Genomic DNA, 57,671 nt, shown 5'->3' with positions numbered 1-57,671 from the left:
TTTGGTAATACCAGTTCTTCGTGGTGATGACGGGAGTCTTGTCGTTAACAGAGAAGAGGATGAAATCCGTCTTTACCGTATCCTTCCCACAGATGCCGATGAGCGTGTGGCGGCCGCTCTTCAGCACTTTCTGCCAGGCCGTGAGGGCGATGTCTCGGTTCACGGAGTCCGTCAACCATTTGTTCTGATCGATCGTATAGCGTATCCCAGCAGGGATCTCCTCCCCGGTCAGGTTACGGAGCTCGAAACGGGCCGTCTTCAACCGGCTCTTCTCAATCTTTTCGTTGAGAGAACAGGTGAGTACGCGGTCTTTCGTACCCAAGGGCAGACGCAGGGAGCCGTCATGGCTCTCGCCACTCTGATCGGTGACGGTGGCGTTCACCTCTATATGATAGATCCGTGGCCAGCGGGAAGTGCCGGGCGCCATCGTCATCGGCACACGGAGGGTGAACGAGCCGTCATCGGCTGTCGTCGCCGTTCCTTCGGCCAAGCGCGTGTTGTTCTCGTCTTGCATAAACCAGCACCAGTAAGCCGGTTTGCGGTAGATGGTATAAGAGACTTTTGCGCCTTGCGTCGGTACGCCGGCATAACTCTTGGCGAGGCCTCTCACGGTGATGGTATCTCCGGCTTTATAAGCATCGTGGACCTTGTCGAAAGAGACTTCAAAGGTCGGGCGCTTATATTCCTCTACTTGAATATAGGTGGAGCTGTTGTCGGAAGAAGAGATGGAGAAATTCCCCGTCAGACCCGTCTTCGGCAGAACGAAGTCGGCGGCAGCCGTACCGAAGGCATCCGTCACGACATCCTTGTGGCCGACTTCCTGATAGTTGGCGTCACGGAGGGTGAGCGTCATCTTCTTATTAGCTAACGCCGTTGTCTGGTCCCCACCATCACGGGAGAAAGAGATTGTAGCGACATGAACGGTCTGTCCCGGCCGGTAGATGCTGCGGTCGGTAAAGAGGTTCGTGAGTTCCTGATGTTCTTGTGGCTTGGCGTAACTGAAGTTCGTTCCATAGCTCCATACGGCAGGGGCGTAGTTATCCTTGGCCGTATAGGCGAAAACCTTACGGGCGATGTTTGACTTGGAGGTATAGATCGTTTCCCCTTTCGTATCCGTTGTCAGCGTTACCGTTTCCCCCTTGCCACTACTGGGGAAGATCCGCAGCGAGGCACCGGGGATCGGCTGTCCCGTTGTTGCGCTGACGGTGACGAAGCGTGTCTGGTTCTCCGGGAGTTTCTCAGCAAGGAAAGTAACGTCGGAGACATGCAGCAAGGCACGCTGCGTGTTGATGCCTGTGTTCTCCGCCTTTGCCTCTACGAGATAGACGCCGGGCTCAAGACCGTCTATGACGATAGAGTCGTTCACCTCGTCGTAAGGCTGGTGATTGCTGAAGTCATGGGTGAATGTTTTCGATGTGCCGTTGATGATTCTGCTTTGTGCTTCCTGATAGCCGCGATTGCTGTCGAGGGTAGGATCATAGAGGCCGTCGGCCTTCAGTCGGGAGATCGTAACAGCGAGCGTGCCGATATGTCTTACATCCTTTAAAAGGATGACATGGCGATGGTGGGGAAGTATCGTAGACTTCTGCAGATTCAGCGTAAACTGGGGATTCTCCAGTTCTGTGAGCTCATTGCGCAACTCGTTGATGCGAGGCCAGGCGCTCCAGGTGTTGATGGCATTGTTCAGCCAGGCCACTTGGTCGGCTACATGGAAGGCCGTGTCCCTCTTCGTGCTGCTATAACGTTCGATAGCCACCTCACCGGCTTCGGGAATGTCGTGATAGACCGTCAGCAACGAGTCGAGGCTTTTGGTATAAGCCGACTGCAGACTTCTCGCGTTATCGTAGTTCTCCCTGTTTTCCTGCAGCTCTTTTAACGCCATGATGCAGGCAGCGGGGCGGTTGCCTTGTTGCTGATAGAACTGATGGAGCAGCGCAGAGTTGCCAGCTTCCAAACCGAGGACATGGAGCAGGTCATTGCCGAAGATGCGGGAGTCGGTCCCCTCGTCGAAGAGCGGTTTATAAGTGTTCGTCTTGACGGCAGCGAGCTGATCCGGATGGGCCAGCGAACGGTCGTAATAGTTTTTGGAAATCGTTTTGTAATCCTCGCTGAGCGTGCCATTATTCAGATAGATCCGTCCCAAGGCACTCTCATAGACAGCGGCAAGGACGGGATTGGTCTTTTGAGCCGCCGTTTCTTGCGCTTCGAGGCGTCGCACAGCGGGCGCCAGCGAGTCGGGAGAGATAGAGGCCCATACACTCGACTGTTGAATCTCTGCCGACAGCAACTGACCGTAGTTGTGCTCGCTGCGTGCTTTATCGGCGATCTTCTGTAACAGAGACAGTTGTGTGCGTGGCAGATCTTTGTCAGTGGCACTCTTCACTTGTTTCCATAAGGAGTCATAGGAGTCGGCCCCGGCTTCCAGGGTCAGCAACATCAGAATTATAGATAGTCCGAGTTTCTTCATCTTTTCATCTTTTGCTTGGTTTTCTTATGCTCTTTCAATCAAGGCTGGGTCGTTAGCTTGCCTGTAGCGAGGGAAGATTTAACGAATGTTTTGTTTGAGTATATCCGTGTGAATCCGTGTCATCCGTTGCCATTTTCCATCCGATTCGGCGTTGCCGCCGACGGGCCGCCACAAGGGACGGCCCCTGCATTTGGATCGATGGCGGAATTACACCTTCGCCTCATACTGCTGCAGCAGCCAGGCTTTCTGCTCGGGGATCGTCATGTGACTGTTGTCGAGGACGATGGCGTCGTCGGCCTGACGGAGGGGAGCCGTCTCGCGGTGCGTGTCGATATAGTCACGCTCCTGCACATTCTTCAGGATAGCGTCGAAGTCAGCCTCCATGCCTTTCGCTTTCAGCTCGTCGTAGCGGCGCTGGGCACGGATCTGCGGATCAGCGGTGACGAAGATCTTCAGTTCGGCATGGGGGAAGACGGCGGTGCCGATGTCACGGCCGTCCATCACGATGCCTTTCTCCTGTCCCATGGCCTGCTGCTGGGCTACGAGGGCCTGACGCACGAAGGGCAGGGCAGCGATGGGACTGACATGACTCGATACTTCCATCGTGCGGATGTCCTTTTCCACATTCTTATCATTTAAATAGGTGTCGGGACGTCCCGTCTCACTATTCAGTTTGAAAGAGATATGGATCTGCGGCATCTGCGCCTTCAGCTCGTCCTCGCGGATGGTGCCGTCGGGACGGAAGAGGTCATGCTGCAGGGCGTAAAGGGTAACACTGCGGTACATTGCGCCGGTATCGACATAGATATAGCCGATCTCACGGGCCAGGTCTTTGGCCATTGTACTCTTACCGCAGGAGGAATAGCCGTCAATGGCAATGATAATCTTCTTTTTCATCGTTTGTATGTTGTTTTGCGGAACATGATGAATCATGTCCTTACAGCGAGTAGGCAGCATTGATGATGATACTGCTGCTACTCACGTGGTATTTACCGTATGATAGATTCAGTTTGAAACGATCGAGGTTGAGGCCGGCGCCGATGCTGAGGCCGGCGCCATGGGAACTGCTGTCCTCGCCGCTCTCGATCTTCATCTCGTGAACCCGTCGACAGTTATAGCCTGCTCCGATCCATATCTGATCGCTGAGCAGGAGGTCGAGACCGAAGACGGCGTGGTTGATGAAGCCGTAGTTCCAGTGGTTGAGGTCCACGAGGGTCGCGGAGACGCGGAACGGCATGTTGACGAAGCGCTTCGACACACCGACCTGTACGTCGAGGGGCATATCCTCATAGTTGTCGTCATACGCCTTGATCTGTCCGCCGAGGTTCTTCGCCACAGCAGAGAGGGACCATTCGTAATCGGGGTTATAGTAATTGATGCCGAGGTCAACGCCCATCGCCATGGAGTTGTAGCTGCCGATATACGAGGTGATGAATTTCGCCGTGATACCACCCACGAAGTTCTTGCCGAGGATATAGGAGAAATAGCCCGCGATGGCAATATCCTTGGCGTTGAAGGTGCCGAGGTCGTTGTTGTTCTCATCCCGCTGTTTCATCGTTCCGTAGTCGAGATACTGCGCAGAGACAGCCGCCGAGGCTTTCTCACCGAAGTTACGGTTGAAGGCGGCGCTGGCGGCATTGACGCCTTTCATATAGTTCATGTATCCGAGCGTGATCGTCTTGTCGGAGACCGAGGAGAGGAGGGCGGGGTTGTTGAATATCAACGCCTCGTCATCCTCGATGATGGTGATGTTGTCACCGCCGAGGGCGGCAGCATGCGCACTCACGGGGATGCGCAGGAAATTGTATGCGGTCTGACTCTCCTGAGCCTCCAAATCGATGGTGAGAAGGAGGGCGAAGAGCAGGAAAACTGCTTTTTTCATTCTTTTTCACGATTTATTTTGCAAAGATACTCTTTTTTTCAAATATAAAAAGTAACTTTGCCAATGATTTTAGGAAATATAAGAATTGGAACTCAAAAAAACATACGCAGCAGACTTGGAACACAGGCGCCCGACGGCTTTCCTGTTGGGATTGATCGTTGCCTGTGCCCTCCTCTTCGTAGCCTTGGAGTACACGACGGTACCCGCTGACGATGAGGATGATAATGAACTTCTCGACGATATGGCGAAGGATATGTCACTACCGCCGATCGACGACCAGAAAGACCTGCAGTCGATTCCCACCGGTGGCGCGATGAGCAAATCGGTGACCGATAAGATGAAGCTCGACAAGGTCAATGACGATCAGAAGAAAGAGATCAGTCCGAACAGCGGCGAGAGTCTGCAGCCCGTGGCTCCTGGTGTCACGCAGGTCGCCGGTGAGGCCAAGAACTCACAAGTCTCCGCGGCCCTTCCACAGGAGACGGCGAACAGTGACAATCCGTTGGATATTAAAGTGGTGGAACAGTTGCCGATGTTCCCCGGCGGTTGGGTGAACCTGATGAAATGGCTGACGAAGAACCTCCATTATCCACCGCAGGCTGAGCAGCAGAAGATCCAGGGCAAGGTCGTCGTGTCTTTTTTGATTCAGAAAGACGGGACGCTGACGAATATCAAGCTCGAGCATTCCGTGGACCCGCTGCTGGACCGTGAGGCGCTGCGCGTCATCCATATGATGCCGAAGTGGAAGCCGGGCGTCAGCAACGGGAAGCCGTGCGTGACGATGTTCGCCATACCCGTGGTGTTCAGCCTCTGATAAAAGTAAAAAAGTAAAGAAGTAAAAAAGATATGCTTACATCTGAAGAAATACTGGAGAAGGTCAATGACTTTCTTGATCATCTGCCTTATGAACGAAAGCCGGCGTCGTTGTATGAGCCGATCCGCTATGTCCTTTCCATGGGCGGCAAGCGCATCCGTCCGACGTTGATGTTACTGGCTTACAACCTCTATCATGAAGATCCCGAAAAGATCCTCATGCAGGCCATTGCCCTGGAGACCTATCATAACTATACGCTGTTGCATGATGACTTGATGGACAACGCCGATATGCGCCGCGGCCATGTCACCGTGCATAAGAAATGGGATGCCAACACGGCCATCCTCTCCGGTGACTCCATGCTCGTGCTCGCCTATGAGCGTATGGCACAGTGTGACGCGAAGCACATGCCTTCCGTGCTCCGCCTCTTCACGGAGACGGCTCTGGAGATTGGTGAGGGACAGCAGTACGACATGGAGTTTGAGACGCGTAATGATGTCACGGAGGAAGAGTATATCGAGATGATCCGTCTGAAGACCTCCGTTCTGTTGGCCTGTGCGTTGAAGATCGGCGCTATCCTCGCTGATGCTCCCGAGGAAGACCAGCAGAATCTCTATACTTTCGGTGAGAAGATTGGTCTGGCGTTCCAGTTGCAGGACGACTACCTCGATGTCTACGGCGATCCGAAAGTCTTCGGTAAGAAGATCGGCGGGGATATCACGTCGAACAAGAAGACCTATATGCTCATCAATGCTTTCAACAAGGCCGAGGGCGCCCAGCGCGAGGAACTCGACCGTTGGATTCATGCCCAGGCGTTCGACCGTGATGAGAAAGTCGCTGCCGTCACGCGACTCTATAATGAGCTCGGCATCGACCGTATGGCGCAGGAGAAGATCGCCTATTATTTTGAGGAAAGCAAGAAATATCTTGCCGCCGTCCGTCTGCCGGAGGAGCGTAAGGCCGAGTTGGCGCGGTATGCGGAGAAAATGATGAAACGGAAATATTAAATCCATGCAGTTTATCGATACTCATTCCCATTTGGATACGGAGGACTTCATGGAAGATCTGCCGGAAGTCATCGCACGTGCGAAAGCCGCCGGTGTCAGTAAGATCTTCGTGCCCGGCGTTGATGCCGCTTCCGTCGCTACGGTGAAACAGCTGTGCCAGAACTATCCCGGCTATTGCTATGCGATGATCGGCCTGCAGCCGGAAGAGGTGCGGCAAGACTGGCGTGAGGTCCTGCAGATGATGAAAGCGGAACTGGACGCCTCCCGCCGTGGTGATGAGCATACGGTTCCTTATATCGCCATCGGTGAGTGTGGCTTGGATTATTACTGGTCACGGGAGTACGAGAAGGAACAGTTGCTGGCTTTCGAGGAACAAGTGAAATGGTCGATAGAGACGCAGTTGCCGTTGATGATCCACTGCCGGAAAGCGCAGAATGAACTGTTGCATATCCTGAAGGCTTACGAAAAAGATCTCCCCGGTGGTGTCTTCCATTGCTTCACCGGTAACCGCCAGGAGGCAGAGGCCTATCTGCGCTTCGAGAAGTTCGTGCTTGGTGTCGGCGGTGTATCCACCTTTAAGAGCAGTCATCTGCGGGAGGACCTGCCGGCCGTTGTCCCGTTGGACCGTATCGTGCTCGAGACCGACAGTCCATATATGGCGCCCGTCCCTTACCGCGGCAAACGGAACGAGAGTGCCTTTGTGCTCGAGGTGCTTCGTACGCTGTCAAAAGCTTATGGCGTGAGTGACGAGGAAATGGCCGAGCAGACGAACGCGAACGTACGGCGAATCTTTAAAGAAATTTAAAATTTACGGAAAATTTCGTCGGTTTAATCAAAAAGTAGTACTTTTGCACTCGCTTACAAGATAAGCACGTCAACCGCACAAGGAAAGATGCTCGAGTGGTTGAAGAGGCACGCCTGGAAAGCGTGTAAACGTCTAAAGCGTTTCGGGGGTTCGAATCCCCCTCTTTCCGCCCTGGAAGGGAAATCTCGCAAGAGGTTTCCCTTCTTTACGTCAATAGGGTAAATGATCCGTCGTACCGACGGCGGGCCGCCACAAGGGACGGCCCCTGCAAAGGAATGAAAAAATTCAGTATTTCTTTTCTTTATTTGCTGAAATTAGTGTAACTTTGCGCATGAATTGAAAGAGAAGAAAATATTCAGAAGATAATGAATCAGAAAAAAGGATTTGCAAAGATCATTGCCGTTGTCTGTCTGCTGCTGACCTCCTCAGCAGCCGCTATGGCCCAGGATGCCGAGAGCTTGGGTTTTCATCAGGAGTTGAAGACGAAGTTTATCGAGGGAAATGCCGGGTTCATGTCCCTCGTTGCCCTCACGCTCGTCCTCGGTCTGGCTTTCTGTATTGAGCGGATGATCTACCTCAGTCTGTCGGAGATCAATGCGAAGAAATTCATGGGTGATATTGAGCAAAAGGTAGAAGCTAATGATATAGAGGGTGCCAAGGAACTGTGTCGCAATACGCGCGGACCTGTTGCCTCCGTCTGTTATCAGGGCTTGTTGCATATCCGTGAGCGTATTGATGATATCGAGCGCAGTGTCGGCAACTACGGTACCGTGCAGGCCGCCAATCTGGAGAAGGGCTGTTCGTGGATCACGCTGTTCATCGCCATGGCGCCGTCGCTGGGCTTCCTCGGTACGGTGATCGGTATGGTCATGGCTTTCGACCAGATCCAGCAGGCCGGTGATATCAGTCCGACGATTGTCGCCTCGGGAATGAAGGTGGCGTTGATCACGACGATTTTCGGTATCATCGTAGCCGTTATCCTGCAGATCTTCTACAATTATATCTTGAATAAGATCGAGCACCTCACGAGTCAGATGGAGGAGAGCGCCATCACACTGATGGATATCATCTCCAAGGCCAAGCGAGGCGCTGAATAAAGAAAGGAGGGAAGATGAAGTTTGCTTTTCATCGTCAGGATCTGCGCCGGATGTCTGCCGAGCGGTTGTCCCAGCGGGTCTTCTATGGCTTGCTAGGTCTCGCCGTCATTATCTTCGGCCTCTTCTATCTCGTCGGTTACGACCGTCCTTTCGAGGATGACTATTCGTTCAACGATCCGTTGTTTACGAATGCTGTCCTGATCCTCATGGATGTGTTGTTGGTGGCCGCTATCATCGTCGCTGCAGCTTCTGGTTATCGGTTGTGGCGTCAGCGCAGTAAGGCCAATGGGACTGACAATCATATCCCCGTGCGGAAGATCCGTCTGTGGACTTGGTCGTCCACGGGCGTGTGCCTGTTGCTCACGCTGCTCGTCGGCGGCTCATCGCCGATGCGCATCAACGGAGCGTGGTATACGGATACACTGTGGCTGAAAGTCAGTGATATGTTCATCCTGACCTCCATCATTCTGTTGCTCGCCGCCGTCGGTACGGTGATCTATGGCAGTACGCGTTATATCCGTCGCAGAAAGGAGCGTCGCCCATGTTGATCCGTCGCAAGGCCCGCCGGGAGGTGCCGCAACTGAACACGACATCAACGGCAGACATCTCTTTCATGCTGTTGATCTTCTTCCTCGTCACGACGAATATGGACAAGGACACGGGCCTGCCGCGCCTCCTTCCTCCCGCCGACCGGCAGAAAGAGCAACAGCTCAGTGTCGTCGATAAGAGTAAGACCCTCGTCATGGACCTCAAGGCCGGTGACAGTCTGCTCGTTGCCGGTAAGCCGTGTCCGATGAGTGCCGTGAAGCAGCGTGTCGCCGAGTTCGTCGCCAAGACGGGCACGAATCATCTGTTGTCACTCACGTGCAGTCCCGAGGCTGACTACAATGCTTATTTCCAGTTGCAGAACGCCATCATGCAGGCCTATCATGCCGTGCGTGACTCTGAGGCTAAGCGCCGTTATCACCGTCTTTATAATCAACTCGGTCCTCAGGAGCACAAATTCATTCAGGAACTCGTGCCGATCCGTCTCGCCGAACCTTATGACGAGAAGTCTCCAGCGGACGAAGAGAAAGGAGGCGCGAAATGATGAATTTCCATCCCCGTCGCAGCCATCGTGTGCCCGGATTGAATACGGCCTCGCTGCCGGATTTGATCTTCTCCGTCCTCTTCTTTTTCATGATCGTCACGCATATGCGGAAAGAGACGCTGAAGGTGAAATACCAAGTACCCCAGGGCACGGAGCTGACGAAACTCGTGAAGAAGAGTTGTGTCTCCTATATATATATAGGTAAGCCCGTCTCCCCGATGGGCAAGGTCCTCAGTGACAGCAGCCGCATTCAGTTGAACGATAAGTATGCCACGGTGGAGGAAGTCGGCAGCTATATCCGTCAGGAGCGCAACCGCATGAGTGCCAATGATGCACCGAACATGACGGTGTCGATCAAGGCCGACCGCTCTACGCCGATGGGCATCATCCAAGGCGTGAAGCAGCAGCTCCGCCAGGCTGATGCCTTAAAGATCAATTATTCGGCCGAAGAAGGCAAAAAACGGTGAATAAAAATGTAAAATATTTTAAATCGCTATCGATTTGAAAGATTTCTTATTAAAATAGTTGGTTTATACAATTTTTTGTTGTATCTTTGCAGCAAATTTAACAAGCAGAATGGCACAACATCAATTAGACAAATTAGACAAGAAGATTCTCTCGCTCATAGCAGAGGATGCTCGCATTCCTTTTCTGGAGGTAGCCCGCGCCTGCAATGTCAGTGGCGCCGCTATTCACCAGCGCATACAGAAGCTCACGAATCAGGGCATTCTGAAAGGCTCACAGTTCATTCTCGATCCTCAGAAGATCGGTTATGAGACTTGCGCTTACATTTCTTTGTATCTGAAGGAGCCCGGTGACTCCGACAAGGTTGTAGAAAAACTCAAGAAGATCCCCGAGGTGGTAGAGTGTCACTGTACCACGGGCGGTATGGATCTGTTCATCAAGCTCTATGCTTTGAACAACCAGCATCTGATGAAGATCATCCACGACAAGCTTCAGCCGCTGGGCTTGGCCCGTAGTGAGACCATCGTCTCTTTCGCCACGCCGATCCAGCGCCAGTTGCCTATTGAGGATGTCGTTGTCGATGACAAGGTCGACGATCCTGTAGCATAAGGCTTGTATACGGAGAAAAGACAAAAAGAAAACAAAACGAGCGTAACGCTGTCATTTCTAACGGAATGGCAGCGTTTTCTTGTTAATATGCTTCCTGGATAACTAATTACCTTTTTAATTTATTTTCTGTTATTTTGCAAGAAAATTGAAAAAATATTTGGTGTTTTCCTGATAAATACATAATTTTGCAACTGAAAGTTAACCAAACTTTAATTTATATGAGGAATTATTTTACTTATGTACTGTCAGCAGCGTTGCTGACCACATCACTCACTGTTAGTGCACAGGCACTGAGAACAGCGCCGCAGGGCTTGGCTAAGTTTGCCAAGACTCCCACCGCCGGTATGCTGAAAGGTAAGAAGGCCGAAGGGCTGAAAATCGCCCAGCGCCATGTCCGTCCGAATGCTTTCCGCGCCCTTGTCCGTCGTTATGCCGCAGATGAGGACCTCGCTCCCGTCACCGATCCTGAGGGAACGACCTATAGCAATCTCGTTCTCTCCGACTTCTACACCTATTCTTTTTGGGGTTATCTGATGGCGGGCAATGACTATGCCGCACTGAGCAGTTACATTGTAGCACCCAATGGTGATGTCTATTTCCAGCCTTTCGCCAGTTCTTTCCCCTCTTCCGGCTATCTGAAGGTCAGCAAGGAGAAAGACGGCAGCTATGTCGCCCATACGCCGCAGTTGATCTACACGGAGTCGGACCAGACCGATGCCGGCAACGACACCACGCTCTATGTCTATGCCACACGTATGACGATGCAGGAAACGTCTGATGGTCTGTACTATGCCGTCGACTCCGTCTCTGAGGATTCATGCGATCTGGATGTCAAGTTCACGTTTGAGAATGGTGTCCTGAAGCAGGCTGATCAGAGCAATTATGAGACCTATTCCTACCCCAACGAGATCATCGGTATGACGGATGATAAAGGTAGTTGGTACCTATATTCTGCAGGCCGGATCACCATCAAGCCGCTCGACGCTGACGATGTCGTCGCCACGCTGCCCTCTGATACTGTCCGTCATGAGGCCGTCTTCTCTTACAACACGCCTGATACCTTAGGTGTAGAGCATCGTACGAAAGTCGGCTCGTTCTATTATACTTCTGCTTCGAAGCCCGATTCCGTCTATCTGGCTAACCCGTATAACAAGGCTTCCAAGCAGTATATCGCGGGTACGATCAATGCCGACAAGAGCTGGAGCTTCAAGAAGCAGTATATCGGCGCTGACTCTTCGATGATGCAGCATGAGTGGTTCATCCCCGCTACTTATACCGTAAAGACGGGTAGGGACGACTACGGAGATGCTTACGGTAAAAATGTTTACACTGAGGATGACGCCCTCGTGCTGAAGTATGATGCCGCTGCGGGAGTTTACAAGAGCGATACCACCAAGGCTCTGCTCGTCAATGCCGCCAAGGACGTGATCTACTATGCCGGCGCTTATGCTGATCCTCTGTATAAGAACTTTACGGAGGTTGCCGCTACGCCAGCTGATCCTTCTTTTACGGGTTATTCTGCTTTAGATACTTCCTATGGCGGCTATATCGCTTTCAACATTCCGAGTTCGGACACGGAGGGCAACTATATCAATACCGACAAGCTCTACTACAATGTCTTCATCGATGATGATACGACAGAGAAGTATGAGTTCTCTACGGATGATTATCAGGGTCTTACCGCCAATATGACGGATGTGCCTTACAGCTTCGCGGATAGCAGGGATTTCTATGCTGACGGTGATGCCCACACGGTTTACTACTATGTGGATGGTGTTGATAAATGGGGTCTGCAGAGTGTCTATACTGGTGGCGGTGAGACCCACAAGTCCAATGTCGTCTGGTTCGATGCTGCAGCCGCAGGTGTGAAGTCTGTCATCAATAATGGCAAGAGCACCGTTGCTTACTATGATCTCACCGGTCGTCGTGTCAGCAAAGCACAGGGTGGTCTCTTCATCAAGAAGATCACGTATGCCGACGGCAGTCAGAAGACCGTTAAGGTTCTGAAGTAAAAGAGAGAAAAATCAATTCATATTTAATAGGTATATGTCTGCCCGGTCTCCTTTTAGACCGGACGGACCTTGAAAAATCACATTGTCATGAGAAAAAAACAAATTCTGACGTTGGCAGTCCTCTCCCTGTTGGCCGGTGGCAACGTCAGTGCCCAGCAAGTCATTTATGGTGCTTATTCAGGTGACGAGACACTGCATGTCTGGGGTACGGAGAAAGCCGAACATTATGACCTGGCCATCCATATCAAGGATGCCAACCTCGTGGGAAAGAAGGTGACGGGTGTCCGTCTCTATTTTCCCCAGGGAATCGACTATACGGCGTTGACCGAGGACTCTGTCTTCCTGACGAAGACATTGGCCCTGCAGAAGAATGCCGCCGGTAAGAAGGTCAGTAAGGCTGATATCCTTTCGGAGCCGTACACACCGACAGATTCGTTGGAGTATACTTTCTCCACGCCGTATACGATCACGGAGGATGGTGTCTATGCCGGTTATACTTTCACGGCACCGGATACCATTCAGACACCAGTGATTGTGGTCCAGGGATCAAATAATGAGAACTTCTACTTCCATGGCACGCGCTCCGTGCTGAAGTGGAAGGGCTATTCCGCTTCTACGGGTGCTGAGCTTGCCATGCAGGTGCTCATCGACGGCGTACCCTATAATGCCGCCGCTTTGTCGGCTGATGCCGCTTCTACTTATGCCCAGTCGGATAAGACGACGGATCTGTCCTATACGGTGTATAACCAAGGTGCCGCGCCTTTGAAGAGCATCGATTATACCTACAGTGTTGCCGGCAAGAGTGCCGAAGGGCATTATGACTTCTCCACACCGGTGAAGGCCCACTATAACAAGAGCGGAAAATTCTCCGTCACATTCCCGACGACGGATGCCGCCGGTAATTACACGGCTTCCGTGAAGATCACGAAGGTTAACGGTGAGGCCAACGGTGATGTGGATCCCTCTGCCTCCTCTACGCTGCAGGTTTTCGACTTTCTGACGAAGAAGCGTGCCTTGCTCGAGGAGTATACGGGAACATGGTGCGGCTTCTGTCCGCGTGGCTTCGTAGGACTGGAGCACATGAATGCGCTTTACGGCAATGACTTCGTTTGCGCCTCCTACCATAATGCTGACGCTATGCAGTTCACGACGGATTATCCGTCTGTTTCAAATGGTTTCCCCTCAGCTTTCATCGACCGTTATCATGAGACGGATGCCTATTGTGGTGACAACTATGATGGTCATTTCAACATCGATGATACTTATGCTCTGTACAATAATGTTCTGGCGCCTGCAGAACTGAATGCCACGGCAGCCCTCTCTGAGGATGGCAAGAGCATTGCTGTGACGACGAATGTCAAATTTGCTGCGGCACAGAGCGCCGGCCAGTATCAGTTGTCTTATGTGCTGACGGCTGACGGACTGACGGGAACAGGTAGTTCCTGGGATCAGCATAACTATTACCCGGACTATGCCTCCCAATATCCTGATGATGATATGAAGGAGTTCACACAAGGCAAATCCACCGTTTCCGGTCTGACTTACAACTTCGTGGTTGTCGGCTGGAGTGGCAAGAGTTATATTGCCAACAGTCTGCCCGATGCTGTCGCTGCCAATGCCTCCACAACGAGTACTTACACCTTCGATGTCAGTGGTGACAACAGTCTCGTCAAGGCCAGTCTGATCCAGCATAAGGACAAGCTGCATGTGGTGGCGATGCTCATCGATACCACCAATGGTCATGTCGTCAATGCCGTGAAGATTCCCGTTTCTGTTCCTACGGCGATCCGTACGATCAACGACGAGCCTGCCAACATGATGAAGAAGACTTACTACAGCGTCGACGGCCGTAAGCTGGCCCAGCCGCAGAAGGGTCTGAACATCATCAAACTGGAGAATGGCAAGACCTTCAAGGCCGTGATGGAGTAGGGACATGATTGATCATGTTCCGCATGATGGAGAAATAAACAACGGAGATAATTTTTTATCTTTAATAGATAAAAAATTATCTCCGTTATTTATGTGGGCTATTTAACTTATTTCTTTTCGTAGTCCACAAAGGCGTAACGCTGGTGATGGCGGTCGTCGATGTCATGCTCCTCGCGCGACACCTCGCGCCACCCCTCACGGTAGTCGGGGAAGAAGACGTCGGCCTCGGCGGGCGTGTCGTCGATCTCCGTCAGACAGAGGCGGTCGGCGAGCGGCAGGGCCTGACGGTAGAGGCTGGCGCCACCGATGATATAGACATCCTCGTCGGGACCACAACTTTTCAGCGCGGCCTCCAACGACGGGTAGACATCGCAGCCCGGCAGTTCTGTCACCGTATGACTGATGACGACATTGCGGCGGTGGGGCAGGGCACCCTTCGGCAGTGAGTCGAAGGTCTTACGGCCCATGAGGATGGTATGTCCCGTTGTGAGTGCCTTGAACCGTTTGAGGTCGTTCGGCAGCCAGTAGAGGAGTTTGTTCTGATAGCCGATGGCGTTGTTTTTCGCCACGGCAGCAATCATGTTGATGCGCATTTTATGATTTTATACGGAAACTTTGGCGTCGATATGTGGCCAGGGATTATAATCCGTCAGTTCGAAGTCCTCGTATTTGAAGTCGAAGAGACTCTTCACGTCGGGGTTGAGATGCATGTGGGGCAGGGGGCGCGGCGTACGCGTGAGCTGCAGACGGGCCTGGTCGAGGTGGTTGAGGTAGAGATGGGTGTCACCCGTGGTATGGATGAACTCTCCGGCCTCAAGTCCCGTCACCTGGGCCATCATCATCAACAGCAGGGCGTAGGACGCGATGTTGAACGGCAGACCGAGGAACGTGTCGGCACTGCGCTGGTAGAGCTGCAGACTCAGTTTGCCGTTGGCGACATAGAACTGGAAGAGGCAGTGGCACGGCGGCAGCGCCATCTCGTCGACCTCCGCGGGATTCCACGCCGAGACGATCATGCGGCGGCTCTCGGGGTGGTGCTTGATCATCTCGATGACATTGGCGATCTGATCGATCGTACCACCTTTGTAGTCTGGCCATGAGCGCCACTGATGTCCGTATACAGGCCCGAGTTCGCCGTTCTCATCGGCCCATTCGTTCCAAATGCGCACGCCGTGTTCCTGCAGCCAGTGGACATTGGTGTCACCGCGGAGGAACCACAGCAGTTCGTAGATGATGGATTTCAGATGGAGCTTCTTCGTCGTCAGCAGCGGAAAGCCGTCGGCGAGGTTGAAGCGCATCTGGTGGCCGAAGACGGACAGCGTTCCCGTGCCCGTCCGGTCGGCTTTCTTCACACCCTCGGTGAGGATGCGGTTTAGTAAATCAAGATATTGTTGCATGGTTCTTTAATATATGTCGTTTTGATAGCCCAGGCCTGTGGGTAGAGGTTATTGGCCCGGTTGCCTATGTTCTTCGCGAAGCCGAGGTCCTGTCCACGGAAGGCGATGCGGACGATGCCACGCGGCGTCTCCGGAGGCAGCACGACGGACTCCCGTCGCAGATAGGCGATGGCGGTCGGCCAGTCGACATCGACGAGAGGATATTGTTCTTTGTCCTTCTCGATGGACAGGGCCATGGAAACATCGGGGATGAGGTTTTTGCCTTTCACGACGCCGTCATGGATGCCTTGTGAGAGGACATGGAGGCCGCGCCCTCTGCCCGTTGCCGGTTTCGTGTCGCCGGTCTTGCGCAGCACACTGACGAAGAGCCCCTCTCCGATCGTCTTGCCCGGGAGAAAGCGATAGCACGGCCGGTTGCCGACGAGGGCGCCTGTGATGTTCCACGCCGGGTCCGTGGGGATCGTGACGGACTCCGCGCCGAGCTCACGGGCGATCCACTCCACATTCTCCTCATCTTCATGGGCGTTGAAGGTACAGGTGGAATAGATCAGGATGCCGCCGGGCTTCAGCGACGGCCAGACATCCTCGACGATAGAGCGCTGCAGGCGCCAGCATTCCTCGACCTTCTCCGGACTCCACTCAGTGATGGCACCGGGATCCTTGCGGAACATCCCTTCGCCGGAACAGGGGACATCGGTGAGGATGAGGTCGAATTGGAGGCCGCTCTGCCCGTAGTCCTTCGGGTAGTTGTTCGTCACGGTGATGGCGGGGTGTCCGTATTTCTGGATATTCTCGCTGAGCACCTGGGCGCGCTGGCAGATGGGTTCATTACTGAAGAGTGTGCTGCCGTCGGGAAGGGCCGACATCATACACGTCGTCTTTCCGCCGGGGGCGGCACAGAGATCGAGGGCCGTGACGGGCTCATGGACGAGCGTGTGGACGATATGGCTGATGAACATCGATGAAGCTTCCTGCACGTAGTAGAGTCCGGCATGGAGCAGCGGGTCGAGCGTGAACGTCGGGCGGTCGTTGAGATACCAGCCTTCCGGACACCACGGCACTCTGCCGCCGGCATTCCCCACGGTAGTGCCTTTCGGACATTTGTAGGGATTGAGCCGGATGCTCACGGGTGCCTCCGCTTCGAGACCGCTCAGCAGGGTCCCGAAGAGCTCATCGCCCAGCAGTTGGCGGGTATAGGAGAGAAAAGAGTCGGGTAACTTTTCCATAAATGAATATTTCTGCAAAATTACGAAAAGTTTTGGAGAAAGGAGAAAGAGGGGAGAAAATTTTGATCCTCTTGCAGGGGCCGTCCCTTGTGGCGGCCCGCCGACCGATAGGTCGGATATGTGGGCATTTGCGCAACCTTGCGCTTGCAAAGCGCAAGCACACGACGGCAGGCCATTCATTCCCGGTTAGGACGGCCACGAGGGCCGCTCCCTACGGTGGGTTGTTATTCGAAGATGATCTCGTCGTCGCTGTTGAGATCCTGCTTGGGCTTGGGCTTCGGCTGTTGCTTCAGCTTACCGTTGGCGTCAAACATGCCATAGGTCGTGCGCAGGACGATGAACTCGGTACGACGGTTGAGCTGGTTGCAGATCTCCTGATGCGCTTTCGTCTGTTTGGCGATGAAGTCCGCCGTGAGGACATCATTCTCTTTCAGCCACGGGTATTTCTCCGTGAGCTTCTTACGGACAGTCTTCGGCCTGCTCTTGCCATAGCCCACGGGCGTGAGACGGTCACGGGCGATACCTTTCTCCACGAGATATCGGACGACAGCCTCGGCACGGCGCTGCGAGAGGGCTTTATTGTAAGCATCGCTGCCCTTATAGTCACAGTGGGCACCGAGCTCAATGGTGACATTCGGATTCTCGTTGAGCAGTTTGACGAGGTCGTCGAGGGCTTTCACCGACTCCGGCCGCAGGGTCGCCTTGTCGAAATCATAGAAGATATTGTCGATGAGCACAGGGACGGTGATGGAAGCCAAGGGAAACTGCAGCGTATACTCCTTGCTGTCGTCGACATGCTGCGCCACCTTCACCTCTTCCTGATGATTCAGATAGCCTTTGCACGATGCCATCAGCAGATAGTCTGTTCCGGGGGTGGCGACGAGGGTGAAACTGCCGTCACTGCGCACGCTGACCTTCTTGTTCGTGCCGTCGCTGCCGACGATATACACCTGTGCCGCAGGCAACTCATAGCCGTCCATTTCGTAGACCCAGCCCTTAATGGTCTGTACGATCTCCGGGTTGTCGAAACTGTAGATATGGTCGTAGCCTCGTCCGTCACGGCGGTTGGAGGAGAAATAGCCACGGTTGTAAGGTCCTTCAAACGTCATGCCGAAGTCGTCGCCCTCGGAGTTCAGCGGATAGCCGGGGTGGGAGAGGACATAATGATGCGTCTTCGGGTCCACGGTAGCGATGAAGATGTCGAGGCCGCCCATGCCCGGATGACCGTCACTGGAGAAATAGAGATCGCCGTTGGGCCGGAAGGTCGGGAACTCCTCGTTACCCGGCGTGTTGATCGGTTCGCCGAGGTTCTCCACTCCTCCGAAGCCGGCAGCGGTGATGCGTACGCGCCAGATGTCGAGACCGCCCTTGCCACCCGGCATGTCGGAGGTGAAATAGAGCCACTCGCCGTCGGGCGAGATAGCGGGATGGGCGAAGGCGCTGAGGGTATCCTTCGTGAGTTCAATATCTTTCGCCTTTCCCCATGACGCGTCGGAGCGTGAGGAATTGACGATCTTTGCGTAACGTGGTGACGAAGGATCGGAGACACATTGCGTGAGATACATCTCCCGTCCGTCGGGAGAGAATGCACAGGCGCCTTCGTCGTAGTCGGTATTCACGCCGCCCGTGAGGGCCTGCGGCCGACTCCATTTGCCTTTGTCGTCTTTCTGGGAGAAGAAGATATCCCCTGCTTTCGTGCCCGTGATGCCACTGATCTCATTGCCCGAGGCGTCATTGCGTGTGGAGGAGAAGAAGAGCTGGGCACTCTCGTCACCAAGGAGCATCGGTGAATAGTCATCACGGCGGGAGTTGAAGATATCCATGCGCTTCACGGTATAGCGGCTGCCGGCCTGTTTCCAGCCCGGTGCTTTCAGCGCCGACTCCAAGCCGTTGTTGACGAGGAGATCATCGGGCATGGACTTCTTCAGTTGGGTGAAAATCTCAGCGGCCTGTTTGTAGTCGCCGTTCTTCAACAACAGACGGCCATAGGCAAGGCTGTCCTGCGTCGTGGCCTGATGGTAACGGATGGCATTACGATAGGCGGCGATGGCTTTCGGACTTTGGTTGATCCGTCCGTAGGCAGCACCCATCTTTTCCGCGATCTTCCCGCGGCGGTCGCGGTCTTTCGGCGGCGTCTTGCGGTAGGCTTCCTTGAACTGTGCGGCGGCATCGAAGTATTCCCCGAGGGCAAGAGCTTTCTCGCCCTTCTTCAGGTTCATGTCGGCGCCACAGGAAGTGAGGAAAAGGAGGCCTATAACAATCCTTCCCAAGGAGAGGGGCTTTCTGAAGAGTGTATGTAGTAAATGTGTAAACATAAAAAATCCCGTTATTGCAAGGATAACGGGATTTTTTTCGGTTTATTATAGTTTGGGGGAACATGATAAATCATGTCCTTACATGATTAGAACGACATCATGAAGTTGAAGCGCAGGCCCCAGCGGCGTGTGACATCGGGGTTGTCATTGTAAGTCAGACGACGGACGTAATCAACGCCGAAGAACTTGAAGATATTGTGTACACCGACGAGGACCTCCATGTACGGCTGGTTGCCGATGACGTAAGAGCCTTCGGGAAGCAGGAAGAGCTTGTTGTCGCCGGGATTCTTCAGCGGGTTGTTCTTATCCGTGAGATGTCCCCACATACCTTTGAAGCCGATGAGCTCACGCCATTTCAGCTTTTTGATGAGCGGCAGACGGTTGAAGAGTTTTCCATTGAGGTCCCAGATGGCGCTCCAGTAGAGATGACGGTCGGTGATGAACTCCATATTGCGCATGAGGTTGAACGTTGTCTCGTTGGCATCGGCAACATAGCTCAGGCTCACGGGCGGCATGAGGAGGAGCGGGAACGGCGCCTTGTTCCACTCAGTGCGGCCGATGACGTTGAGGTTGATGTAACCGAAGGAGCCGAGCCACTGCCGTTTGTACAGGCTGAGTTCCGTGATGTTGTAGTTATACTGTCCACCAAGGAAATGATTCAGACCCATGTTGTGCGTCAGGGAGATCTCCGGAGCGTCGAAGTTCACAGGCCAGCGGCGCTGCTTCGTGTTGATATACGTCTGGTTCGGATGGTAGTCGATGCCGAAGTTCAGCTCCGTCGTGCGGATCTTGAAGATCTCGGGATCATTGTTGACGGGGACGAAATGGAGATCACCGGCCACTTGATTGCTCTCCGTCTTGATGCCGAGGTCAAACGACAGGCCGTTCTCAGACTCATACTTGAACGACAGTTTCTGACGGTTGAAGAAATACATCTGACGGACGGTCTGCGTACGCCAGCTCTCGAAGATATTATCCTTGTTGTTGACGAGGAACTTATCGGCCGGTGACATCAGGTCGCGTGTCGACTCGAAGGAGATGTCACGGATAGGATATTCAAACTCAGCCAACTCCTTCTTGTTGAACGAGTAGGTGATCTTACTGCCGTAGTACCACTGATGACTGGCAGCACCGTAAGCTCCCCATCCCGTCCAGAACAGATGTGAGTTGAGGTTGGCGGTGGTACGGCCGCTGAGACGCCAGCGGGCACCGTCGACGAAGTTGGACGAGAGGACGGTGTTGATCGGGCCGATGTCGAAATAGTTCTTATGGCCCGGCTTGCTCGTCTCGATATAGTTCTCCACGAACATCTGCAGGCCGACGATAGCCCAGCCGAAGTTCTTGCTCTTCGTCAGACGGTAAGTGAAATAGTCCATATCGCCCTCACCATTCGTCAAGGGAATAGGACGGGCAGAAGCCCAGTAGTCACTGCTGCGCACGCGGGCACTTGGCTGTTCGACCTTTGCCGCTGCCCCACGGAACTCCTTCTTCGAGATAGGATCGAAAGAGTAGTCCTGCATGCGCGTGTTACGCACCACGAGGAGGTTCGGGATGATGGAGACGACATTGACCTCTGCTGCCATGTCATCCTGCGTGAGTACCCACTGGCCGTCGCTGAGCTTGTCGAACTGCTGGATGATATTCATGTTCTGTACGAAGTTGACACCGCTCTGCTTCGGCAACTTCAGCGTGCAGCGCTTCACCTGCAGGGCGGAGTCCTTCGTGATGTAGAGCTCACCTTGGAAGCCGAAGTCCTGATGGTTAGCGGGATAATAGAGCACATGATAGCAGCTGTCGCGGTCCACCTTCACCGTGTCCTGGATGAAATAATGGTAGAACGAGATGGCCTCGCTGCCGATGGGTGAGGGGAAGGGATACTGCAACAGACGGATATAGTTGTCGTAGATATTCACGTCGGTGAACACCTCCTTCAGCATCGTGTTGAGGATGTCGCCGGTCTTGATGATCTTGTTGACGCCGGCGGCGCGCTGGGCCACGACGATGGTCTTCTCCTTCTTCGGGTCCTTGCGGTAGATCTGCTTCGTAATGGTCTCATCGACGGAGATGGGCAGGATGAACTGGCCGTTGTACGGGCTCTGGTCGATATGGTGCTGATACCAGTCGGGCTTCTTGTCCGTCTTCGTCGTGTCGATCTTGTCGCGTGAGAACGTCAGCTTTTGATACTTCGTGTAAGAATAATAGTCATGCTGATCAAGATCGGTCTTGCGCTTCTGGGCAATGACACGGCGCATGAGTTCCACGGCCGGGTTGTTCTTGCGGCGGTAACGGACGCGCTTGCTCTTCACGACGACCTCCGAGAGGTTCTTGGCCGTCGACTTCAACTCGATGGTGATACTGTCGGGAAGCTGGCTCAGCGTCAGCGTCTTGTTGGTATAGCCCAGACAGGAGGCCGTGAGCGTGACGCCCGGATGGTAGGCAATCTCAAAATAACCCTCACCGTCGCAGGTCGCGGAGAGCTTCAGCGACTTATAGAACACGGAGGCGTAGGGAATGCCATAGCCGTCGGCTTCATCGACGACGTGTCCCTTGAGCATCTGTATCTGCGCTGATGCCGTCAAGACAGCCAGCGGGAGGAGCAATAAAAATAGTAGTCTTCTCATACCTATATATATTATATCTTTCATTATCATTTCTTTTTGTCTGTCCTAAAAGGGGGAGATGCGCTAACCTCCTTTTCCGAGGACTGTGTTCCTAAATCCGCTGCAAAATTACGAAAAATATCTTCTCCGCAAAAGTTTTCAACCCTCTTTTGCACTTTCAGAACATCTTTTTGCCTAAAAATATAATAATTCTTTGAGGGAATGTTCTATTTGTTCGAAAAAATTGGCTAACTTTGCACCCAAAAAGAACAAGGACGAATGAACAACGAGGTAATGGCTCAGGCACTCGGATCGGAATATGAGGTGATGTACGACACGTCGGATATCGCATTCACGGATAACATCAAAAATTTTACGGGGAAACTGGAGCCTTTAAAAATGGACCGGACGGTGATGATCTTCTGCATTGTAGGACAGATGCAGGTGGATGTCAATGATGTCACCATTCGTGTTGAGCGTGGACAGATGCTCATCTGCCCATCCAACAGCTATGTCTCCAATGTGCTGTTCAGCTCCGATTTCGAATGCAAGGCGCTCATCATGTCGCCGCATACCATCCTCGCCTTCCTCCACGACCAGGCATCGATATGGAATCAGGCCATTTACGTGAAGAATATCCGCGTTGTGGAGTTCGGACAGGAGGACCGGCCGTATTACGAGAAGTTCTACGATCTCGCCAAGCTCGTCTATAATGACCCGCGGAAATTCATCTTTAAGGAGCGTACGTTCCACTGGATCTGCTACGGACTGCTGTCGTGGACCTGCGGTATCCTGGAGAATATGATGCAGGCGGAGCATACAGCATTGAGTCAGAATTCCTATTTTGAGAAGTTCCTCGATCTCTTGGATAAGGAAGAGGTTAAATACCATTCTGTACAGTATTATGCTGACAAGCTCTGCATCACCTCGAAATATCTCTCCATGCTCTGCCGTACCAGTAGTGGGAAGACGGCATCGGAATGGATCCGGGACTATGTCATGGAGGATATCCGTTACTACCTCAAGGGGACACGGTGCTCGATGAAGGAGATTGCCAATAGGCTCGGCTTCCCCAATGCCTCCTTCTTCGGCAAATTCGTCAAGGACCGCTTCGGCATGTCACCGCTGGCCTACCGCAGGAGCGTGAAACTATAACTATATAAGATAAGGTAAGAAACGATAATGAATAATCAGTTGGACATCCGTCCGATCCAAACGAAAAAGGAGATCCGCGATTTTGCCCATTTCGGCAATCACCTCTATAAGGACAACACTTGTTGGGTGCCCGATATTGAGGGTGATCTCCAGGCGCTCTTCAAGCCGAAAGCGGCTGATGGCGATGAGGCTGTCGTCATTCAGGGTTTCGGCGCTTACCGCGGCAACGAGATGGTGGGGCGGATCCTCGGCATCGTCAACCACAGGGCTAACAAGAAATGGAAGACCCATACCGTGAGGTTTGGTATCTTCGACTTCATCGATGACCTCGAAGTCTCCAAGGCGCTCCTCAACGCGGTCAGTGAATGGGGCCGTGAGCAGGGACTGGATAATATCCAGGGACCGCTCGGCGCTACTGACTTCGACAAAGAAGGTATGCTGGTGGAGAACTTCGACATGCTCGGTTCGATGTCCATGTATTATAATGCGGACTATTATCCCCGCCACATGGAACAGCTCGGCTATGAGAAGGCCGTCGACTGGCTGAGTATCCATCTGAATATTCCCAAGGAACTGCCGCCACGCTATATCAAGACGGCCGGTATCGTGAAGAAGATGCTGAAAGTCCATGTGCGCTATCTCACGGCCGCTGAGGTCAACGATGGCTGGGGCAAGAAAGTGTTCGATCTCCTCAATGAGGCGTATGCGCCGCTCTATGGCTTCTCGGCCTTCACGCGGGAGCAGGCCCAGCATTTCATCAGTGCCTATCTGCCGCTGCTGGACATGCGGATGATGCCCGTCGTCGTTGACGAGAATGACAACATCGTCTGTCTGGCCATCACCATGGGCAGTCTGTCGCATGCCCTGCGCAAGGCCAAGGGACGCGTCTGGCCCTTTGGCTGGTTCCATCTGCTGAAAGCGCTGAAATGGAAGCATGAGGACACCGTGGAGATGTTGCTTATCGGTGTGAAGCCGGAATTGCAGGGCATCGGCCTGACCTCACTGGTCTTCCTCGAGCTCATCAAGACCTATAACGCCCTCGGCTATAAGTATGCCATCACGGGCCCGCAGTTAGAGACGAATGTCAAGGAGCTCTCGCAGTGGAAATATCTCAACCCCGAGCTCGTCATGCGCCGCCGCTGCTGGAAAAAGGTGCTGTAGGGACATGATTTATCATGTTCCGCTTGTCTTGATTATCGGATGAAAACGAATAAAAATAAAATATAAAACAATGTCAAATAGAGTAGTAATCACGGGTATGGGTATCTGGAGTTGTCTGGGTACTACACTCGATGAAGTTCGTGATGCCCTGTATCAGGGTAAGTGTGGCGTCATTTTCAGTCAGGAGCGTAAGGATGCCGGTTTCCTCTCCGCCCTCTGCACCGATGTTCCCAAGCCTAATCTCAAACCGTATGTCGACCGTAACATGCGTAAGTTCATGCCCGAGGAGGCACAGTACGCTTATATGGCTACGCGTCAGGCACTGGAGAACGCGAAGATGGACCAGGATTATCTCGATGCCCATGAGGTCGGTCTGATCTACGGTAATGACTCTGTCGCTGAGGCTACGATGGATGCCCTCGACAAGTTCCGTAATCTCGGCAACACCCTCGCCTGTGGCTCCGGCGCTATCTTCCAGTCGATGAACTCGACGGTGACGATGAACCTCGCCTGCCTCTTCCATCTGAAGGGTATCAACCTCACGGCCAGCGCTGCCTGCGCCAGCGGTAGCCAGTCCATCGGTCTCGGCTATCTGCTCATCAAGGACGGTCTGCAGGATACCGTTATCTGTGGCGGTGCCCAGGAGAACAATATGTATTGTGTGGCCAGCTTCGACGGTATCAACGCTTTCTCCAAGCGCAATGATGACCCGAAGCATGCCAGCCGTCCGTTCGACCGTGACCGTGATGGTCTCGTCCCCGGTGGCGGCGCTGCTACCGTTATCCTCGAAAGTTACGAGAGTGCCGTTAAGCGTGGCGCGCCGATCCTCGGTGAGGTCCTCGGCTGGGGCTTCTCCGGCAATGGTGCTCATATCTCCACGCCGAACGTCGAGGGACCGGCCCGCAGTCTGCAGCTCGCTATTGAGCACGCCGGTGTTGATCCCCGTGAGATCGGTTATGTCAATGCACATGCCACCTCTACGCGCGCCGGTGACGGTCGTGAGGCAGAGGCTATCGCCCGTGTCTTCGGCGACTATAAGGTGCCGGTGACATCTACAAAGGGACAGACGGGCCACGAGATGTGGATGGCCGGTGCCAGTGAGATGGTCTACACGATGCTGATGATGAAGAACGGCTTCATCGCCGGTAACCTCAACTTCGAGAATGCCGACGAGCACACCAATTGCATCAACATCATCCCCGAGACCGTTGAGACGAAGTTCAACATGTTCCTCTCCAACTCTTTCGGCTTCGGTGGCACGAACTCCAGCCTTGTGGTGAAGGACCTGTAAAATCAAATTATACATTCATTATATACATTATTATTATGACACGCGAAGAAATCATCAAGAAGATCAATTCTGCTATGGCAGATGAATTCGAAGTAGAAGAGAGTGATATCACTCCCGATGCCAATATCAAGGAGACGCTCGAACTCGACAGTCTGAACCTCGTCGACCTCGTCGCTATGGTTCAGCAGGAGTTCAAGGTACAGATCCCTATCGCTGATCTGCCGAAGATCCAGACTTTCAAGAATCTCTACGATTATATCGAGAGTCATCAGGGATAAACAAAACAGATAGCCTGGAGTTTTTCCAGGCTATCTGTTTATTGGGGCATCCTTTTTTATGCTGACCAACAACTGGCCCACAGCTGCGGCCGAAATAATTTTGTTTTTTCTTTGAGATATCCGTCATGACAGAACTCTGCATCCGTATCTATCGCTATTTTCAGGCTCATCGTGCCGTCTTCTGGACAACGATGATCGGCCTCTTCGTCGTCTTCGGCTTCTTTGCCTCCCGTATCCATCTCGAGGAAGATCTCAACAAACTGATGCCGGCATCCCGTAATGCCGACGGCTCGGTGAAACTGGCCTTCGCCGACCTGCGTATCAAGGACAAGACTTTCCTGCTCTTCCAGGCGAAGAACAAGAAAGCCATGGACCAGCTGGCGCCCGTCTGTGACGCCTTCGTCGCTGACCTCGAGAAGGTAGACGCTAAGGGCGGGAAGGACCAGAAGGCCATCGACAATATCTTCTCCGCCATTCCGGAGGATATCATGGGTGAGGGCATCGACTATCTCTCGGCTCATCTGCCGGCCTATATTGATACGACACTCTACAGCAGTATCGACAGTCTGCTCACGCCGGCTCATTTCCAGAAGCAGATGCAGCAGAATGCTGAGGACTTCGGTTCGGAGATCGGCGATATGTATCCCGAACTTATCTCCATGGATCCTATCGGCATGCGCAATGTGCTGCAGAAGGATTATGCGCCGCTGATCTCCGGGGGCAGCGGAAGTTATAAGATTCAGGACGATCATATCTTTGTCAAGGACGGTACGGTCTGTCTCGCCTTCATCACCCCGCACTTCTCGGCGACGAATACGGGCCAGGGCTCGAAACTCTTTGAGGAGTTGAACGACCAGATCAAGAAGTATCAGAAGACGCATCCAGATATCAAGATCTGCTATCACGGCACGCCCGCCAGCGGTTATTACAATTCCACGACAATCAAGCACGACCTCACGACGACGGTCTTCGGTTCGCTGATCGTGGCGATGATCCTCATCTGGTTCTGCTTCCGCAATGGCAACACGCTGCCGCTGCTCTTCCTCCCCGTGGCCTTCGGTGCCCTCTTCGGATTGGCATTGATGGATGTCATCCGTGGAGAGTTCTCGCTGCTGGCCCTCGGCATCGGCGCCGTCATCCTCGGCGTGTCGATGAGTTATGTGCTCCATGTCCTCACCCATTTCAAATATGTCTCTGATGTGGAACAGGTGCTGCGTGAAGAGGTGAAGCCCGTCTGTCTGGGATGTGTCACCACCGTCGGTTCTTTCCTCGGCCTCGTCTTCGTCAAGACGGACCTGTTGCAGGACTTCGGCCTCTTTGCCACCTTCTCCATCATCGGTACGACGGCATTCTCTCTTATTTTCCTGCCGCAGTTCCTCAATCCGAAGAACAACAAGGTCAATCGTAAGGCTTTCAACTTTATTGAGAAGATCAATGACTATCCCTATGACCGCAAGCGCCCACTGATCATCACGGTGAGTGCCATCGTCGTCATCTGTCTCGTTGCCTTCCTGGTCAACGGCGGTACGCAGTTTGATGCCGATATGCATGATCTGGGTTATAATGATCCGGAGGTGAGCTATTCGGAGAATCTGTTGGAGAACAAGACGTATACGGGCGACAAGACGAAATATTTCGCGTCTACGGGAAAGACGATGGAGGAGGCGATTGAGAATTTCGGCGCCCTCTCTCATCAGCTTGACTCACTGCAGCGCATCGGTCTTGTGAAGAGTTACACGCATACGGAGAAGGTCTTCGTTCCGCTGAAGGTGCAGAAGGAACGTATCCGTGCGTGGTATGCGTTCTGGACACCGCAGCGTCTGCAGAAGGTCCGTTCGCTCATTGCTGCCACGGCACCGCAGGCCGGTCTGACGACGGATGCCTTCGACACCTTCTTCGACAGTTTCCAACAGAAGGCGACGGCAGATCCTCTTTATAAGGCCGATATCATTCCCGAGGGTTATCTCTCCACCCTCATGGAACGCAGCTATGGCGGTGATTACCTCTGCTATACGTCAGTAAGGTGTAAGAACGACAGTATCCGCAGTGACCACAGCGACTATAGCCGTATCTGTGATGCCGTGGCGTCGAAGCCCCACCAGATGGTGCTCGATACCTATTATTATACGACGGACAACCTGAAGATGCTCAACAGTGACTTCAACGTCCTGCAGTGGATCTCCATGGCCTTCGTCTTCGTTGTCCTACTATTGAGTTTCAAGGGGAATGTCAAGTTGTCATTGCTTGGCTTTATGCCGATCATCCTCTCTTGGATCGTCGTCCTTGGTGCTATGGCGATCTTCGGTATGAAGTTCAACCTCGTGAACATCATCATCTCCACCTTTATCTTCGGTATCGGTGTGGACTACAGTATCTTCGTCATGAGTGGCCTCGTTGACGGCGGTGACGGCAGTAAGCTCCTGGCTTATCACAAGACAGCCATCTTCTTCTCTGCCGCTATCCTCGTCATCACCCTTGGCTCTATGCTGTTGGCCACCCATCCGGCCATCAGAAGTGTGGGCTTCTCGACACTCGTCGGTCTGCTCTCTGCCGTTATCCTCTCTTATGTCCTTCAACCGGCCATCTACAGATTATGGATCAAAAAGTAATTATCATCGGCTCCGGTCTTGGCGGCCTCGTCACAGCGACACTCCTCGCCCGTCAGGGCTTGAAAGTCACGGTACTGGAACGACAGCGGCAGGCCGGCGGTTGTCTGCAGAGCTATCGCCGGGGAAGGAATGACTACGATACGGGTCTGCATTATGTCGGCGGACTCGGTGAGGGACAGATCCTTGATACGGCCTTCCGAAAGATCGGACTCCGTGATCTTCCCTGGGTACGTCTCGATGCTGACGGCTTTGACCGGATCACCATTGGCGGAGAGGAATACCGTTATGCGGAGGGATACGATGCCTTTGTGAATACCCTCGCGGAGAAGTTTCCTTCCGAGCGTGCGGGTCTGCAGGCCTATGTGGATCAGTTGCAGGAGATTAATGAACACACGCTGCAGTGGCTGAACGGACAGACGATGACATTCCCCGACTCTGTCGCTGTTGGTGCCTGGGATTATCTTCATTCCATTATCCATGATGAGCGGTTGATTCAGGTCCTCGGCGCCTCCTCACAGAAGATGGAGTTGCGGAGGGACACGCTGCCCCTGTTCAACTTCGCCCATAGCAACAGCAGTTTCATTGCCAGTTCCTGGCGGCTGAAGGGCGGGGGCAACACACTGGTGGACCGCCTTGTCACCATGATAGAGAAGGATGGGGGAGAGGTGCTCCGACGGAAAGAAGTGGAAGAGCTCGTCGTCCGTGATCATCAGGTCGTGGCCGCCCGTTGTAGTGATGGCTCTGTCTATGAGGGATCGCTGTTTATCAGTGACATCCATCCCGCTCTGTTACAAGGGATGTTCAAGGAGAAGATCGGACGCGGCGGTATGTTCTTCCGCCGTATGGCAACGCAGCCGAATACGATGGGTATGCTGACGGTTTCTTTGAAACTCAAAGACGGGCAGTTGCCGTATTTCAATGATAACCGTTATGTCTACCGTACCACGGATGTGTGGGACTATGCGGAAGAAAACCGAGTCGATGACATCAAGGGCTTGATGATCTCTTGTCGTGTGCCCGAAGACCTGACCGTAGCCACCGATGGCCAAGTGGAGAAAGGCCACATGGGTTATGCCCGTCAACTGGACCTGCTTACTCCCATGCCGTGGGAGGATGTGAAGGCTTGGTCGGAGACGACGACGGGACGGCGCGGTGCGGACTATCTGTCCATGAAAGAGAAAGCAGCCAATCACTGTATCGCTCTGGCGGAGACGGTGATCCCCGGACTCCGTGAAATGGTGGAGGAACGCTATGTCAGTACGCCACTTACCTGGCGTGACTATGACCAAACACCTTTCGGCAGTGCTTTCGGCTTGCGCAAGGATTATCATCAACCGTTGTATGCGATGGTCTCCGCGCAGAGTCCCATCCGTAATCTCTTCCTCACGGGACAGAGCCTGATGCTTCACGGCGTAGAGGGTGTGACGATGACGGCGCTGAATCTCTGTGAGCAGGTCCTCCCCAAATGGTTGTAAGTAGGTGGCCGCCATGTTGCGGCCACGCACCCGCTATATATAATAAGGTGTAAAAATAGAGTATAACAAGAAATAATCAAAAGAAAAGAAATGAAAAGATGGTTGTTGATTTGCCTGACCCTGATGGTATCCATCATGGGCATGGCACAGGAGGCTGACTTCCTCAAGGCTGTCAGCAGGTACAGAACGGCAAACAGTGCTTCTGCCGTATGCACTCGTATTGTTCACAAGAAGGCACTGGCTAAGAACCAGACGTCTACGGGCACGCTGACGATGCACAAGCCCTCACAGGTTGTCATCTCCGTCAATGGCGGTAAGGACGCGCTGATCATGAATGGCAGCAACTTCACGATGAAGCTCAACGGCCGTTCGTTCAAGACGAGCAGCACGACGAACGCACAGTTCACGACCTTCCAGAAAGTCTTTGAGGCTATCCTCACGGGTGGCAAGAATGGCGTGAATGTTGACAATCTCCCCGGCACATCCGTCAAGCGCCTCGGCAATCTGGTGGTGATCAATATCGTACCGATGGCGCAGGGTGGTGCAAAGATGAAGCACCAGCTCTTCACCTCTTTCTCCATGACGATCGATGAGCGTACGTCTGCCTTGAAGACGCTCCGTATGAATCAGAAACAAGGAAATTACGTGGAGTATATTTTCACGAACTTCAGATTCTAAAGCCTGTATTAGTTCTTAATCCTTTTGTAGGTGGCCGCAACATGGCGGCCACCTACTTTTTGTGAGGCTTTAGGTATACAGACCACCGTTGATGGAGATGACATTGCCGGTGATGTAGCTGGCTTCTTCGGAGGCGAGGAAGCCGATGGCGGCAGCGACCTCTTCTGGCTCACCGAAACGGCGGGCGGGGATCATCTGCTTCAGGCTCTTCTCGTCGAGACCTTCCGTCATATCCGTGTGGATGAATCCCGGCGCTACGGCGTTGACGGTGATGTTGCGGCGGGCAACCTCTTGGGCCAGCGCTTTCGTGGCGGCGATGATACCGCCTTTGGCGGCACTGTAGTTCGTCTGTCCGGGCAGTCCCTTGAGTCCACTGACACTGGCCGTGTTGATGATACGGCCGAACTTATGATACTGCATGGAAGGGAGGACGAGGCGCGTGACATTATAGAAGCCGTTGAGGGTGATGTCGAGGACGCGGTGCCAGTCTTCCTCGGGCATGAGGGCCAGGAGGTTGTCACGGCGGATGCCGGCATTGTTCACCAATACGGCGATATAATCATCCTCATGGGCTTTCTGCCACCCTTCGATAGCTTCTGTGACGGCTTTCGCATCGCTGACATCGAACTTCATAAGTTCTCCGTCCTGTCCGGCCTCTCGTACGAGGGCGAGTGTCTTCTCTGCCTCGTCACTCTTGCTGGCGAAATTGATAAGGATATGATATCCCATCTTGGCCAGTTTCACACAGGCGGCACGGCCGAGGCCACGGCTGCCACCTGTCACTAATGCATACTTCATATTTCTTAGTTTTTATAGTTTTTCTAGTTTTTATAGCTCACAATAGCTCACGATAGAACGCTATAGGATTATCCATTTATTCTTTCTGTTTCTGTGGGAAGTCGATGCGGAAGTCACAGCCATTCTTCCAGTTGCTGCAGCCGTAAGCGGTATGTCCCTTGATGATGACACCACGGCCACATTTCGGACAGAGCTTGCCGACGAGGTCGTCGGAGGGATGTTCGAGCTCTTTCTTCGTGGGCTTGCTGTCACTCTTCGTGATGACGATGGAACGCTTGCTGTTGTCGGCGAGGACATCATTGACGATCTTATTGATCTGATCCTTCAGTCCGTTGATAAAGTCAGCAGGATCATATTTCTTCGCCTCGATATCCCGGAGCTTTTTCTCCCAGATACCGGTCAGTTCACAACTCTTCAACAGTTCCTCATGAATGGTGTCGATAAGTTCGATACCCGTAGGTGTCGCCATGAGGTTCTTGCGCTGCCGGCGGATATAATGGCGTTTGAAGAGCGTCTCGATGATGCCCGCACGCGAGGACGGTCGTCCGATACCATTCTGTTTCAACGCGGCACGGAGCTCCTCGTCCTCGACAAACTTACCGGCGGTCTCCATGGCACGCAGGAGCGTGGCCTCAGTATAGTATTTCGGTGGCGTCGTCATCTTCTCCGTCAGCGTAGGCTTATGGGGACCGCTCTCGCCTTTGACAAAAGCGGGCAGCGTGCTCTCCTCATCGCCTTTCTTATTCTCGTCATTGTCGGAGGAATCCTCCGCCTTCGTGTCTTTCTGATAGATCACGCGCCAGCCGGGATCGAGAATCTCCTTTCCGCTGACCTTGAACTCCACCTTCTTCTCCTTCCCTTTCTCATCAGGATTGCCGACGACTTCTCCGAGGACCGTCGTCGTGGCATACTTACAGTCGGGATAGAAGACACAGATAAAGCGGCGTGCGATGAGGTCGTAGACATGCTGTTCGATGTCCGTCAGTCCGTGTGCCGGCTGTCCTGTGGGGATGATGGCGTGGTGATCGGTGACCTTCGAGGTGTCGAAGACCTTCTTGCTCTTCGGCAACTTTGGATTCAGCGATGTCAACGTCTTGATGGGTTCGAGATAGACCTGTTGGGAGTTGATCTTACTCTGTGAGAGGCCATTGAGGATCTGCGGACATTTGGGATAGATATCATCACTGAGATACTGGGTGTCGACACGCGGATAGGTCGTCACCTTCTTCTCATAAAGACTCTGCACGGTATTCAGCGTGAGCTCGGCACTATAACCGAACTTCTTGTTACATTCCACCTGCAGCGATGTGAGATCATAGAGATGGGGCGGAGCTTCCGTACCCTTTTTCTTCTCTACCTTCGTCACCGTGAACGGCTTGCCCTCAATGGTCTTGAACGCTGCCTCGCCCTCTTCCTTACTCGTGAATTTACCACTCGTGGCCGTGAACTGAACGCCGCGGTAGATGGTGGCGAGGACCCAGTAAGGCTCGGGCTTGAAGTTGTCAATCTCTTTCTGACGGTTGACGATGAGGGCCAGCGTCGGCGTCTGTACACGTCCGATGGAGAGCACCTGTTTGTTCTGACCGTATTTGAGGGTGTAGAGACGCGTGGCGTTCATGCCGAGGATCCAGTCGCCGATGGCACGGCTGAGACCGGCGAGATAAAGACTCTGATAGTTTTTCTCGTCTTTCAGCGTCTGGAAGCCCTCACGGATTGCCTCGTCGGTCATGGAAGAGATCCACAGCCGTTTCACGGGACAGTGGACATGGGCTTTGAGCATCACCCAGCGCTGGATGAGCTCACCTTCCTGTCCAGCATCACCGCAGTTGACGATCTCGTCAGCCTTACTGTATAGTTTCTCGATGATGGAAAACTGGCGCTTGATGCCGTCGTCGGGGATGAGTTTGATGCCGAAGCGTTGCGGGATCATCGGCAGGGCGCTGAGGCTCCACCGCTTCCATAGCGGACTGTAGTCATCAGGCTCCTTGAGCTCGCACAGATGTCCGAAGGTCCAGGTCACCTGATAGCCGTTGCCCTCCATATATCCCTCGTGGGCGGTGTTGGCTCCGAGGATCTTGGCGATGTCCTTGGCCACACTGGGTTTCTCTGCTATACAAACGATCATACTAATTTTTTCTTTCAGTAGGCAAAAGTACAAAAAAAAATTGAAAATTTTTACTTCTCATGATGGTCTTCTAAAATATTTTCTTAATTTTGTAGATTCAAAAAAGAATATATACAAAAAATGAAGATCGGTCTGTTTGTCCCCTGTTACGTTGACGCCCTTTACCCTGAGGTAGCGGTGGCAACGTATAAACTCCTGAAATACTACGGGCTCGATGTCACCTATCCTGAGCGTCAGACTTGCTGTGGCCAGCCGATGGCCAATGCCGGTTTCGAGCGGATGTCGAAGCATCTCATCAACTCTTATGATGAGCTGTTTAAGGATTTCGACTATGTGGTGGCACCGTCAGCATCGTGTGCCTCCTATATCCGTTTTTATTATCCGTCGATCATGAAGCGTGAGCATCACGAGTGTATCGCGCCGAAGAAGACGACGGATATTGTGGAGTTCCTCCATGATGTGCTGAAAGTGGATCATGTCCCCGGGAAATTTCCCCATGTGGTGAGTGTCCACAACAGTTGTCATGGTGTCCGTGAGTTGGGACTCTCTGCGCCGTCAGAGCGTGGCATCGTGCCGTTCAACAAGATTGTGGATTTGTTGAATCTGGTGGAGGGCATCACCGTCAAGGAGCCGGAACGTAAGGACGAGTGCTGTGGCTTCGGCGGCATGTTTTCCGTCGAGGAGCCCGCCGTCTCCACGCGTATGGGTGAGAACAAGATCGCGCGCCATATGGCTACGGGAGCAGAGTATGTCACGGGGGCTGACTCTTCCTGTCTGATGCACATGGAGGGTATCGCCCGTCGTGAGAAGAAACCGATCAAATTCATTCATGTCGCACAAATCTTAGCAGCAGGTCTATGAGCACATTACATAGTAAGGCAGCGGCCACCTTCTGTAAAGACCGCCAGAAGACAGCATGGCATGACGAGACCTTCTGGGCCCTTCGTCAGAAGCGTGACGCGATGATGCATATGCTCCCGGAGTGGGAGAGCTTGCGCGAACATGCCAGTGCCATCAAGAAGCATACACTGACGCATCTCGCCGATTATCTCGATATGTTCTCCCGTCAGTTGGAGAGTCGTGGCGTCATCGTCCATTGGGCGAAGGATGCTGCGGAGTTCAATGATATTGTCCTGAAGATTCTCCAGAATCATGGCGTGAAGAAGATGGTGAAGTCGAAATCCATGCTCACGGAGGAGTGTGAGATGAATCCTTTCCTCATCAGTCATGGCATTGATGTCGTGGAGACGGACCTCGGTGAGCGGATCCTGCAGCTCTTGCATAAGAAACCGAGTCATATCGTTGTCCCGGCAAGCCATCTGAAGCGTGAAGAGATTGCTGCCTGCTTTGAAGAGAAAGGTATCTCCAAGGAGAAGGGAAACCAGGATCCTACCTATCTTACTTACTGTGCCCGCAAGAGTCTCCGTCAGGAGTTTATGGAGGCTGGTGCCGGTATGACGGGTTGTAACTTTGGCGTTGCGAAGACAGGAGACATCGTCGTCTGTACGAATGAGGGCAATGCCGATATGACGACTTCTATGCCGAAGTTGCACCTTGTCGCTATGGGTATAGAGAAAATCATTCCTGACTATGCCTCGCTGGCTGTTTTCCAGCGTCTGCTCGTTCGCAGTGCCACGGGACAGCCGACAACGGGCTTCACGTCCCATTTCCGTCAGGCCCGTCCGGGCGGTGAGATGCATGTCATCCTCGTCGACAACGGCCGCAGCAACACCCTTGCTGATGAGGACCACTGGCAGACATTGAAATGTATCCGTTGTGGTGCCTGCATGAATACCTGTCCCGTTTACCGTCGCTCCGGAGGTTATAGTTACACCTATTTCATTCCCGGTCCTATCGGAATCAACCTCGGTATGCTGGCAGATCCGCGCAAATACAGTGATAATGTCAGTGCCTGCTCGCTCTGTCTCTCCTGTGATAATGTCTGTCCGGCGATGGTCGCTCCCGGCTCTCAGGTGTATGTATGGCGTCAGACGCTGGAGCGTGTCGGCAAGGCCGACAAGCTGAAGAAGGTGATGTCGGAAGGCATGGAACTGCTCTTCGACCATCCGAAGTTGTATACTTCCATGCTCCATCTGGCTCCGCTGGCCAATCTCGTGCCGGAGGCGATGACGCACTACAGTAATCTTAATCCTTGGGGACTTGGTCACAGCAAACCGGTCTTCGCCCACAAGTGTTTCCATGAGCTGTGGAAAGAAGGAAAGGTAAAAAAGTAAAAAATAAATGTAATCGTGAAGAAAGAAGAACTTTTTGCCAAATTGCGTAAGAACACGCATGTGCAGTTTGACATGCCCGATATGAAGATCGACGCGCTGACGTATGCCGATCCCGTGAAGCAGTTCATCGAGGAGAGCGGACGGGAAGGAACGAAGATCGTTGAGGCCACGGCAGCTGACGATCTCAACGCCCTGATCCGCAAGGCTTATCCCGACGCAAAAGTCTTTGCTTCCAATGTGGAGGGCATTACGGCTGACCGTAATCCCGATACTGTCGCTGAGGCACAGGATCTCAACGGTACGGATGTCGGTATTGTCCGTGGCCAGCTTGGTGTGGCGGAGAACGGTTGTGTATGGATTCCGCAGACGATGAAGGAGAAGGCGGTGTGCTTTATCTCGGAATATCTCGTGATCCTCCTCGACCGTAAGCGCATTGTCAACAACATGCATGAGGCCTATGCCCGCATCACGATGGATCCGGAATATAATTTCGGTACTTTCATCAGTGGTCCGAGCAAGACGGCGGATATCGAGCAAGCTCTGGTCATGGGCGCCCAGGCCGCCCGTGGCTGTACCGTCATTCTGATCGGTGCCTGAATATAGTAGGTGTCGTCCTATTGCGGCCACACACCCGCATGGGGCGGAACAAAATCAATCAGCAATGAAAGAACTCATTGCTCTTGGGGTTTCTCCCAAATAGTCCTCTGAGTCGGAAGTAGGTTTCTTCCTCCAGACGGAAGAGGGAGAAATGTCGGAAAGGAATATATCCGAGTTTATAACGATAAATGGTGGGCAGACGATGGCATTCTATCGTCTGCTCATATTTTTTGAGCATCATCAGTCCGTAGGCATTATCATCTGCTGTCATCTCCCGTCTGTGCATGAAATAGAAATAGTAGAGGTCTACGACACGCAGCCATCTCACTTCCTCGAAACGGTCCAGAATCTCCTGGGGTTGATGAAGTGCTAACAGTTGCTGCTTCATACTCCACTGTGCCGTCAACAGATCATACTGTCGGATAGAGATCTGATGGATGACGGAACTGGCATGTTGGCGGTAGAAATATTTCCCTTGGCAACAACGTACTTCCCGTGAGAAGAGATAATGAAAGCGCGTTGTGTTGTCATCACTGTAGAAACGGGCACTCTCATCATAGGGGAAGCGGTGGTGGAGCGTGGTGCGGATGGCATAGACGCCATGGATCTCCCAGCCGAGCAGTGTCTTCTGAAAAGCCTGTTGACCGGTGAGGACGTCGAAGGCTTGCATGGGGAAAGGCTCTTCGTGGCCGTCGGCGAAATGATAGATACAATCGAAAAGGGCACAGTCGGTCTGCGGATATCGTTGGAAAACCTGATAGGCCTGTTCCAGCGCATCCGGTGCCAGCCAGTCATCACTGTCACAGAAGCAGGTATATTCCCCGCGGGCTGTGGCCAAACCTATATTGCGGGCATTTGCCTGTCCGCCATTCTTTGGGAGGGCAATCACGTCTACTCGTGGGTCTCTCTTTTGATATTCACGTAGTATCTCCAAGGAATGGTCAGTGGAAGCGTCGTCGATGCATACGATCTGTATCTCCCTCACGGTCTGTTGGATGAGGGAGTCGAGGCACGTGCGCAGATATTTCTCCGCATTGTAGACGGCGACAAGGATGGTGAATTTCGTCATAGCGTCCATTCGTAAGTGTCGTAGACAACGCCACGGCCTCCGAAGCCTTCTTTCTGGAAGATGAGACTTTGGTTGAGATAGAGGCCGTTATCCTCCGTTGATTTTCCAAAGTCGAACACTTCGCGGTCCTTATATTCCTCGTGAAGGATATGGTCGAAGAGAAGATCGAGGGCGCCGAGGGCTTTTCCTTCCGGTGTGGCGGAGATATATTGGGTGTGGATCACTTGTCCCGTGTCGTAGATGAGGGTTCCTCCCAACGCCTCGTCCTGCCGGAACGTCATGAAGAGTCTGATGAGTTTTGGGAAGCGGCTCTTCAGCAACTTGAGTTCTGCGCAGGAGTGTACGGGATGCGTGTGGTACCGGGCGGAGAGATTATTGTCGAGGATGGTCCAGAAGGTATCGATGTCGTCACTCTCCTTGACCGTCAGGCCGGCACGCTTCGCCTTTCTGAGTCCGGACTTCCGTGACTCCTGAAAAGGCAGTTGGTGCTGCAGGAAGATCGTGGAGGATATCTCGCGCGTGATGAGACGGGCGTGACAGACTTCCGTCAGGGCATAGAGGTCTTCCTCTGCGGGAATACGGTGGTAGATCCACGGGAGGGCCTTATAGACGACGCGTTGGAGGCCTTCCCGTCGGAGATGATCGTTGAGTTCCTGAAAGAGAACCATGATTTTTTCAATAGTAGCATGCTTGTCGGTGATGAGGCCGCCATAGGTCAGTCCCTGGTGGGAATAGAGGACATCCTCCTTGATGTTTGCGGGGAGGAGGGCGAAGACGTGGTCATGGTAAAGGATCACCATGCTGTGGTCTTCGAAACGGTCGGCATGATAGTCCATATAATTACGGTTAAAAAGGAAGGTCCCGTTCTTTGCTCTCTCGAGGAATTGGTTCCACAGGAGTTTGTCGGAAGGGGTATATCGCTTGATTTCAAACATGCTTATATTTTAAGAATTCCTGATAGTCGTAGATATAGTCATCCGGTTCGTACAGTTCGGAAGCCAAGCAGAGGCAGACGGCACCGGAAGAGAAGTCGTCGAGTGTACGCCAGATACCGGGTGTGATCAGCAGCCCTTCCCATGGGTGGTTGAGCAGGAATTGTTGTTTTGTGGTACCGTCATCAAGGGTCACGGTGAAACTGCCGCTCATAGCTACGAGCAACTGATAAAGGGCTTTATGGGCATGACCGCCGCGGCTCTCCCCTCCGGGCACGTCGTATACCCAGTAGGCTCGTTTGATCTCAAAGGGCACGTCCTTGAGCTGTTCGGCCACGGTCAGGTTTCCCCGTCGGTCCGCAATCTTCTGCAGTTGGATGATCTTTCCTAATTGTTTTTCCATTCTTCTTAGAAATAGTATTCGTATTTTGGTTTCTGTGTTGATTTTTTCCTTATCTTTGTGGTGTAAAAGCCTAAGCCTATGGAAGAGAAATCGATTACCCCTCATTCTCCCCGCCATGCCATTGACAGTTCGATGAAGCGGCGGGGGAGTAGTCGTGACTATCGGCAGCGTGGATGGTATATGATCACACTGGTAGTCAAAGGACGTCGACCGTTGTTGGGAAACGTCATTGGAGATCCTGCTGTCCAATACGGAGAACCAGAATATCCCCGTCTTTCTCCTTCTCCCTTAGGGGAGGCGGTGCAGGAACAGATTCTGGGGTTACCGTCTTTCTATCCTCAAGTCAGCATAGAGGGCTTTCAACTCATGCCTGACCATCTCCATCTGCTCCTCTCTGTCAAAGAAGAAATGCCGAAGCCATTGGGCTTGGTTATCCGTGGCTTCGTGCAAGGCTGCAACAAAGCGTACCGGCGGCTCGTAGAGCCGCTAGCAGGTACTGAGGGCGGCGCGTCAGCGTCCGCCTCGCCGTCGGGTGGCTCGGCTGCCTCGTTTCATGGCCTGCCGTTGCGTGCTTGCGCTTTGCAAGCGCAAGGTGCCTCGTTGGCCCCTCAGCGTCGCCCCGAAGGGCAGCGCCTGCGCTATGAAGGCGGCCTGCTCTTTGAGCATGGCTTCAACGACAGGATCCTCACGCATCGCGGCCAGCTGAGAATCTGGCGGCATTATCTCGCCGATAATCCCCGGCGGCTGCTCATGAAGCGTTGCCATCCCGACCTTTTCCGCATTCAGCGGAACCTGGAGGCGGCGGGGATGACCTTCTCTGCCATTGGCAACCGGTTCCTCCTGGATCGGCCTCTGTTTCAGGTCCAGTGCTCACGGAGCCTTACGGCAGAGCAGATAGAGGCACAGAAGCGGAAGGCGCTGGCAGCCTGTGCCGAGGGTGTCGTCTTGATCTCTCCCGCTATCTCTCCTGGTGAGCGGGCGATCATGCGGGCGGCTTTTGAGGCCGGGGCGGCGGAGATCGTACTATTGGAGAACGGCTTCACCGATCTGGCGAAGCCGGGAGGGGCTCGCTTCGACGCCTGCTCGCGGGGGCAGCTGCTCCTGCTTGCTCCGTGGGAGCATCACAACGACCGGCGTGTGATTCAGCGCGGGCAGTGCCTGCAGCTCAACGAGATGGCGCGACGGCTCTGCGAGCGGTAGGGGCAACGGCGCCTCCTTGCGCTTGCAAAGCGCAAGCACCCGACGGCAGGCCCGGAAACAGCTCCCCGAGGCTAGCTCGGGGAGCTGGCGCTCTGCCGGCGGGTCTCTCTGCCGGCGGGGGGCTTTCTGCTGACAGCTCCCGCTGTAGCTTTACTTCTTCATATACGGGTCGGTGCCGAGGACGGTCTGGGCGAGGCGCTTGGCTTTGTCGCGGAGGGCGTTGATATCGCTGCCGACCTTGTCGTAGCAGAGGACGACACCCATGCGGCGGCCCTTATGAGCCACGGGCTTGCCGAAGATGCGCACGCGGGCATGGTCTTCCTTGCAGACATCCATGAGGTTGTAGTCGAGGGGCTCCGTAGACTCTTTCGGCGAGAGAATGACGGCGGAGGCACCGTTGTGCTCGAGATGGATAGCCGGGATCGGCAGTCCCATGACGGCACGGAAATGGAGTTCGAACTCACTGAGGTTCGTACAGTGGCTCAGCGTCACCATACCCGTGTCGTGGGGACGCGGCGAGAGTTCAGAGAAGATCACCTCGCCTTTCTTCGTGAGGAAGAACTCCACGCCCCAGATGCCGTAGCCGGTGAGGGCTTTCGTCACCTCGTCGGCCATGTGCTCTGCCTGTTTCAGGGCTTCATCACTGATGGCGTAGGGCATCCAACTCTCACGGTAGTCGCCGCCTTTCTGTACGTGACCGATAGGCGGGCAGAAGAGGGTAGGGCCGTTCTTCTGTGTCACGGTGAGCAGCGTGAACTCCGACTCGAAGTCGATGAACTCCTCGATGATCACTTCCTTGACATCACCGCGGCCTTCCTCCATGGCATCGCGGAATGCTTCCTTCAACTCATCATCATTGTGGACATAGCTCTGTCCGTGACCACTGGACGACATCAGCGGTTTGACGACACAGGGGAAGCCGATCTCGTCGGCAGCCTTTTTGAACTCCTCAAATGTCTTGGCATAGAAATACTTGGCAGTACGGAGGCCGAGCTCTTTGGCAGCGAGGTCACGGATGGCACGGCGGTTCATCGTGTAGTTGACGGCGCGTGCTGACGGCACGACCTGGATACCCTCTTTCTCAAAGTCGAAGAGGCGCTCGGTACGGATAGCCTCGATCTCCGGCACGATGAGGTCGGGCTGATGCTTGCGTACCACTTCGGCGAGCTTGTCACCGTCGAGCATGCTGAATACCTCGTGCTCATCGGCGACCTGCATAGCCGGCGCGTTGTCGTACTTGTCGCAGGCGATGACATACTGTCCGGCACGCTTGGCGGCGATGGTGAACTCCTTGCCCAGTTCTCCTGAGCCTAACAATAAGATTTTTTTCATTTGTCTATGGTTAATCGTTTACGGATGAACTCAACGATGAAACGCTCCGTCTCCTCAATGCCGAGGAGGGAGGAGTTGACGCAGAGGTCATAGCTCTCACTGTGTCCCCACGTCTTTCCGGTATAGTAATTATAATAGGTGGCGCGGACCTCTTCCTTGTCGTGGATATATTTCCGTGCCGTCTTCCGGTCGAACTGATGGCGCTGACAGACCCGCTGGATGCGCTGGTCGAGATTAGCCGTGATGAAGATGTCGACCTTTCGCTTACAGTCACGCAGAATATAGTCTGCCGTACGTCCCACGAAGACACAGTTGCCTTTCTTCGCAGCCTCGAAGATGGCGTCACTCTGGAACTTATACAGGCTCTCCTGGGAGAACGTATTGTCGTAGAATGTGCTGCCGCCACCGGTGAAGGGCAGATGGAACTGGAAGATAGATTTCAGAAAGCCTTTCTGCTCGTCATTCTGTTCGAAGAATTTCTCACTGAAGCCGCTTTGCTTGGCCGCGAGGTTGAGAATCTCCTTATCATAGAAATCACAGTGGAACTCCTCGGCAAGCATCTTGGCGATGACTCTGCCGCCGGAACCGATCTGCCGGCCCACGGTGATGATGATGGGTTCGTTATTATTCTGTTGTTCCATAGTTATTTTGATTGGATAGTTGACGTTTGAATCTTTTCATATATACCGTAGCCACAACAAAAGCCATAACGGCTGCCGTGGCGTCAGAGGTCGGGATGGCGGCCCACACACCGTCGAGGCCCCAGAACAGCGGGAAGATGACGAGTAATGGTATCAGGACAAGGAGCTGACGGGAGAGTGAGAGGAAGATGCTGATCTTCACCTTTCCGATACACTGGAAGAAGCTCGTCGTCACCATCTGGAAACCGATGATGGGGAACATGATCATATTACAATGGATGGCCTGCACGCACATCGTGATGAGCGTCTGGTCGGTGGTGAACAGTCGTGCGATCTGTCGTGGGAAGAGCATGGCTGGAATCCAACCGATGATCATGATGATCGTCGCGGCGGTGATGGCGATATGATAGACTCTCAACAGACGGTCGATCTTCTGAGCGCCATAGTTGTATCCGGCAATGGGCTGCATGCCTTGGTTCAGTCCGATCATGAACATCACGAAGACGGTGGCAAAGGAGTTGGAGATGCCGTAGGAGGCCACGGCCATATCGCCGCCGTAACGAACAAACTGGTTGTTGACGAGGATGACGACGAGGCAGGCACAGGTGTTCATCAAGAAGGGAGAGATGCCGATGGCCAGAATGTTCTTCACCAGATGACTCTTGAGCTTATAGATGCCGTGCTTCAGGTGCAGCAGCTGACTCTTGTCGGAGAAGAGATGCATCTGATAGCACAAGGCCAGCGACTGTGAGATCACCGTTGCCGTGGCGGCGCCGCGGATGCCCCAGTGGAGGAGGACGATGAAGAGATAGTCGAGAGCGATGTTCATCATGACGGTGAAGATCGTGGCGTTCATGGCCTGCCGCGGCTTCGAGGCGGCACGGAGCACGGCATTCATACCGAAATACATGTGGGTGATGACATTACCGAGGAGGATGATCTGCATGAACTCCCGTGCGTAGGGCAGCGTGGCATCACTGGCGCCGAAGAAGCGGAGGATGGGGTCGAGGAAGAGAAAGCCGACGATGGAGTAGCCGATACCGATGATGAGGTTCAGCGTGACGGTATTGCCGAGGATATTCTCCGCCGTGAGATAGTCTTTCTGCCCGAGTTTCACGGCGATGGCCGTGGAGGCGCCCACACCGACGCCGGCACCGAAGGCAGCGCCGAGGTTCATGAACGGAAAGGTGATGGCAAGGCCGGCGATGGCGTCGGGACCGACATACTGTCCGATGAAGATACGGTCGATGATGTTATAGAGCGAAGAAGCCACCATGGCGATGATGGCCGGCAGGGCATACTGGTAGAGCAGATGTCCTACGGGCTTTGTACCGAGTTCGAGTGTTGCTTTCTTGTTGTCCATACGAGTGCAAAGATACAAAATATTTGGGATATATTTGGTTGATTTAAAGAAAAACATTACTTTTGCAATTCAGTAACAAAACCAATACAAAAATATGAAGAAATCACTTGCTATCCTGGCAGTCCTTTTGATGACTGTTGTCTGCTCTGTTTTTGCCAAGACGGAGGCGATCCAACGGATCTCCTATCCGGGAGGGAAGTGTTTCTTCTATCGTTTGTATCTCCGTGACAAGAAGGGTGGGCCTTACACCCTCTCTCAACCCGACTCCTTTCTCTCCCGCCGTGCCCTGGAGCGCCGTCTCCGCCAGCATATCGCCGTTGACAGCACTGATCTGCCCGTTTCCCCGCTTTATATGAGCATGGTGAGGGTTAAGGGCATAGAGATTATCGGTAAGAGCAAATGGAACAACACACTGCTCATCCGTGTCGCGACGGAGAAGCAGTTGAAGAGTCTGGATAATCTGGATTTTATCACAAAGAAACTGAAGGTCTTCACAGCGCCCGACTCGATCAACCGCCGCACAAGGACGGTGGCGCGTAAGGAGTTCAGCAGTTGGAACCGCAGTGAGACGGAGGAATACGGCACGACCACCCTGCAGATCAACCAGCTCGACGGCATGCCGCTCCATACCGCCAACTATCGTGGCAAGGGCAAGCTCATTGCCGTTTTCGACGGTGGCTTTATGAATGTCGACCGTATCCCCGCCTTCCATAATGTCCGCTTCGCTGCCCATCCCCGTGATTTTGTCTATCCGCGGGCGAAGAATATCTACCAGGAGATGGATCATGGCACGATGGTCCTCTCCACGCTCGCTGCCAACGAGCCCCATTATTTCATCGGAACGGCTCCCGATGCCGAATATGTCCTCGTGCGTTGTGAGGATGAGTATACGGAGAGCCGTGCGGAGGAGGACTACTGGGCGGAGGCCGCTGAATATGCTGACTCGCTCGGCGTGGATGTCATCAACAGCAGTCTCGGTTATCATGACTTCGACGACAAGAGCAGCAACTATCCCTATAGCGCGCAGGACGGCATGACGGCACTCATCTCCCGCACGGCCTCGATGGTGGCGCGGAAGGGGATGATCCTCGTCAACAGTGCCGGCAATGACGGCATGGGGTCCTGGAAGCGCATCAACTTCCCGGCGGATGCCCGTGATATCCTCACCGTCGGTGCCGTTGATGAGGATGGCGTCAACGCGCCGTTCTCTTCCGTTGGTCCCACCGCCGACGGCCGTATCAAGCCCGACTGTATGGCTCTGGGCTCTTCGACGAGTGTCATCTCCGGCCGCGGCTCCATCATCAATGATATGGGTACGTCGTTCTCCGCGCCCCTCGTGGCCGGTCTCGTAGCCTGTCTGTGGCAGGCGCTTCCCGATAAGAATGCTTTGCAGATCATGGATCTCGTGCGCCGCAGCAGTAATCGGTATACCACGCCCGATAATGTCTATGGCTATGGCATCCCCGATTTCTGGAAAGCGCTGAAGATGGGACGTTGAGCCGTTGGCACCACTGAATTATGAACCATTTATGCAGGGATCGTTTGAGATAACGGTCCCTTTAGGAAAATGAAAGGAAAACCGCTTACACTATTGGAATTGAACCACCTCGTCCGTCGGACATTGGAACTCTCCATGCCCGGCAGCTACTGGGTGGAGGCGGAGCTGTCGGAAGCCCGTGAGCGCGGTGGCCATTGTTACATGGATCTCATCCAAAAGGATGAGCAGTCGAACACGCCCGTGGCTCATGCCGCCGCCAAATGCTGGCGGTCGACCTGGGGCTTCGTGAAAAGTCATTTCGAAAGAGTCACGGGGCAGACAGTTCATGCGGGCATGAAAGTGCTGTTGCAGGTTCATGCGCAGTTTCATGAGAACTATGGCTTCTCCTGGATTGTCGATGATATCGACCCGACCTATACCCTCGGTGATATGGCACGGAAACGGCAGGAGATCCTCCGGCAACTGGAGAAGGAGGGGGTCATCGATCTGCAGAAAGACCTGCGCCTCAGTCCCTTCGCCCAGCATATCGCCGTCATCTCCAGTGACCAGGCGGCAGGCTATGGGGATTTCTGTAACCAACTGTCGTCAAACGACTATGGCTTCACCTTCTCCGTGACGCTCTTCCCCGCTGTCATGCAGGGCGAAGGGGTGGAGAAGAGCATCATCGCGGCCCTGAACGCTATCAATGCTGATCTCGACGCCTTTGATGCCGTCGTGATCATCCGTGGTGGTGGCGCGACGAGTGATCTCTCAGGTTTCGACACCCTGGCTCTGGCGGAGAATGTCGCCAACTTCCCGTTGCCGGTCATCACGGGTATCGGTCATGAGCGCGATGAGAGTGTCCTCGACCGCGTGAGCTTCCAGCGCGTGAAGACACCGACGGCGGCAGCGGCCTTCCTCATCGATAATCTCGCCCGCACTTGGACCTTCCTTGCCAACTGTCAGGAACAGATGGTCCGGCTCGTGCAACGGCGCATGGAGGAAGAGCGGGGACGGTTGAATGTGCTGGCGGGGAAAATCCCTGTCCTTTTCTCATTAGTGCGCGCGAAGGAAGGGAACCGGCTGGAACGCCTCATGGGACGGCTGACGATGGCGATGGAGGATAAACTCAGCCGGTCGCGGCATCAGGTGGAGTTGCTCGACAGTCGTATCCCCATGCTCCTGAGTCAGACTCTAATGCGCCGCCGTCATCAGTTGGAGATGCTCGGACAGCGGCTGCAGGCCCAGGACCCCCGTTCACTGCTCAAGCGTGGCTATTCCTTGACGATGAAGGACGGAAAGGCCGTGAAGGATGTCGCTTTGCTTCAAAAAGGTGATCGTCTCACCACGATTTTCGAGCGTGGCAAGGCCGTGTCCATCGTCGCGGAGAAAGATTGAGATATATCTATGTCATTTACGAAAATATCTCCGAAAGATAATTTTTTATCTTTCGGAGATATTTTCGTAAATAACGTGTTTATGAAGCGGATGAGATTTTTACTTTTTTACTTCTTTACTTCTTTACTTTTTTACTTCTAAATCATTTCGCCTTTTCCAGGCTGCTGCGCTTCGTGCGGTGGTAGCTGCGGTAGTCATCAAGTTCTATCTCCACATCGGGCTCATGGAGCTCACCGTCACGGGGCAGCTGGAACTTGAGATACTTGATGTTCAATCCGCGCTCGATCCACATCGACTCATAATAGGTCTGTATGGAGAGGATTTTCTTCGTCTCCTCGTCGATGCCCTCCGTATGATAGAGGTCCTCCGTACGGAAGAGAACGGGCAGATGATTCTCCTTCACCATATAGTCGGTGTAGGTGAAGAGGAAGTTGGAGTCGGTCTTGAGATGGATGATGCCGCCGTCGACGAGAAAATGGCGGTAGCGGTTCATGAAAAAGGTACTTGTCAGCCGTTTCCGTGGGTTCTTCATCTGCGGATCGGAGAACGTCAGCCAGATCTCCTTCACCTCATCCTCGGCGAAGAAGCGGTCGATGATCTCGATATTCGTACGCAGGAAGGCGACGTTCTTCTGTCCTTCCGTGAGGGCTTTCTTCGCGCCCGTCCACATCCGCGCGCCCTTGATGTCGACACCGATGAAGTTCATCTCCGGATAGAGCTTCGCCAGTTCCACGGTATATTCACCCTTGCCACAGCCCAGCTCGAGGACGATGGGGTGGTCATTATGGAAATATTGTTCGTTCCAATGTCCTTTCATCTCAAAAGGCACATCACTGATGACGGAGAAAGGATATTGGAAGACATTCTCGAATGTCTCCATCTCCGCAAATTTCTCGAGTTTTCCTTTACCCATTATGTCGTTCTTTCAAATATAGATTCCTTCTTTTTGTATTCTGTCTCTGAGTGTATGGTTCATATGCTCGCGGACTCTTACTAAATCAACCTTAGAACCAAAAAGGTTCTCTAAATCTGTTTGGATGAGTTCCAAAGTAATCAAAGAAGGAGCCTTCCCTTCATAGCAGACATCGACATCACTGTCCTCAGTCTGTTGACCTCTGGCAACAGAACCGAAGATTCCGATCTTTGTCAAACCGTATTTCTGATAGGCAGTGGACTTGTATCCTTTGAGGATAGTCAATATTTCTAATGTCGATTTCATCTTTGTTATCTCCTTTCTTCGCTACAAAGTTAAGGAAAAGTTTTCAAGAAAACAAATTATCAGTGTCAAAAATTTTTGCCCTTCTCTGTAGAAATACAAAAACGGCCACCCTTATGGAATAGGAGTGGCCGTTGTTTATGATGATATGATGATTTTATTCAATCACAACCGTTGTCCAGCCGTGCTTGTCCTCAACGGTACCATACTGGATGCCGCGGAGCGTCTCGTAGAGCTTCGTAGACCACGGTCCCGGCTTGTCACCGAAGGAGTATTTCTTACCCGTGGCGAGGTCGTCGAGCTCGGAAATCGGGGAGATGACGGCGGCAGTACCGCAGGCACCAGCCTCCTCGAAGGTCGGCAGTTCCTCCTCGGGAACGGGACGGCGCTCCACCTTCAGGCCGAGGTCCTCAGCGATCTGCATCAGACTCTTGTTCGTGATAGACGGCAGGATGGACGTGCTCTTCGGCGTGACATACGTGTTGTTCTTGATACCGAAGAAGTTGGCAGCGCCACACTCGTCGACATACTTCTTCTCCTTGGCGTCGAGGTAGAACTCAGAGCCATAGCCCTTGCCGGCGGCGAACATGTGGGCGCGCAGGGAAGCGGCATAGTTGCCACCCACCTTATAACGGCCCGTTCCCAGCGGAGCGGCACGGTCGTAGTCACGCACGATAGCATATTTGTTGCAGGCGAAACCACCCTTGAAATACGGACCTACCGGCGTGACGAAGATCAGAAACAGATAATCCTTGGAAGGATGAACGCCGACCTGTGGACTGATACCGATGAGCAGCGGACGGATATACAGCGTGGCGCCACTCTCGTAAGTCGGGATATAATCCTGATTGAGGCGTACGACCTTCTTCACCATCTCCTCGAACATCTCTGTCGGTACCTGAGGCATCACGATACCGTCGCAGGTGCTCTGCAGACGGGCGGCATTGTCCTTGACACGGAAGACACGGACTTTTCCGTCCGGGCAGCGGTAAGCCTTCATTCCCTCGAAAGCTTCCTGGCCATAGTGCAGACAGGTAGCTGCCATGTGCATGTTGATGTACTCGTCGGAGCAAACTTCTATCTCACCCCATTTGCCGTCACGATAGTAACAGCGTACATTGTAATCTGTCTTCCGATAACCGAAAGTCAGATTACCCCAATCAAGATCTTTCATAACAATATGTTTTTATTATTCGTTGTTATTCTAATACTTTCGTGCAAAAGTACGAATATTTATTATATTATGCAACTTTTGCACTGACTTTTTGCAATCTTACCGACTTTTTTCCAGAATATACCGCCTCACGACTCTTTCTCCAGGAGTTTCTTGATTTCCGCGTCGGTCTTCGTGAGTTTATCGGTACATAACTTCACGAGCTGCTGCGCTTCCTTGAGTTTCTCGGTCAGCGAGTCGATGTCGAGCTCGTCATGCTCCATCTGAGACACGATCTCCTGGAGCCGCTGGATGGCTGTTTCGTAATTCATCATTGATATCTCTCTAATAGTTCCATATTCTTTTTCTTCGTCTCGTCCATGATGACAAAGAGGTCGATGATCCACCAGATCCCAAGTCCGCCGCACGTGATGAGCTTGAGCACGCCGAGACCAATCTCGCCGATATAGATGCAGGGCCTTCTGCATTGGCGTCCGGCCGTAGGTTATACTTTAATTATCATTGCAAAGTTATGAAATAATTGAGAGAAAAGCAAAAATATTCCTATTTTTTTAAATGACCTACAAAAGGAATTTACGCGGGTGCTTATTTCACGGGGAAGACATAGAACTCGCGGGCATTGTCGAAGTCAAGCATCCACTGGTCGGCGATGACCTCACTGCTGCGTGCCGTGATCGTCAGCGTATGCTGGCCCTCCGTCGGCGTGACGGGGACTTCGAGGATCATCTGTCCGGCCTGCCAGTCATCATCATTGGCGGTGATGGTGTACTGCATGGCGTTGTTGCCGTCATAGCTCACCTCTACCGTTTGGGTCTGCACCGTCGGCGTGAAAGCGATGCGGAAGAGCCCCGGCCGGTCGGCTTTCGCATAGAAAGAATAGGTGACGCTGCCGCCTTTGGGAATATAGATGGCACCGTTGCTGTGACCGAGGAGCGCGATGAGGCGGATATCGCCGGTCTTCGACGTATAGTCGCGGGCATTCATCGCCGTGACCTGACCGAGCTTACTGTCGAGATCGGCTACCTCATAGTCCTCGTCGTAAGTGTAACTGTTGATCTGTTTGTCGGTGAGCGTACCCGGGAGGACGGGAGCCTTCACCTCCGTCGTGCCGTTGTTCATCTGACGGTTCAGTGCCACGAGTTCACGGTAGGCTTTCATACTGTTGGCGGCAGCCTGCAGGGCCTCCGTGTCCTGATAGAAATTACCGGGACGGGCGATATTCCGCGCTTCCTGGGCCTGCAGCTCCATGCGTGCTGTCGTGGCGGCGGCATAGATGGGATATTTCACGAGATGGAGGAAGGCATCACGCTGGCGTGAGGGGATGATACGCTCGATATTATCGCAGCGGCGCTTGAGATCCTCGAAATCGGAGAGATAACGGTCGAGTTCATTGCCGAACTCACCCTCGTTGAACTCACGTCCACTGTCGTGGATGAGCTCGGGATGACAGATGCCCGTGAGCCGATAATATTCCGTGAAGAGGGGCTCGAGGCGGCGGGCATTATCCTGACCGAAATATTCGGCAAGCCAGTTTGTCAGATGGGCCTTGAGACCCTGGCGGTCGATATTCTGTTGGTTCCAGGCCATATCAGCATAGAGGCGCAGGTCGTAGCGCGTCGGCTCAATCTTACTCAGTGTGGCCCGCCACAGATCGGTATCCCCCTGATCATAGGCATAGGTGCCCATGGCATAGATGGCACCGGGCTGCATGGAGGAGACCCACAGCCGGTTCGTATTCTTGCCGAGGGCGGAGAGGTTGATGACGGCGGAGCGCGTGGCTTTATAACTGGGGTTGATGACGATCTCACAACTGTCGAGGATCTTACGGTGCATCTTCTGATGGAGGAAGGCCTGTTCCTGACGGTTGCTGCTGATATAGGCGTTGATGCCGAGACGCAGCAGGGTATGGCAGAGCTGGCTGTAGGCGGCATTGCTCTGGTTGGCATTACCGTCGAGGGAGATAGCGCGCAGACGGACCTGAGGGATCTGCACCGTACGGTAGTTGGTGTCGATGATCAGCCGTGTCGTATGGCCGCTCGTCGACTGTCCCTGGGCAGCGAGGCGGGAGAGCTGCAGAATGCCATAGGCCGTGCCACGGCCGTTGCTGCCTACTATAATAATGTGGGCGTTGCGGACGGCGATGAGGTACGCATCGGGGGCGGTGATGATCTTCTGATAGTCCATCTGTTCGGCAGCAAGCTGTTTGAACTCCTTGTTGCTGAGCTTGTCCAACTGGTAGATACGGACGACGCCGTCACTGCTCTTCTTGGCTTTATGGCCCGTCAGCGCAGCCATGTCACCCTCGAAGAGTTGGAGGGCGACGGCAACGGAGGTGGCATATTTCTTTTGTATCGTATAACCTACAGCGCCACGGCCGCCATACCATGTCCATGGTGCGGCGGGGCTCTGAAGGGTAAGGAGCAGAAAGGCTCCGGTGAGAATAGTCTTGAGTTTCATGTCTGCAAATTTACTCAAAAAAGGCAGGAAACGGAAATTAATTGACTTTTATTTGTATTTCTCCCTAAGTTTACTTAACTTTGCAATATCAAAAAATATATATAATATGATTACATTATATCCTAAATTGATCACGGATGCGCTGAAGACCGTGATCTATCCGGGTACGAAGAAGAACCTCATCGATAGTGAGATGCTCGCCGACCAGCCCCGTATCGACGGGATGAAGGTGACGATCATCCTGCAGTTTCCGCGTGAGACGGATCCTTTCCTGAAGTCTACGGTGAAGGCCGCCGAGGCCGCCATCCACTATCAGATCAGTCCTGACGTGGAGGTGACGGTGAAGACGGAGTTCAAGTCGAAGCCGCGCCCCGAGGTCGGTCATCTGTTGCCGGATGTGAAGAATATCATTGCCGTAAGCAGTGGCAAGGGTGGTGTCGGCAAGAGTACGGTCTCCGCGAACCTCGCCATCGCTCTGGCAAAGCTCGGTTATAAGGTGGGACTCCTCGACTGTGATATTTTCGGTCCTTCCATGCCGAAGATGTTCGGCGTGGAGGATGTGCGGCCGTATGCGGTCCATAAGGACGGCCGTGACCTCATCGAGCCTGTGGAGAAATATGGCGTGAAGATGCTGAGTATCGGCTTCTTCGTCAACCCCGATACGGCGACATTATGGCGCGGTGGCATGGCGACGTCAGCACTGAAACAGCTCATCGCCGATGCCGACTGGGGTGCTCTCGACTATTTCATCCTCGACACGCCGCCGGGGACGAGCGATATCCACCTCACGCTGTTGCAGACGCTCTCCATCACGGGTGCCGTCATCGTCTCCACACCGCAGAAAGTGGCGCTGGCCGATGCCCGTAAGGGTATTGACATGTACACGAATGATAAGGTCAACGTGCCCATCCTCGGTCTCGTGGAGAATATGGCATGGTTCACGCCGGCCGAACTGCCGGAGAACAAATATTATATCTTCGGAAAGGAAGGCTGTAAGAACCTCGCCAAGGAGATGGACGTGCCCTTGCTGGCGCAGATCCCCCTCGTACAGAGTATCTGTGAGAGTGGTGACGACGGCGCGCCCGCTGCCATGGATACGGCATCCATCACCGGCCAGGCCTTCATCAACCTCGCACAGGCTGTCGTCACCGTGACGAACCGCCGTAACAAAGAGAAGCCAAAGACGAAGATCGTACAGGTGAAAACCAAATAAATTTGTAAGGGTATAAAAATAAAAGACAGAGTAACAGATAAAACATATTCTGCGCAAGATATGTAAAATCTGTTACTCTGTCTTTTTTTGTCCTCTATGTTATTTCTTTTCTTTTTCTAACGCAATCTGTTCACGGATACGGCCGAGGCGTTCTTTCGCATGTTCGTGCGTCTTGTTGATCTGATAACGGTATACCAAACAGGTGGCCACAAGATAGACCACAACCTGGATCCACAGACCGATCAGTTCCGGTTCGATGTCATGGACATCGCCACCCATACTGGAGATACTCAGGAACCCGCGGATGCCAAAGGTGGACGGGAAGATGTAGGCCACCGCCTGCCATACCCCCGGCATGTTCGACAACGGCCACGAGATGCCACTCATGAAAAGCAACGGCACACTCGTGAAGATGACGAGCAGCATGACATTCTCTCGGTAGCGTACCATACAACTGAAACACATGCCGAAGAAGATGATGCTTAATATATAAGGTACGAGGAGCATCACCAGATCGATGCCATGGGAGAGGGCCGTGAAATGGAAGAAACGCGGCACACAGAGCGTGATATAGGCTGCCATAATACAATATACCATGAAATAGCACATCGCTTTTCCGAAGACGATACGGAAGATCCCATTATAATGTTTCGAGATCGGGACGAGATCCTGAAATCGGTTGTTCTCACGCGCCGTTCCCGCCGAGAGGCCGATGCCGAGCAGCAACGTCTGTTGGATGATGAGCATCAGCACACCGGGGAGGATGGCATTGCCGTAACCGCCCGTGGCATTGAACATCGGCACCTCATCGAAGTCCAACGGCTTCGTCGTCACCTCATCATCACGGTTTGTGAAGTCCGTCGTCGACTGCGCCTTCTGGATATTCGTGTTCAGCGCCGTCGCCACAGCCTGGGCACTTTGGTAGATGGCCTTGTAGTTGAGCATCAGACTCATGTCACAGTAGACACTCACCTTCGCCTGCTCACCGCGGTTCAGACTCTTCGCGTAGTCCTGTGGGAAATAGATGATGCCGTGGACAGCCTGTTTGCCGATGAGATCCTTCGCCTCGTTGATGGAGTTACACCAGTAGGCCGTCTTCACGCCCTCCGTGGCGTCGAGGTCACGAATAAACGTGCGGCTCTCATGACTGTGACTCTGGTCGACGACAGCCACGGGGACATCCTCCACCACCTCATTATTATAGATCCAGGAGTAGAGGAGGGGATAGCCGAGAGGGACGACGAGGCAGAAGAGGAACACGCCCTCATCGGTGAGGAGGGAGCGCGTCTCCTTGGCCCAGATATAGCACATGTCTTGCAGTCCCTGGAGAATCGTGGCAAAGAAACCGAGTTCTTTCCGTCGCTCCAAGTGGGGGACATGTGGGGTATAGCTTTGATTTTCTGTCATGACTTAAGGAATATAGACATACAACAGCATGGCCCGCTTGATATTGCGCAATACGAAGATCGGCAGGACGAGGAACAGCACCAGACAGCCCCAGTTGAACGCGGCATCACTCAACGGGAACCCATTGAAGATATTCATCTGATAAATCATATAGTAATGTCGCAAGGGGAAGAGCTGGGCCATGGCCTGGATCGGCGGGTCCATTGACGTGAGCGGGAACGTGGCGCCGCAGACGGAGAAACTCACTACGGACCACAGCGAACAGATACTCATCGACATGCGGAGACTCGGCATCAGGCCGAAGGCGAAGACGCCGAAACTCTGACAGGCCAGAACGACGAGCGTGCCGAGCAACAGGATCCGGCCCAGACCACCCGGGTGGGGGAAGTCGAGATAGCCGAAGACATAAAACAGATAACTGTAGAACACGCAGAGGAGGATCAGCGTCTGTGGCAGCAACTTTCCCGTCAGGGCCACGAAGACATTATTGTCAGCCATGCGCATCCATTCCTTCGAGCGGTTGAACTTCAGCTCCGTTCCCAACGAGTAAGGCGTGAGCAGGAAGGTGAAGATCAACAGGATTCCCGGCAACATGGATGTGCTGAGGTATACATTGTAGTTCGCCCACGGGTTCTCGATCATGTGGAGGTCAATGGCGATCGGCTGCAGAAAAGCCTGTATCTCCCGGGAGGTCTTGCCGATGGCACTGAGCTTCTGTATGCCTACGGCGGCACTGCCGAGGGAGGAGATCGTCTTCAGGTCGCGGAAGAGCATGTTGCCGGCGACCATCACCACACTACTATAATAGAAGGAGATCTTCGGCTGGTCACCACGCACGAGCTTCTTCGTCGTGCCATCGGGGATGTACAGAAAGGCATAGATATCCCCTTTCTGGATGGCGTCGCGCGCCTCGTCGACATTGTCATAATAGGCTACGATCTTCGTCGTCTGAAAGGCATCGAGGCGACGCTCCAGTGCGCGCGTCGTCGCCGTATGGTCCTCGTCGACGACACCACAGGGCATGTCAGTGGGCACGCCTTCTCCCATCAGGGTGGTGAAGAAGGCTACCACGATGAGGGGGAATACCACCAGGCAGAATCCGTAAATTGGATTCCGCCACATATACCGGCATTCCCTGATGGCTATCTGATAGATCTGCTTGAATACGTTCACGGCAAGTCCCTACGTTTACGGAACATGATGAATCAAGTCCCTACGTTTACTTTTTTACTTCTTTACTTTTTTACTTTTTAATGATCAGCGACATTCCCGGGCGCAGACCGTCCCATTTATTGATGGGGCGGGCCTTGACCTCGAAAGTCTTCAGGTCATACTGCCCCGTCGTCTTCGTCGCCTTCCATACGGCATACGACCCTTCGTCCTTGATGGAGTAGACCTTCATTTTCAGGTCTTTGTTGAAGGCGGGGACGAATGCCGTGAAGGTGTCACCATTGCGAAGACCGTGGAGCTTGTCCTCACGGATATTGAACGTGCCCCACATATCGTCCATCATCGAGATACTCATGATCGGACTGCCCATGCCGACGAGTTCGCCGACCTTCGGATAGATCTCACTGACCTCGCCCTCTACCTGGGCGATCTGTACCGTCTCTTTCAACAACCCCTTGATGACACCGACGGCACTCTCCGCTGCCTGCGTGTTATGGGCGGCAATCTGTTTCTCTTGCGTGCGCGCGCCCTCACGGGCAATGGCCAGCTGACTCTCGGCAGCCTGTACCTGCGCCTGTGTGGCCTTATAGGCAGCGAGGGCCTCGTCACGCTTCTGACCTGTCGTGACACCCTCATTATAGAGGTTCTGCATACGCTGATAGGTCTTGCGCGCAATCTCCTCGGCAGCCTTCTGCTGGGCGACGAGCTGGGCGGCGGCATCGACGGCTTCCTTGCGTGAACCGGCATCGGTGAGGTCCTGCATGGCTTTCGTGGCGGCACCGGTAGCCTCGGCGACTTTCTTCTGGGCATCCATCTCGGGGACCTCTAAGATGGCCAACGTATCGCCGACATGGACGTAGTCGCCTTCCTTGACCCTCAGCTCCACGATTCTTCCGGGGAGCTTACTGGATACACGGTATTCACTGACATCGATCTGTCCTTCCTGGACCTCGTCATCCTTGCCAAGGGTGAAAAAACCGATGAGGCCGACGATGAACACGACGATGGTGAAGCCCAGTACGGCCAAAAGGATGTTGTTATGCTGTGTTTTAGCTGACATAATATGTTGTTTTTTATCCGTTATCTATTCTCCATTTTCTATTCTCCATTCTCCATTCTCCATTATCCGAAGGATCATAGGTTGCCCAATGCTTTCTGCAGATTCGATTCGGCGAGACGGACATCGACCTCGGCGTCGATCTTCTGACTCTGTGCCTCCTGCCACGCTGTCTGGGCAGCCATCACGTCGGTGGTCTGCATGACACCCTCCTTGAATCCAAGGTTGGCACAGCGGAGGTTCTCTTCCGCACTCTTGATATTCTTCTCTGCCGTGATCAGGCGCTTGCGGGCCTCACGGAGACGATAGCGGCTCTGCGACACCTGCAACTGGATCTTCTCCCGGGTGTCGTCATACTCGAGTTGTGCGATATTCGTGGCGGCACGGGCGGCACGGACCTTATAGGCGCCCTCGCCCCAGTTCCACAGGGGAATCTGTACGGTAAGGCCGATATTCCAGACGCCTCCGAAATTCCGCTGGAAGCCATTGTATACATTCGGGTTACTGACCATATAGCCGCCTGTGGCGAAGACATGGGGCAGATAGACGGCACGGACAACCTTCGTGTTCTGCTCCGTGAGGTCGATGGTGTTCTGCAGCAAGCGCAGCTCCGGCCGGTTATTGCTCAACGAGTCACTGAGATCATCGACCGTGGTGGACGGCACATAGGAGAGATCATTCCGGTCCTCATCGGCCAGCGTGATGCCACTGGCGTCATCCATGGGAAGGCCACAGAGTTGGCAGAGGAGCATGCGCGAGAGCGACAAGCCGTCCTCGGCCTTCGTGACCATCATGTCGGATTCGTTGACGCGGACATCGACCTTCAGGCCGTCGGCACGTGTGGCAACGCCATTCTTGATCATCTTGTAGACATCATCGTCGAGCTTCTTCACAAGGTCACGGTACTGTTCGGCGAGCTTCAACTTCTGTTTCAGCGACACGACCATCCAGTAACTCTGGTCTATATGATATAAGGTGTTCTGACGCGTCAGGTCCTGGTCGTTCTGTGTCATGCTGACACTGATGTCGGCCATCTTGTTGGCGGCGATGATGCCACCACCCATATAGACGGGCTGACGGACCATGACGGCAGCGCCGAAGACATTATGCGTATTCGTCTTGAAGGCATCGACGATATTCTGGCCGTCACTGTTGAGATCGTTGATGAAAGGCTGGGCGAACGTGTTCAACTGACTCTGCAGGTCGGAGCCCAACTGACCCATGTTCTTCTGCAGGTTGGTGATGACATCCTGACTGACACCCTGCTGCTGCAGGTAACTGGTGATGTTCTGTACACCTTGTTTATACATATCACCGAGATGCCCCTCACCACGCTGGGCGATGTTCGTACCGAGATTGCTCAGTGCGCTCTTCTGATCCTTATTTAATAAGGAGATCTCACGACTGAAGAACTGATACGTGCCCAAGGCGTCTACTTTAGGCAGATATTTCGTACGGGCAGCCTTCTTGACATTCGTGGCGATGTCCTGTTTGACGCGGCTCACGGTGTATTGCTTGTTGTTGCGAAGGGCAAGGGCCCGGCAACTGTCCAGTGTCAATACCCGTTGGGCACCGGCAGGCACCAGGGCCATCGTGGCTAATGAAAATAATATGATTCTTCTCATAATACTTGTATTCACGTTGCAAATTTACGACTTTATTTTTGATTTCCGAACAACTCTTTGTTTCGAAACGGCAAAATTTATCATATTTGATAGTTTTTAGGAAGAATAGACCAACAAACGTTCTAAATGTCTCATAATTGATTTATATCAAGAGCGTGCATTTTTCTTGAATTTTTCTTCAAAAAGTTTTGGAGGTTTCCGAAAAAGTTCATACCTTTGCACTCGCTTTTGAAAACAAGCACACTGCCAAAAGCGTGGTGGTTAAGGATAAAGCACTGAGAAAGAGTTCTTTGAAAAGATTACATAAGACAGAAAGAAAGTAGTACAAGAAGGAAACCTGTCAATCACATGAAGGTTTTACGACTCAATACTTCGAGTATGGATATTCACCCTGAGAACAGACAAACAAGGGTAAGAAAGC

49 protein-coding genes, 1 tRNA gene and 1 pseudogene (1 of these 51 running past the window's edge) are annotated in these 57,671 nt (G+C 53.3%); 25 read left to right on the top strand and 26 right to left on the bottom strand.

The window, feature by feature from the left end; genetic code table 11:
• The 3 genes from G604_RS0109475 to porQ all read right to left on the bottom strand — a co-directional run.
• A protein-coding gene (locus G604_RS0109475; RefSeq protein ID WP_028910349.1) for an alpha-2-macroglobulin family protein crosses the window boundary here: on the bottom strand, positions 1-2,467 show its 5' portion. 3,065 nt of this gene lie to the left of the window's left edge; 2,467 of the gene's 5,532 nt are visible here — the first part of the coding sequence; the start codon lies at positions 2,465-2,467; its stop codon lies off the left edge, out of view.
• Between the two features lie 207 nt (positions 2,468-2,674).
• On the bottom strand, positions 2,675-3,364 hold the full coding sequence (gene cmk / locus G604_RS0109470; RefSeq protein WP_036905216.1) for a (d)CMP kinase: 690 nt from the start codon (positions 3,362-3,364) through the stop codon (positions 2,675-2,677).
• 40 nt (positions 3,365-3,404) lie between these two features.
• A complete protein-coding gene (porQ, locus tag G604_RS0109465; protein ID WP_028910347.1) occupies positions 3,405-4,349 on the bottom strand; it encodes a type IX secretion system protein PorQ in 945 nt (314 codons plus the stop codon).
• Between the two features lie 115 nt (positions 4,350-4,464).
• Between porQ and G604_RS0109460 the strand changes: the two genes are divergently transcribed.
• The 11 genes from G604_RS0109460 (at position 4,465) to G604_RS0109410 (ending at position 14,177) form a co-directional block, all read left to right on the top strand.
• Positions 4,465-5,163, top strand: coding sequence for an energy transducer TonB (locus G604_RS0109460; protein WP_231376124.1), 699 nt, complete (start codon positions 4,465-4,467; stop codon positions 5,161-5,163).
• A gap of 32 nt (positions 5,164-5,195) precedes the next feature.
• Entirely contained in the window at positions 5,196-6,170 is a 975-nt protein-coding gene (locus G604_RS0109455) for a polyprenyl synthetase family protein (protein ID WP_028910345.1), read from the top strand.
• 4 nt (positions 6,171-6,174) lie between these two features.
• Positions 6,175-6,975 carry a TatD family hydrolase gene (locus G604_RS0109450; RefSeq protein WP_028910344.1) on the top strand — a complete coding sequence of 267 codons (801 nt, stop codon included), beginning with the start codon at positions 6,175-6,177 and terminating at the stop codon, positions 6,973-6,975.
• An 81-nt stretch (positions 6,976-7,056) separates the two neighbouring features.
• Positions 7,057-7,144, top strand: a tRNA-Ser gene (locus G604_RS0109445).
• Positions 7,145-7,340: 196 nt separating this feature from the next.
• Entirely contained in the window at positions 7,341-8,072 is a 732-nt protein-coding gene (locus tag G604_RS14095) for a MotA/TolQ/ExbB proton channel family protein (protein ID WP_081657735.1), read from the top strand.
• A 14-nt stretch (positions 8,073-8,086) separates the two neighbouring features.
• Positions 8,087-8,620: a hypothetical protein gene (locus tag G604_RS0109435; protein WP_051220344.1), complete on the top strand. Its 534-nt coding sequence runs from the start codon at positions 8,087-8,089 to the stop codon at positions 8,618-8,620.
• Complete coding sequence (locus G604_RS0109430; RefSeq protein WP_028910342.1) at positions 8,614-9,162, top strand: ExbD/TolR family protein; 549 nt, start codon at positions 8,614-8,616, stop codon at positions 9,160-9,162. Before G604_RS0109435 ends, G604_RS0109430 begins: the two co-directional genes overlap by 7 nt.
• A complete protein-coding gene (locus G604_RS0109425) occupies positions 9,162-9,629 on the top strand; it encodes an ExbD/TolR family protein (RefSeq protein WP_028910341.1) in 468 nt (155 codons plus the stop codon). Before G604_RS0109430 ends, G604_RS0109425 begins: the two co-directional genes overlap by 1 nt.
• A 109-nt stretch (positions 9,630-9,738) precedes the next feature.
• The gene (locus G604_RS0109420) at positions 9,739-10,236 is read left to right on the top strand and encodes an Lrp/AsnC family transcriptional regulator (RefSeq protein ID WP_028910340.1); all 498 of its coding nucleotides are present in this window, start codon (positions 9,739-9,741) and stop codon (positions 10,234-10,236) included.
• A 218-nt stretch (positions 10,237-10,454) separates the two neighbouring features.
• Entirely contained in the window at positions 10,455-12,248 is a 1,794-nt protein-coding gene (locus tag G604_RS0109415; RefSeq protein ID WP_155941912.1) for a hypothetical protein, read from the top strand.
• 87 nt (positions 12,249-12,335) lie between these two features.
• The gene (locus G604_RS0109410; protein ID WP_028910338.1) at positions 12,336-14,177 is read left to right on the top strand and encodes a hypothetical protein; all 1,842 of its coding nucleotides are present in this window, start codon (positions 12,336-12,338) and stop codon (positions 14,175-14,177) included.
• Between the two features lie 107 nt (positions 14,178-14,284).
• Here G604_RS0109410 and G604_RS0109405 read toward each other — a convergent pair whose 3' ends face one another.
• From G604_RS0109405 to G604_RS0109385, 5 genes are all read right to left on the bottom strand, one after another.
• On the bottom strand, positions 14,285-14,770 hold the full coding sequence (locus G604_RS0109405) for a dihydrofolate reductase (RefSeq protein ID WP_028910337.1): 486 nt from the start codon (positions 14,768-14,770) through the stop codon (positions 14,285-14,287).
• A gap of 9 nt (positions 14,771-14,779) precedes the next feature.
• Complete coding sequence (locus tag G604_RS0109400) at positions 14,780-15,574, bottom strand: thymidylate synthase (RefSeq protein ID WP_028910336.1); 795 nt, start codon at positions 15,572-15,574, stop codon at positions 14,780-14,782.
• Positions 15,550-16,800 (bottom strand): methyltransferase RsmF C-terminal domain-like protein, encoded by a 1,251-nt coding sequence (locus tag G604_RS0109395; protein ID WP_036905209.1) that lies wholly within the window; start codon positions 16,798-16,800, stop codon positions 15,550-15,552. Before G604_RS0109395 ends, G604_RS0109400 begins: the two co-directional genes overlap by 25 nt.
• 224 nt (positions 16,801-17,024) lie before the next feature.
• Positions 17,025-19,019 carry an OmpA family protein gene (locus tag G604_RS0109390; RefSeq protein WP_231376122.1) on the bottom strand — a complete coding sequence of 665 codons (1,995 nt, stop codon included), beginning with the start codon at positions 19,017-19,019 and terminating at the stop codon, positions 17,025-17,027.
• A 182-nt stretch (positions 19,020-19,201) separates the two neighbouring features.
• The gene (locus tag G604_RS0109385) at positions 19,202-21,736 is read right to left on the bottom strand and encodes a DUF5686 and carboxypeptidase-like regulatory domain-containing protein (protein WP_028910333.1); all 2,535 of its coding nucleotides are present in this window, start codon (positions 21,734-21,736) and stop codon (positions 19,202-19,204) included.
• Positions 21,737-21,994: 258 nt separating this feature from the next.
• Here G604_RS0109385 and G604_RS14815 point away from each other — a divergent pair, with 258 nt between their 5' ends.
• The 7 genes from G604_RS14815 (at position 21,995) to G604_RS0109350 (ending at position 30,362) form a co-directional block, all read left to right on the top strand.
• A complete protein-coding gene (locus tag G604_RS14815) occupies positions 21,995-22,870 on the top strand; it encodes a helix-turn-helix domain-containing protein (protein ID WP_028910332.1) in 876 nt (291 codons plus the stop codon).
• A 27-nt stretch (positions 22,871-22,897) separates the two neighbouring features.
• Positions 22,898-24,031, top strand: coding sequence for a hypothetical protein (locus G604_RS0109375; protein WP_028910331.1), 1,134 nt, complete (start codon positions 22,898-22,900; stop codon positions 24,029-24,031).
• Positions 24,032-24,101: 70 nt separating this feature from the next.
• Positions 24,102-25,322, top strand: a complete 1,221-nt coding sequence (locus tag G604_RS0109370; protein WP_028910330.1) for a beta-ketoacyl-[acyl-carrier-protein] synthase family protein — start codon at positions 24,102-24,104, stop codon at positions 25,320-25,322.
• A 35-nt stretch (positions 25,323-25,357) separates the two neighbouring features.
• Positions 25,358-25,600 (top strand): acyl carrier protein, encoded by a 243-nt coding sequence (locus tag G604_RS0109365; RefSeq protein ID WP_028910329.1) that lies wholly within the window; start codon positions 25,358-25,360, stop codon positions 25,598-25,600.
• 125 nt (positions 25,601-25,725) lie between these two features.
• Complete coding sequence (locus tag G604_RS0109360; RefSeq protein ID WP_028910328.1) at positions 25,726-28,209, top strand: MMPL family transporter; 2,484 nt, start codon at positions 25,726-25,728, stop codon at positions 28,207-28,209.
• Positions 28,194-29,684: a phytoene desaturase family protein gene (locus tag G604_RS0109355; RefSeq protein ID WP_028910327.1), complete on the top strand. Its 1,491-nt coding sequence runs from the start codon at positions 28,194-28,196 to the stop codon at positions 29,682-29,684. The genes G604_RS0109360 and G604_RS0109355 overlap by 16 nt, the downstream gene beginning before the upstream one ends.
• Before the next feature lie 90 nt (positions 29,685-29,774).
• A complete protein-coding gene (locus tag G604_RS0109350; RefSeq protein ID WP_155941911.1) occupies positions 29,775-30,362 on the top strand; it encodes a LolA family protein in 588 nt (195 codons plus the stop codon).
• Between the two features lie 69 nt (positions 30,363-30,431).
• Here G604_RS0109350 and fabG read toward each other — a convergent pair whose 3' ends face one another.
• Together fabG and G604_RS0109340 are read right to left on the bottom strand one after the other, a co-directional pair.
• Positions 30,432-31,160: a 3-oxoacyl-ACP reductase FabG gene (gene fabG / locus G604_RS0109345; RefSeq protein ID WP_028910325.1), complete on the bottom strand. Its 729-nt coding sequence runs from the start codon at positions 31,158-31,160 to the stop codon at positions 30,432-30,434.
• Positions 31,161-31,236: 76 nt separating this feature from the next.
• Positions 31,237-33,285: a DNA topoisomerase 3 gene (locus tag G604_RS0109340; protein WP_028910324.1), complete on the bottom strand. Its 2,049-nt coding sequence runs from the start codon at positions 33,283-33,285 to the stop codon at positions 31,237-31,239.
• Between the two features lie 120 nt (positions 33,286-33,405).
• On the opposite strand from G604_RS0109340, the gene G604_RS0109335 reads away from it, so the two are divergent.
• The 3 genes from G604_RS0109335 to G604_RS0109325 are packed head-to-tail and all read left to right on the top strand — an operon-like array spanning position 33,406 to position 36,116.
• Positions 33,406-34,146, top strand: coding sequence for a (Fe-S)-binding protein (locus G604_RS0109335; protein WP_028910323.1), 741 nt, complete (start codon positions 33,406-33,408; stop codon positions 34,144-34,146).
• A complete protein-coding gene (locus tag G604_RS0109330; protein ID WP_028910322.1) occupies positions 34,143-35,519 on the top strand; it encodes a lactate utilization protein B in 1,377 nt (458 codons plus the stop codon). Before G604_RS0109335 ends, G604_RS0109330 begins: the two co-directional genes overlap by 4 nt.
• Before the next feature lie 15 nt (positions 35,520-35,534).
• The gene (locus G604_RS0109325) at positions 35,535-36,116 is read left to right on the top strand and encodes a lactate utilization protein C (RefSeq protein ID WP_028910321.1); all 582 of its coding nucleotides are present in this window, start codon (positions 35,535-35,537) and stop codon (positions 36,114-36,116) included.
• A 58-nt stretch (positions 36,117-36,174) separates the two neighbouring features.
• On the opposite strand, the gene G604_RS0109320 is transcribed toward G604_RS0109325, so the two are convergent.
• From G604_RS0109320 to G604_RS0109310, 3 genes are read right to left on the bottom strand one after another with little or no spacing between them, the layout of a single operon-like run.
• Entirely contained in the window at positions 36,175-37,185 is a 1,011-nt protein-coding gene (locus tag G604_RS0109320; RefSeq protein ID WP_028910320.1) for a glycosyltransferase family 2 protein, read from the bottom strand.
• A complete protein-coding gene (locus tag G604_RS0109315; protein WP_028910319.1) occupies positions 37,182-38,120 on the bottom strand; it encodes a GNAT family N-acetyltransferase in 939 nt (312 codons plus the stop codon). The genes G604_RS0109320 and G604_RS0109315 overlap by 4 nt, the downstream gene beginning before the upstream one ends.
• The gene (locus G604_RS0109310; protein ID WP_028910318.1) at positions 38,113-38,520 is read right to left on the bottom strand and encodes a sugar 3,4-ketoisomerase; all 408 of its coding nucleotides are present in this window, start codon (positions 38,518-38,520) and stop codon (positions 38,113-38,115) included. Before G604_RS0109310 ends, G604_RS0109315 begins: the two co-directional genes overlap by 8 nt.
• 78 nt (positions 38,521-38,598) lie before the next feature.
• Here G604_RS0109310 and G604_RS14085 point away from each other — a divergent pair, with 78 nt between their 5' ends.
• Positions 38,599-39,720, top strand: a complete 1,122-nt coding sequence (locus G604_RS14085) for a hypothetical protein (RefSeq protein WP_155941910.1) — start codon at positions 38,599-38,601, stop codon at positions 39,718-39,720.
• A 150-nt stretch (positions 39,721-39,870) separates the two neighbouring features.
• Here G604_RS14085 and purT read toward each other — a convergent pair whose 3' ends face one another.
• From purT to G604_RS0109290, 3 genes are read right to left on the bottom strand one after another with little or no spacing between them, the layout of a single operon-like run.
• Positions 39,871-41,052: a formate-dependent phosphoribosylglycinamide formyltransferase gene (gene purT, locus G604_RS0109300; RefSeq protein WP_028910317.1), complete on the bottom strand. Its 1,182-nt coding sequence runs from the start codon at positions 41,050-41,052 to the stop codon at positions 39,871-39,873.
• A complete protein-coding gene (locus tag G604_RS0109295) occupies positions 41,049-41,693 on the bottom strand; it encodes an AAA family ATPase (RefSeq protein WP_036905200.1) in 645 nt (214 codons plus the stop codon). The genes purT and G604_RS0109295 overlap by 4 nt, the downstream gene beginning before the upstream one ends.
• Positions 41,677-43,056, bottom strand: coding sequence for an MATE family efflux transporter (locus tag G604_RS0109290; RefSeq protein ID WP_028910315.1), 1,380 nt, complete (start codon positions 43,054-43,056; stop codon positions 41,677-41,679). The genes G604_RS0109295 and G604_RS0109290 overlap by 17 nt, the downstream gene beginning before the upstream one ends.
• A 94-nt stretch (positions 43,057-43,150) precedes the next feature.
• On the opposite strand from G604_RS0109290, the gene G604_RS0109285 reads away from it, so the two are divergent.
• Positions 43,151-44,554, top strand: coding sequence for a S8 family peptidase (locus tag G604_RS0109285; protein WP_028910314.1), 1,404 nt, complete (start codon positions 43,151-43,153; stop codon positions 44,552-44,554).
• Between the two features lie 69 nt (positions 44,555-44,623).
• Complete coding sequence (gene xseA / locus G604_RS0109280; protein ID WP_028910313.1) at positions 44,624-45,931, top strand: exodeoxyribonuclease VII large subunit; 1,308 nt, start codon at positions 44,624-44,626, stop codon at positions 45,929-45,931.
• Between the two features lie 142 nt (positions 45,932-46,073).
• On the opposite strand, the gene trmB is transcribed toward xseA, so the two are convergent.
• The 6 genes and pseudogenes from trmB to G604_RS0109255 all read right to left on the bottom strand — a co-directional run bounded on the left by trmB (position 46,074) and on the right by G604_RS0109255 (position 50,778).
• Complete coding sequence (trmB, locus tag G604_RS0109275) at positions 46,074-46,844, bottom strand: tRNA (guanosine(46)-N7)-methyltransferase TrmB (RefSeq protein WP_028910312.1); 771 nt, start codon at positions 46,842-46,844, stop codon at positions 46,074-46,076.
• 12 nt (positions 46,845-46,856) lie between these two features.
• Positions 46,857-47,150 (bottom strand): nucleotidyltransferase family protein, encoded by a 294-nt coding sequence (locus G604_RS0109270; RefSeq protein WP_028910311.1) that lies wholly within the window; start codon positions 47,148-47,150, stop codon positions 46,857-46,859.
• Between the two features lie 154 nt (positions 47,151-47,304).
• A complete protein-coding gene (locus G604_RS0109265; protein WP_028910310.1) occupies positions 47,305-48,321 on the bottom strand; it encodes a branched-chain amino acid aminotransferase in 1,017 nt (338 codons plus the stop codon).
• A 128-nt stretch (positions 48,322-48,449) separates the two neighbouring features.
• Complete coding sequence (gene xseB, locus G604_RS0109260) at positions 48,450-48,635, bottom strand: exodeoxyribonuclease VII small subunit (protein WP_036905197.1); 186 nt, start codon at positions 48,633-48,635, stop codon at positions 48,450-48,452.
• Positions 48,632-48,769: pseudogene (locus G604_RS15260) on the bottom strand (TM2 domain-containing protein); the annotation flags it as partial. The pseudogene G604_RS15260 and the gene xseB, both read right to left, overlap by 4 nt.
• A 137-nt stretch (positions 48,770-48,906) precedes the next feature.
• Positions 48,907-50,778 (bottom strand): glycosyl hydrolase 115 family protein, encoded by a 1,872-nt coding sequence (locus tag G604_RS0109255; RefSeq protein WP_028910308.1) that lies wholly within the window; start codon positions 50,776-50,778, stop codon positions 48,907-48,909.
• A gap of 109 nt (positions 50,779-50,887) precedes the next feature.
• Between G604_RS0109255 and G604_RS0109250 the strand changes: the two genes are divergently transcribed.
• On the top strand, positions 50,888-51,991 hold the full coding sequence (locus G604_RS0109250) for an Mrp/NBP35 family ATP-binding protein (protein WP_028910307.1): 1,104 nt from the start codon (positions 50,888-50,890) through the stop codon (positions 51,989-51,991).
• A 99-nt stretch (positions 51,992-52,090) separates the two neighbouring features.
• Here the strand turns inward: G604_RS0109250 and G604_RS0109245 are convergent, their stop codons facing one another.
• From G604_RS0109245 to G604_RS0109230, 4 genes are all read right to left on the bottom strand, one after another.
• On the bottom strand, positions 52,091-53,302 hold the full coding sequence (locus G604_RS0109245) for an ABC transporter permease (RefSeq protein WP_051220346.1): 1,212 nt from the start codon (positions 53,300-53,302) through the stop codon (positions 52,091-52,093).
• A gap of 99 nt (positions 53,303-53,401) precedes the next feature.
• On the bottom strand, positions 53,402-54,571 hold the full coding sequence (locus G604_RS0109240; protein ID WP_028910305.1) for an ABC transporter permease: 1,170 nt from the start codon (positions 54,569-54,571) through the stop codon (positions 53,402-53,404).
• Positions 54,572-54,641: 70 nt separating this feature from the next.
• A complete protein-coding gene (locus G604_RS0109235) occupies positions 54,642-55,628 on the bottom strand; it encodes an HlyD family secretion protein (RefSeq protein WP_028910304.1) in 987 nt (328 codons plus the stop codon).
• Between the two features lie 74 nt (positions 55,629-55,702).
• Positions 55,703-57,250 carry a TolC family protein gene (locus G604_RS0109230; RefSeq protein WP_028910303.1) on the bottom strand — a complete coding sequence of 516 codons (1,548 nt, stop codon included), beginning with the start codon at positions 57,248-57,250 and terminating at the stop codon, positions 55,703-55,705.
• Between the last annotated feature and the right edge of the window lie 421 nt (positions 57,251-57,671).

Source organism: Prevotella sp. AGR2160, from assembly GCF_000424185.1.
Lineage (GTDB): Bacteria > Bacteroidota > Bacteroidia > Bacteroidales > Bacteroidaceae > Prevotella.
Note: the sequence above shows the minus strand (reverse complement) of the source record. Positions and strands in the feature narration are given on the sequence as shown.

Coding starts and splice junctions, on each gene's coding strand:
- G604_RS0109425 (WP_028910341.1), top strand. CDS start 9,162: ATGAATTTCCATCCCCGTCGCAGCCATCGTGTGCCCGGATTGAATACG.
- G604_RS0109400 (WP_028910336.1), bottom strand. CDS start 15,574: ATGCAACAATATCTTGATTTACTAAACCGCATCCTCACCGAGGGTGTG.
- G604_RS0109405 (WP_028910337.1), bottom strand. CDS start 14,770: ATGCGCATCAACATGATTGCTGCCGTGGCGAAAAACAACGCCATCGGC.
- G604_RS0109385 (WP_028910333.1), bottom strand. CDS start 21,736: ATGAGAAGACTACTATTTTTATTGCTCCTCCCGCTGGCTGTCTTGACG.
- G604_RS0109435 (WP_051220344.1), top strand. CDS start 8,087: ATGAAGTTTGCTTTTCATCGTCAGGATCTGCGCCGGATGTCTGCCGAG.
- G604_RS14085 (WP_155941910.1), top strand. CDS start 38,599: ATGGAAGAGAAATCGATTACCCCTCATTCTCCCCGCCATGCCATTGAC.
- G604_RS0109335 (WP_028910323.1), top strand. CDS start 33,406: ATGAAGATCGGTCTGTTTGTCCCCTGTTACGTTGACGCCCTTTACCCT.
- purT (WP_028910317.1), bottom strand. CDS start 41,052: ATGAAAAAAATCTTATTGTTAGGCTCAGGAGAACTGGGCAAGGAGTTC.
- G604_RS0109395 (WP_036905209.1), bottom strand. CDS start 16,800: ATGGAAAAGTTACCCGACTCTTTTCTCTCCTATACCCGCCAACTGCTG.
- G604_RS0109390 (WP_231376122.1), bottom strand. CDS start 19,019: ATGAACCTGAAGAAGGGCGAGAAAGCTCTTGCCCTCGGGGAATACTTC.
- fabG (WP_028910325.1), bottom strand. CDS start 31,160: ATGAAGTATGCATTAGTGACAGGTGGCAGCCGTGGCCTCGGCCGTGCC.
- G604_RS0109450 (WP_028910344.1), top strand. CDS start 6,175: ATGCAGTTTATCGATACTCATTCCCATTTGGATACGGAGGACTTCATG.
- G604_RS0109415 (WP_155941912.1), top strand. CDS start 10,455: ATGAGGAATTATTTTACTTATGTACTGTCAGCAGCGTTGCTGACCACA.
- G604_RS0109245 (WP_051220346.1), bottom strand. CDS start 53,302: ATGTGCTATATCTGGGCCAAGGAGACGCGCTCCCTCCTCACCGATGAG.
- G604_RS0109340 (WP_028910324.1), bottom strand. CDS start 33,285: ATGATCGTTTGTATAGCAGAGAAACCCAGTGTGGCCAAGGACATCGCC.
- G604_RS0109255 (WP_028910308.1), bottom strand. CDS start 50,778: ATGAAACTCAAGACTATTCTCACCGGAGCCTTTCTGCTCCTTACCCTT.
- G604_RS0109230 (WP_028910303.1), bottom strand. CDS start 57,250: ATGAGAAGAATCATATTATTTTCATTAGCCACGATGGCCCTGGTGCCT.
- G604_RS0109375 (WP_028910331.1), top strand. CDS start 22,898: ATGAATAATCAGTTGGACATCCGTCCGATCCAAACGAAAAAGGAGATC.
- G604_RS0109265 (WP_028910310.1), bottom strand. CDS start 48,321: ATGAAAGATCTTGATTGGGGTAATCTGACTTTCGGTTATCGGAAGACA.
- xseB (WP_036905197.1), bottom strand. CDS start 48,635: ATGATGAATTACGAAACAGCCATCCAGCGGCTCCAGGAGATCGTGTCT.
- G604_RS0109315 (WP_028910319.1), bottom strand. CDS start 38,120: ATGTTTGAAATCAAGCGATATACCCCTTCCGACAAACTCCTGTGGAAC.
- G604_RS0109290 (WP_028910315.1), bottom strand. CDS start 43,056: ATGGACAACAAGAAAGCAACACTCGAACTCGGTACAAAGCCCGTAGGA.
- G604_RS0109350 (WP_155941911.1), top strand. CDS start 29,775: ATGAAAAGATGGTTGTTGATTTGCCTGACCCTGATGGTATCCATCATG.
- G604_RS0109295 (WP_036905200.1), bottom strand. CDS start 41,693: ATGGAACAACAGAATAATAACGAACCCATCATCATCACCGTGGGCCGG.
- G604_RS0109235 (WP_028910304.1), bottom strand. CDS start 55,628: ATGTCAGCTAAAACACAGCATAACAACATCCTTTTGGCCGTACTGGGC.
- trmB (WP_028910312.1), bottom strand. CDS start 46,844: ATGGGTAAAGGAAAACTCGAGAAATTTGCGGAGATGGAGACATTCGAG.
- G604_RS14815 (WP_028910332.1), top strand. CDS start 21,995: ATGAACAACGAGGTAATGGCTCAGGCACTCGGATCGGAATATGAGGTG.
- G604_RS0109320 (WP_028910320.1), bottom strand. CDS start 37,185: ATGACGAAATTCACCATCCTTGTCGCCGTCTACAATGCGGAGAAATAT.
- cmk (WP_036905216.1), bottom strand. CDS start 3,364: ATGAAAAAGAAGATTATCATTGCCATTGACGGCTATTCCTCCTGCGGT.
- G604_RS0109330 (WP_028910322.1), top strand. CDS start 34,143: ATGAGCACATTACATAGTAAGGCAGCGGCCACCTTCTGTAAAGACCGC.
- G604_RS0109360 (WP_028910328.1), top strand. CDS start 25,726: ATGACAGAACTCTGCATCCGTATCTATCGCTATTTTCAGGCTCATCGT.
- G604_RS0109355 (WP_028910327.1), top strand. CDS start 28,194: ATGGATCAAAAAGTAATTATCATCGGCTCCGGTCTTGGCGGCCTCGTC.
- G604_RS0109310 (WP_028910318.1), bottom strand. CDS start 38,520: ATGGAAAAACAATTAGGAAAGATCATCCAACTGCAGAAGATTGCGGAC.
- G604_RS0109430 (WP_028910342.1), top strand. CDS start 8,614: ATGTTGATCCGTCGCAAGGCCCGCCGGGAGGTGCCGCAACTGAACACG.
- G604_RS0109410 (WP_028910338.1), top strand. CDS start 12,336: ATGAGAAAAAAACAAATTCTGACGTTGGCAGTCCTCTCCCTGTTGGCC.
- porQ (WP_028910347.1), bottom strand. CDS start 4,349: ATGAAAAAAGCAGTTTTCCTGCTCTTCGCCCTCCTTCTCACCATCGAT.
- G604_RS14095 (WP_081657735.1), top strand. CDS start 7,341: ATGAATCAGAAAAAAGGATTTGCAAAGATCATTGCCGTTGTCTGTCTG.
- G604_RS0109370 (WP_028910330.1), top strand. CDS start 24,102: ATGTCAAATAGAGTAGTAATCACGGGTATGGGTATCTGGAGTTGTCTG.
- G604_RS0109365 (WP_028910329.1), top strand. CDS start 25,358: ATGACACGCGAAGAAATCATCAAGAAGATCAATTCTGCTATGGCAGAT.
- G604_RS0109455 (WP_028910345.1), top strand. CDS start 5,196: ATGCTTACATCTGAAGAAATACTGGAGAAGGTCAATGACTTTCTTGAT.
- xseA (WP_028910313.1), top strand. CDS start 44,624: ATGAAAGGAAAACCGCTTACACTATTGGAATTGAACCACCTCGTCCGT.
- G604_RS0109285 (WP_028910314.1), top strand. CDS start 43,151: ATGAAGAAATCACTTGCTATCCTGGCAGTCCTTTTGATGACTGTTGTC.
- G604_RS0109420 (WP_028910340.1), top strand. CDS start 9,739: ATGGCACAACATCAATTAGACAAATTAGACAAGAAGATTCTCTCGCTC.
- G604_RS0109270 (WP_028910311.1), bottom strand. CDS start 47,150: ATGAAATCGACATTAGAAATATTGACTATCCTCAAAGGATACAAGTCC.